This is a genomic window from Achromobacter sp. (genome assembly GCF_032102605.1).
Lineage (GTDB): Bacteria > Pseudomonadota > Gammaproteobacteria > Burkholderiales > Burkholderiaceae_B > Achromobacter.
The window spans coordinates 113405-171075 of the sequence record NZ_DAMDGT010000009.1 but is presented as its reverse complement, the minus strand read 5'-3'; the positions used below and the strand labels follow the sequence as shown (position 1 = coordinate 171075).

Genomic DNA, 57671 nt, shown 5'->3' with positions numbered 1-57671 from the left:
CGGTCTGGGCGTGGGCGGCGCCGCTGAAGGCGGCGGTAACCGCCAGGGCGGTGATCAGGGGGCGCAATGCTTTCATGCTGGGACTCCTCTTCCTGCTTTCTAATTGCTGTGTGGTTGGCCCGAAGGGCCGATGGCATTATGCCCAGCGCCATTGCCATCTGTCGTGACTTTTCCCAACCCCCAGGCCGACGCCGCCAGCAGCGCCGCGCCGGCTGCCAGTACCTGCGGCAGGCCTGCGCCCCAGTGCGCGGCCCACGAGGCCAGCAGCGGCCCCAGGATCTGCCCTGCGGCGAACGCAGCGGTCATGATGGCCGCCGCGCGAGGCGCCGCCGGACCCGACAGCCTGCGGGCGGTCAACATGCCCGCCTGGGTAATCACCATGAACGTTCCCCCGACGAACAACGCGGCCACCGCCACGGCGGCGATGTGGTGCCACAGCGCCACGGCCAGCATGCCTGCGGCCATCAACGCCTGGGCGCCGCGCCAGATCTGCTTGTCGTCGCGGCGGCGCGCCAGCCGCGGAACCAGCAGGCAGGACAGAGCCGCAGCCAGCCCGAAGATCGGCCAGGCCCAGCCGAAGATGGCGGGGTCGGGAAGCACCTCTTTGGCCATCGCGGGCAGGAAAGTCGCGGGAATGATGTAGCCGACGCCAAAGACGCCGTAGTGCAGCGACAAGGCGGCAATTCCACGGGGCAGCCGTGCCGCAGGCGCGGCGGCGGCCGATGCACGGACGGGGGGCGATTGCCGGTTCAGACTGGGCCAGGCCGCCACGGACAACACCGCGGCCAGACCGCCCAGCGCGATCCACGTCAGGCTGGCGCTGGCGCCCCAGGCCATCAGGGCAAGGCAGGCCAAACCCGTAAGTGCAATGCCCGCGCCGACGCCGGCATACGTCACGGCGGAGGCCGAGGCCTCGCGCGGATCGCCGGGCGGAACGGACCGCCACGCGGCCACACAGATAAAGGCGCTGGCGCTGGCATAGCCTGCCGCCAGGCGCAGGACGGACCAGCCAACCACGCTGTCCAGCAGTGGCATCGCCAGGGTCAGCGCCGCGACGGCCGCCAGGCTGGCAGCCAGCGTTCCGCGCAATCGGCGCACGGGCCAGGCGATTGCCGCCAGCGCACCCAGCAGGTAGCCGGCATAGTTGGCCGACGCCATCCAGCCCCCTTGAGCCAGCGACAGGCCTGACTCCTGCGCCATCAAAGGCCATACGGGCGTGAAGGCGAAGCGGCCGATGCCCATGGCCGCCGCCAGCGCGAGCGCCGCGGGCCACGCCAGGCGCGCGGCGCTGGCGGTGGGATCGAGGGAAGGGTAAGCAGGCGTTGACATAGCCCCACTCTACGGCTGTACTAATATCTTGAATAGTGAATTATTAAGAACGTGAGTTTCTGAAATGAGAAACTTGGATCTCGACGCGCTGCAGATATTCAAGACGGTGGCGGACCAGGGCGGCGTGGCGCGTGCTGCCGCACAGCTGAACCGCGTGCAGTCCAATGTTTCGACCCGTCTCAAGCAGCTGGAAGCGTCGCTGGGAACGCCGTTGTTCCGGCGCCAGAACCGCCGCCTTGTGCTGTCCGACCAGGGCCGCGTGCTGCTTTCGTATGCGGATCGGTTGCTGCGCCTGTCGGACGAAGCCCAGTCCGCGGTACGCGCGGGCGCCCTGCAGGGCGTCCTGCGCATCGGCACCATGGAAAGCACGGCGGCGGCACGCCTGCCGCCCATCCTTGCGGCCTATCACGCGGCCTGGCCGCAAGTGCGCATTGAATTGGTCACAGGCACATCCGGCGCCCTGGCCGCCAAAGTCCGCAACTACGAGATCGAGGCCGCCTTCGTCGCGCAGCCGTTCCCTTCCGAAGGCCTGGCAGTCATGGACGCCTTCAAGGAAGAACTGGCGCTGATCTCGCCCATGGCGTGGGATCCGATCGGCAGCGCGAAGGAACTCGCGGAGCGCACCGTCATCGCGTTCGCGGCGGGGTGTTCATATCGGCGCATCCTGGAATCCTGGTTGAACCAGGAAGGCATTGCGCCCGGCAAGGTGATGGAGTTTGCGTCGTATCACGCCATCGTGGCCTGCGTGGCCGCGGGGTCCGGCGTGGCGATCGTGCCGCGCTCGGTGCTGGCGGTGCTGGGGGCGCAGAATTCGGTGCGCATCGGCGCGCTGTCCGGGCCTCATGGGCGGGCCCTTACCCAGCTGGTCTGGCGCGCCGACGACGATACGTCGGCGTTGCAGGCCCTGCGGCGCGAGCTCGAGGCGCCGCAAGGCTGATGAGGCCTGCGCGCGGCCTCGCGCGCATGCGCCTCGTGTCGGTCAGAAGCGGTAGCCGACGCCCACCGTGGCCACCCACGGGTCGATCCGAGCCGTGCCCACGCGTTCGCCGTCCAGCTTCACCTTGGACTTGATGTCGATGTAGCGGATGTCGGCGTTCATGAACCAGCGTTCATTGATCTTGATATCGGCGCCCAGTTGCGCGGCCACGCCCCAGGAATCGCTCAGCTTCAGGTCGGAACCCTTGAGCGCGCCTTCGGCCTTGGTGTCGAAGAAGTGGGTGTAGTTGATGCCGACGCCGATGTACGGCTGGATCATGCTGTCGGGCAGGATGTGCCATTGCAGGCTGAGGGTGGGGGGCAACTGCTTGGTGGAACCGATCTTGCCCAGGCCGCCGCTGCCGCTGACGTCATGCTGGAAGGGCCAGGCGCCCAGGAGTTCGATGCCGATGTTGCGGGTGGCCATGTACGCCAGCGTGAAGCTGGGACGCACGTTGTTGCTGACGTTCAGATCGACGGCGCCATCGAGCACGGAGCCATTGTTCTGCGAGGGGCGGACTTGCGTCACGCCGACACGGAACAGCACATCGCCCGCTTCGTGAGCATGGGCGGGGGTGGCGATAGCACCGGCTGCAATCAGGCCGGCGATGGCGGTGGCGCGGAAACGCGCGTTCAGCGAAAACATTTTCTTCTCCGATCTTTCCGTGGGGTGAGCGCACAGGTTCTCAGTTCTGCCCGGCGCCCCGATTGACATGTGTCAAATCGTGAAAAGACCGTATTGAAAAAGTGGTTATGCCGCAACAGGGCTGCGGCAACCCACAATAAAAACGCCGCCGGCGCAGGGCGCTCGGCGGCGATGTCGAAGCTGGCGGCGATCAGCGCGGCAGTTCGCTGCTTCCCATGAGGTACGCATCGACCGAACGCGCGCACTGGCGGCCTTCGCGGATCGCCCACACCACCAGGGACTGGCCGCGGCGCATGTCGCCAGCGGTGAAGACCTTTTCCACGTTGGTGCGGTAGTCGTCGGTATTGGCGCGGACGTTGCCGCGGCCGTCGCGGTCCACGCCGAACGCGTCCAGCACTGTCTGCACCGGCGACACGAAGCCCATGGCCAGCAGCACCAGGTCGGCCTTGATCTCGAATTCCGAGCCTTCGACCTCGCGCATCTTCATCTGGCCGGTGGCGTCGTCCTTGAACCATTCGACGCGCGCGCCGATCAGTTTTTCGACCTTGCCATTGGCGCCCTTGAGCAGCTTGGTGGTCACCGACCAGTCGCGTTCGCAGCCCTCTTCGTGCGAAGACGAGGTGCGCATCTTCAGCGGCCAATACGGCCACGTCATGGTCTTGTTTTCGGATTCGGGCGGCTGGGGCATCAGTTCAAACTGCGTGACCGAGGCCGCGCCATGGCGGTTGCTGGTGCCGACGCAGTCGGAGCCCGTGTCGCCGCCGCCGATCACCACCACGTGCTTGCCCTTGGCCAGCGTCTGGTTGGTCAGGCGATCGCCCGCGACGGCCTTGTTCTGCTGGCGCAGGAAGTCCATGGCGAAATACACGCCGTCGAGCTCACGGCCCGGAACCGGCAGGTCGCGCGGCGTTTCCGAACCGCCGCTCATCACGACGGCGTCGAATTCGGCCATCAGCGATTGCGGCGTGCGCACGGTCAGGCCGTCGGCCACCGGATCCTTCGGGTTGCCGACGTAGGTCGACGGCGCGAATTCCACGCCCTCGGCTTCCATCTGCGAGATGCGGCGATCGATCTGGTGCTTTTCAAGCTTGAAGTCGGGAATGCCGTAACGCAGCAGGCCGCCGATGCGATCGCTCTTTTCGAAGAGGGTCACGGAGTGGCCAGCACGCGCCAGTTGCTGCGCGCACGCCATGCCGGCGGGGCCCGAGCCCACGACCGCGACCTTCTTGCCCGTCTTGCGCGCCGGCACTTGCGGCGCCACCCAGCCTTCGGCCCAACCCTTGTCGATGATCGCGTGCTCGATGGACTTGATGCCCACGGCGTCGCTGTTGATGTTCAAGGTACAGGCGGCTTCGCAGGGCGCCGGGCAGATGCGGCCCGTGAATTCCGGGAAGTTGTTGGTGGAGTGCAGGACGTCCAGCGCGCGGCGCCAGTCCTGCTTGTACACCAGGTCATTCCAGTCCGGGATGATGTTGTTGACCGGGCATCCGTTGTTGCAGAACGGAATGCCGCAGTCCATGCAGCGCGCCGCCTGCTGCTTGGCCTGGTCGTCGGTCAGGTGCAGCACGAATTCGCGCCAGTTCTTCAGCCGCTTCTGCGGGGCCTCGGAGGCCTCCTGCAGGCGCTGGTATTCCATAAAGCCGGTAATCTTTCCCATGGTATCCCTCACGCAGCCAGTTGTTGCGGGTTGGCTGCACGCCACATTTCACCCAATGCGCGGCGGTAATCCGTCGGCATGATCTTCACGAATTTGCCGCGCGAGGCTTCCCAGTCACCCAGGATCTCGCGAGCGCGGTAGCTGCCGGTGTAGCGGAAGTGGTCTTCCACCAGGCGGCGCAGGATGGACTCGTCCGTCTCGCGCTCGCCGCCGCGTTGTGCGCTGTGCCAGATGTCGATGTTGTTCTGCGACTGCTGCTCGGCATGCGGCACAACCGATTCCAGTTCCACCATCGACAGGTTGACGCGGTGCTTGAGCGTGCGGTCCGGATCCCAGACGTAGGCCACGCCGCCGGACATGCCGGCCGCGAAGTTGCGTCCCGTGGAGCCCAGCACCACGACGGTGCCGCCGGTCATGTATTCGCAGCCGTGATCGCCGGTGCCTTCCACCACGGTGGCGGCGCCCGAGTTGCGCACGGCGAAGCGTTCGCCGGCCACGCCGTTGAAGAATGCCTCGCCGGCCAGCGCGCCGTACAGCACGGTGTTGCCTGCGATGATGTGGTCGGGGCCGAAGCCGCGGAAGTCGTTGGGCGAGCGCACGATGATGCGGCCGCCGGACAGGCCCTTGCCCACGTAATCGTTGCCTTCGCCGACCAGGTCCATCGTGATGCCGTGCGCCAGGAACGCGCCGAAGCTTTGTCCCGCGGTGCCGTTGCACTGGATGTGGATGGTGTCGTCGGGCAGGCCGTCGTGGCCGTAGCGCGAGGCCACGGCGCCGGACAGCATGGCGCCGATCGTGCGGTTGCGGTTGCGCACCGGCACGATGAACGAGACCTTCTCGCCGCGCTCAAGCGCCGGCTTGCTGCGTTCGATCAGTTGATGATCCAGCGCGCCAGCCAGGCCGTGGTCCTGCTCTTCGGTCTGGTGCACTTCGGCGTCCGACTGCGTCTGGTGGAACACGCGGGTGAAGTCCAGCCCCTGCGCCTTCCAGTGTTCGACGCCGGAACGCATGTCGAGCAGGTCGGCGCGGCCGATCAGGTCGTCGAACTTGCGGATGCCCAGCTGGGCCATGATTTCGCGCACTTCTTCGGCGATGAAGAAGAAGAAGTTCACGACGTGTTCGGGCTTGCCCTGGAACTTCTTGCGCAGCGCCGGATCCTGCGTGGCCACGCCCACCGGGCAGGTGTTCAGGTGGCACTTGCGCATCATGATGCAGCCTTCCACGACCAGCGGCGCCGTCGCGAAGCCGAATTCGTCGGCGCCCAGCAGCGCGCCGATGACGACGTCGCGGCCAGTCTTCATCTGGCCGTCGGCCTGCACGCGGATGCGGCTGCGCAGGCGGTTCAGCACCAGCGTCTGCTGCGTCTCGGCCAGGCCCAGTTCCCACGGCGTGCCAACGTGCTTGATGGACGACACCGGCGATGCGCCCGTGCCGCCGTCATGGCCGGCGATCACGACGTGATCGGCCTTGGCCTTGGCCACGCCCGCGGCAACCGTGCCGACGCCCACTTCGGACACCAGCTTGACCGACACCGACGCCTTGGAATTCACATTCTTCAGGTCGTGGATCAGTTGGGCCAGGTCTTCGATCGAGTAGATGTCGTGGTGCGGCGGGGGCGAGATGAGGCCCACGCCCGGCACCGAATAGCGCAGCTTGGCGATGTATTCCGACACCTTGTGGCCGGGCAGCTGGCCGCCTTCGCCGGGCTTGGCGCCCTGCGCCATCTTGATCTGGATCTGGTCGGCGGACGACAGGTACTCGGCGGTCACGCCGAAACGGCCCGACGCCACTTGCTTGATCTTCGAGCGCAGCGAGTCGCCCTTCTTCAGTTCCACGTCGGCTTCGATGCGGTCCGAACCCAGCAGCGAGGCGAGGGTGTCGCCGTCCTTGATGGTGCTCTTGCCTTCGCGCATCTCGGCGCGGTAGCGCAGTTCGTCCTCGCCGCCTTCGCCGGTGTTGGACTTGCCGCCGATACGGTTCATGGCGACGGCCAGCACGGAGTGCGCTTCGGTCGAGATCGAGCCCAGCGACATGGCGCCGGTGGCAAAGCGCTTGACGATTTCCTTGGCCGGCTCGACGTCGTCCAGCGGAATGGCCCGCGAATGTTCGAAGCGGAATTCGAACAGGCCGCGCAAGGTCATGTGGCGACGGCTCTGGTCGTTGATGATCTGCGCGTATTCCTTGTACGTGCGGTAGTTGTTGGCGCGCGAAGCGTGCTGCAGCTTGGCGATGGAGTCCGGCGTCCACATGTGCTCTTCGCCGCGAACGCGGTAGGCGTATTCGCCGCCGGCGTCCAGGTCGTTGGCCAGCACGGGGTCGGCGCTGAAGGCGGCGCGGTGCTGACGCAGGGCCTCTTCGGCGACCTGGAAGATGCCGATGCCTTCGATGTTGGACGCGGTGCCGGTGAAGTACTTGTTGACCAGGGCGCTTTGCAGGCCGACGGCTTCGAAGATCTGCGCGCCGGTGTAGGACATGTACGTGGAGATGCCCATCTTGGACATGACCTTGTTCAAACCCTTGCCGATCGCCTTGATGTAGTTCTTCACGGCCTTTTCGGGGTCATTCATCTTGCCCAGCGATTCCAGCGCCAGGTAGGGGTGAATGGCTTCGGCGCCGTAGCCGCCCAGCAGCGCGAAGTGGTGCACTTCGCGCGCCGAGCCGGATTCGACGATCAGGCCGGTGTTGGTGCGCAGGCCGGCGCGGATCAAATGCTGGTGCACGGCCGACGTGGCCAGCAGCGCGGGGATGGCCACGCGTTCGCTGTCGACCAGACGATCCGAGACGATCAGGATGTTGTAGCCGCTGCGCACCGCATCGACGGCGCGCGCGCACAGGGCCGCCACGCGGGCTTCGATGCCCTCGGGGCCCCAGGCGGCGGGGTACGTGATGTCCAGTTCGAAGCTGCGGAATTTCTTGCCCGTGACCTGCTCGATGTCGCGGATCTGCGCCATGGCGGCGAAGTCCAGCACCGGCTGGGACACTTCCAGGCGCAGCGGCGGATTGACGTTGTTGATGTCCAGCAGGTTCGGCTTGGGGCCGATGAAGGACACCAACGACATCACCAGCTGTTCGCGGATGGGGTCGATGGGCGGGTTCGTGACCTGCGCGAACAACTGGCGGAAGTAGTTGTAGAAAGGCTTGGCGCGATCAGACAGCACGGCCAGCGGAGCGTCGTTGCCCATCGAGCCGATGACTTCTTCACCGCTGGACGCCATGGGCTCCAGGATGAACTTGTAGTCTTCCTGGGTCCAGCCGAACGCCTGTTGGCGGTCCAGCAGCGACACGGACGACTGCGTGGCCACGGGGGCCTGGCGCGGAGCCGGCAGCGATTCCAGCTTGATCTGCAGGCGCTCGATCCACTGGCGGTACGGACGGCTGTTGGCAAGCTGCAGCTTGATCTCGGCGTCGTCGATGATGCGGCCCTGTTCCAGGTCGATCAGGAACATCTTGCCCGGCTGCAGGCGCCACTTCTTGACGATGCGGTTCTCGGGGATCGACAGGGTGCCGGCTTCGGAGGCCAGGATGACCATGTCGTCGTCGGTGACCAGGTAGCGGGCGGGGCGCAGGCCGTTGCGGTCCAGCGTGGCGCCGATCTGGCGGCCATCGGTGAACGCGACGGCGGCGGGGCCGTCCCACGGCTCCATCATGGCGGCGTGATATTCATAGAAAGCGCGGCGGCTTTCGTCCATCTGCGTGTGCTGTTCCCAGGCTTCCGGGATCATCATCATCATGGCGTGGGCCAGCGAATAGCCTGAATTCACCAGCAGTTCCAGGCAGTTGTCGAACGTGGCGGTGTCCGACTGGCCCTCGTAGACGATGGGGTACAGCTTCTTCAGGTCGTCGCCCAGCACGGCCGACTGCATCATGCCTTCGCGGGCGCGCAGCCAGTTGAAGTTGCCCTTGACCGTGTTGATTTCGCCGTTGTGGGCGATCATGCGGTACGGGTGGGCCAGCGGCCAGGCGGGGAAGGTGTTGGTCGAGAAGCGTTGGTGCACCAGCGCCAGGGCGGACACCGTGCGGGTATCTGCCAGGTCGCGGTAGTAGCGGCCGACCTGGTCGGCCAGCAGCAGGCCCTTGTAGACCACGGTGCGAACCGAGGCCGAGGGCACGAAGTATTCCTTGCCGTGGGCAAGGTGCATGTTCTGGATGGCGTGGCTGGCGGTCTTGCGGATGACGTAGAGCTTGCGTTCCAGCGCGTCGGGCACCATGACGTCGGCGCCGCGGCCGATGAACAGCTGGCGAATCACGGGTTCGCAATCGCGCACGGTGGGCGACATCGGCATGTCGACGTCCACCGGCACGTCGCGCCAACCCAGCACGACCTGGCCTTCGGCGCGCACCGAGCGCTCGAGTTCCTGCTCACAGGCCAGACGCGACGCCGTTTCCTTGGGCAGGAACACCATGGCCACGCCGTACTCGCCGGGCGGGGGCAGGATGATGCCTTGCTGGCTCAATTCGTCACGATAGAGCGTGTCCGGGATCTGGATCAGGATGCCGGCCCCGTCGCCCATCAGCTTGTCGGCGCCGACGGCGCCGCGGTGATCCAGGTTTTCCAGGATCTTCAGGCCCTGCTGGATGATGGCGTGGCTTTTCTTGCCCTTGATGTGGGCAACGAAACCGACGCCGCAGGCGTCATGCTCGTTCTTCGGGTTGTACAAGCCCTGGGCGGCAGGCAGACCGATGCGGCTGGCATCGATGGGGACTGCCTTGGAGGGGGGACAGGATTCGATCGGGGTAATTTGGGGCATGGCGCGCTCCGCAGTGGGCCTGCGTCGTAATGTTGCAGTGCAGGAGACGGACAATACCCCTGGCGCAAGTAGGGCGCAATAGAAACATACGGGGTGTGACCCCAATTTAATCGATACTCCGTCATAGTGCATTAATATGGGGACATAACGTCAGCCGCGTCGTCATTGGCTGTACGAGAGAGGGCTTCGCGCGTGTGACGTTCGGCATGCGGAAATCGCCCCGTAACAGTGCAATTCGTCCCCATTTAAAATGGTTGATTCTGCTGCTTTTGATCAAACGATTTTGTGGCGAAACCGCACACGATCGGCCCGGCAGGACGCCCAGCGGGCGCTTGCAAGGCAATCAGGGGGCAACGTTGCAAAACCCGGGAGTCGTGCGATACGTGTCCGTGGGGAAGGACACGTCAGGGGCAGGTAGTCCCGCTAACCCATGGCGCCGGGCACGATGCGCTGTAACGCAAGCCCGCCTCACTCAAACGCAAAACCCGCCTTGCGGCGGGTTTGGGGAGATCAGGAAGTCGTCGGCGCGGAAGCCGGCGGCGTAGACGGCCCGGATTCGTTGTCGGCCGGCGTGGCGGCGGCGGGCTTCTTGCGGGGGCGTCCGCGCTGGCCGGGAGCCACGCGACGGCTGGCCGTATGGGCCAGGCTGGCAATGAAGCTTGGGCCGCCCAGCGCCCACTGGCCGGAGACGGCCTGGTCGATGCGTTGGGTTTCCTCGCGCGACAGTCCGTCCTGCAGCCGCTTGCGGTAATTGGCCTGGCGATCGAATGGCGTGTTGCCGCAGGCCCAGTAGTCGGCGTGATCGGATTGCCACTGCGCAGGCGCCGCCGTTGTGTTGCCGGTATGACTGGCTGCGGACGACCACGGCCAGGAATCGGGGTCTTGCGAAGCGCCGCTGCGCACCGGATATGTTTCCAGCCAGACCAGGGACGGCAGCACCCAGGCGCCCGGCTCCAGCAAGGCGGAACGGTAGCGTCCCGCGAAAACTCGTCCGCCGCGCAAGCGAGCCGCCAGATTGCGGCCCAGCGTCTGCATCAGGCGCGGCAGGCCTTCTTCATCTGCCGGGGTCGCCAAAAGCAGGATGCGATCGTTGGCTAGCAGCCACCCATGCACTGACACACGATGGCGTTGGGCCGATTCGCCCAGCCACGTGGCAAGCTGGTTCAGGATGTCGGCGGGCGCGGGTTGCGAGGCCGCCGCCAGGGGCTGAATAAAGTTGGCCTGCACCAGTTGGGGCAGCCCAGGGGCATACAGACGGGGCAGTCGGGCCATAGTGTCAGGGCTTGCGTATCTGGAAGAACGGTTTGTCTTCGCTCACGGTATATAAATAGTGCCACGGTGGGCGCTGGTCAAGTCCCGTGATCACAAATTGGGCAGGGAATGGCATTATTTTTTGTCGCGAGTGCCCAATGACGGGCAGGTTAACATTCGGCGACGGAACGTCGCACCATGGATACCCCTAACCCGCCGACGTTTTTTCCCCCTCATTACCGGAGAAAGCTCATGGCCGTGGCCCTGGAACTCATCTCGCAGCATCGCTGCTTCGGCGGCACGCAGCGCTACTACCGCCATGACTCCACCGAGATCGGCCTGCCCATGCGCTTTTCCGTCTACGTGCCGCCGCAGGCCGAAAGCGGACCGGTCCCCGTGCTGTTCTATCTGGCGGGCCTGACCTGCACGGAAGAGACGTTCATGATCAAGGCGGGCGCGCAGCGGCTGGCGGCCGAACTTGGCGTCATGCTGGTCGCGCCGGACACCAGTCCGCGTGGTGCGGGCGTGCCCGGCGAAGACGAAAGCTGGGACCTCGGCACGGGCGCTGGCTTCTATGTGGACGCCACCACGCCCGTCTGGCGTGACAACTATCGCATGTACAGCTACGTCACGCAGGAACTGCACGGCATCGTGACCGGCGACGCGCTGCCGGGAGACGCCTCGCGAACGGGCATCTTTGGACACTCAATGGGCGGGCATGGCGCCCTGGTGCTGGCGCTGCGCAACCCGGGCAAGTTCCGGTCGGTGTCGGCCTTTGCCCCGATTGCCGCGCCCAGCCAGTGCCCGTGGGGCAAGAAGGCGTTCGGCGCCTACCTGGGCGACGACGAGCAGGATTGGGCCGCCTATGACGCCTCGGCCCTGATGCGTACGCTCAAAGCCCCCTTCCCCGGGGGAATCCTCATCGATCAGGGGGATGCCGATCAATTCCTGGCCGAGCAGTTGTACCCCGAGGTGTTCGAGGCCGCCTGCGCCGCCGCGGACCAGCCGCTGGTTCTGCGCCGGCAGTCCGGTTACGACCACGGCTACTACTTCATCTCGACGTTCATCGAGGATCACATCCGGTTTCACGTCGAACGGCTTGGAAAACGGGACGCCTGAAAGCGCGCTTCTATACTTGGGAGCCTGCCGCGGCGGGCGGCGGAGTCCTGCGCCCGCTGCGCTGCCAGCCGCGCCGGCTTGAATAGGAACGCCTGATTTGATCAACGGAATCGCCCCCTTCGCCTGGATTTTGCTGGGCGCCGTCATCGTCCTGCTGCCGGGCATCGTCATGCTGCTGGGCCGGGGCGGCCCGCGCGACGAGCGCGGGCGCCGCATGTTCCAGTTTCGGCCGGTGCGCCGGCTGTGCGGCCTGATGCTGGTATGCCTGGGGTGCGTGTCGGGATTGCTGGCCCTGTCCCTGGTGCAGTTCGTGCGCCTGACCACCGACCAGCCCGTGGCCCGCGTCGACGTCCGCCAGCAGGCCGAGGGACAGTTCCAGGTGAATACCGACGCGCCGGGCCTCGGCGCACGGCAATACGTGCTGTACGGCGACCAGTGGCAGATCGATGCGCGCGTCGTCCGATGGAAGCTGCCCGCCTTGATGGCCGGCGTGCCGCCGCTGTACCGCCTGGAACGCCTGTCGGGCCGCTACAGCGACGCAACACGCGAAGCCTCGGCAACGCGTTCCGTCCATGCGCTGGATGATTGGCCCGCGCCGGACCTGGGTTCGCTGAAGAAAAGTTTTCCGAACTGGTTCCCCTTCGTCGATGTCCAATTTGGCAGCGGCGCCTACATGCCCTTGTTCGACGGCGCCCGGTACCAGGTCTTCATGGATCCCCGCGGGGCGCTCTTCATCCGTCCCGATGGGGAAGCCACCGCCGAAGGGCTCAAGCGGCTGGGGTGGTAAGGCCTGAAACGCGCCAGCAGCACGCCGGTGTCCCGCAAAATAAATAGGGACGCCATGCCCGATCGGAAACTTTGACGCGCCGCAACAGTCGAATTAGCACTCCCATTACTAGAGTGCTAACATCGAATTCATGTCGTTTTCTCTTCGCCATCCGGAGACCCCCGCTATGAAGCAACCCAGTACCTCGTTGACCACTTCCGGCAACGCTCTGGCGTTGGCCATTGCCAATCCGGGCGCTCTCGGCACAATCGACGCTTATATTTCCGCGGTCAACCGCCTGCCGGTGCTGTCCGCGGATCGCGAAACCGAGCTTGGCCGTCGCCTGCGCGACCAGGAAGACCTGGGCGCGGCGCGCGAGCTGATTCTGTCTCACCTGCGCCTGGTGGTGTCGGTGGCCCGCCAGTACCTGGGTTATGGCCTGCCCCACGCTGATCTCATCCAGGAAGGCAATGTCGGCCTGATGAAGGCCGTCAAGCGCTTCGACCCCGAACGCGGCGTGCGACTGGTGTCGTTCGCCGTGCACTGGATCAAGGCCGAAATCCACGAATACATCATCCGCAACTGGCGGCTGGTCAAGGTGGCCACCACCAAGGCCCAACGCAAACTGTTCTTCAACCTGCGCAGCATGCGTCCCGACGGCCAGACGCTGGATCCGGAACAGGTCGACCACATCGCGCGCGAGCTGAACGTGCGCAATGAAGACGTCAGCGAAATGGAAGTCCGCATGTCCGGCCGCGACATGTCGCTGGAAAACCAGGACGACGACGACGACAGCTATGCGCCCATCGCTTACTTGTCGGACGAAGGACGCCAGGAACCGACCCGCGTGCTGGAACGCGCCGCGCGCGACCACCTGCAAAGCGCTGGCCTGACGGGCGCGCTCGACGCGCTGGATCCGCGTTCGCGCCGCATCGTCGAAGCCCGCTGGCTGCAGGACGACGGCGGCGCCACGCTGCACGAACTGGCCCAGGAATTCGGCGTGTCCGCCGAACGCATCCGCCAGATCGAAGCGGCCGCGCTGAAGAAGATGCGCGGCAATCTGGCTTCCTGATCCGATCTAGCCCGCCGATCAAGGCCGCAGCGATGCGGCCTTTTTCTTTGCGCGCCTGAAGGGCTGCAACCAATAAATTGATACAAATTAGCCGGGGATTTTTGGCGGTCAGCAGAAACTTAATGGGGATCGCACCGCCTAACTTCATGTAGACCGCAAACTTCGGTTGGCAGTCTTGTCATCCGTCTCGGCTTCTCCTCTTTCCCCTCCCCTATGAGACGGATGCTTGCGGGGCACCTAGCATATCGGTGCCCCGTTTTTTATGCCTGAACGGTTTGTGTGACGCGCACTCTCATGCCGCCATGCGCAGCGCCACATCGTGGCCGGATCACACCAGCGAACTACGCCGCCTGCGCGCTGGCCGGCGCCGCCAGCGCCGAATGCCACAGGACGTCCTGCACGCGGCGCACGCCGGTCGCCATCGAGCCGTCCTGGTAGAGCTTGATCCATCGATAGCCGGGCGCCATGTTGTCCACGATGTGCTTGCCGTCGCGAATGCTGAACTGAAAGCAGGTGGACGGCGTGGCCAGCATGCGCAGGTTGTGCCGGCGCCGATCGAATTCGTGATGCACATGTCCCCACAGCAACACGCGCGCTTGCGGAAAGCGGGTCAGCAGCTTGAACAGCGCCTGCGGGTTGTCGATCATCATCGAGTCATGCCAATGGCTGTCGATCTGCATCGGGTTGTGGTGCATTGCGATCAGCGTGTGGCGGTCCGGCGCCTGGGCCAGGGCCGCTTCCAGCATGTCGAGTTCGGAATTGGCGAGGTGACCCGCGTTCGACCCGGGCACCGTCGTGTCCAGCGCGACGATGCGCCATGCGCCGACGTCGGTCACGGGCATCGACCAATCGGATAGTTCCTGGCGCAGCACGGACGGTAGATCGTGATTGCCTGGCAGGCAGCGGATGGTCGCGCGTTCCAGCGCCGGGGATTCCGACAGAATGCGCGCAAAGCGCTGATAGCCCGCCGCCTCGCCGTCCTGCGACAGGTCGCCGGTAGCCAGCAGCAGGTCGGGATGCTTGCCGTCGGCCTCGATCTGGCGCAGCACGGCCCGCAGGCTCGCATCGGTATTGACGCCCAGCATCGAGGTGTCGGGCTCGCCGAACAAATGGCTATCGGTCAATTGGACGAGCATCGCGGGCGCATCGTGACGCCGGGACAAGGTATGGATGCGTGCCACGTGCCGCTCCTGTAGTTCGCGTGATGCCACATTACCCAAAAAACATGACGAGGCACGTTTCGCAAGCGTCTGTTGGGGTAACGAAACGTGCATTCTCCCCGATTCTCCACAGGCCCAGGCCGCGAGCATCAGAAAAAAGCCGCTATTCTTGTGGAACTTTCCACCTGCTTTACGATCGGGACGCGGCGCTACCCATGGATGTTGGTTTTCTTGTATTTGGTCTTGCGGGCCTGCTCACGCTGGTCTGCTTCATGCCGCCCCTGGCCGGCCGCCTGAAGCTGCCGTACTCGGTGCTGCTGGCTATCGTCGGCTGTCTGCTGGGCATCATCATCCACGTGCATGGCTGGGCGCCAAGCTGGATCGGGGACTTCCTTGATTCTCTGGAACGCTTCGAGATCTCGTCGGAAACCTTCCTGATGGTGTTCCTGCCGGTGCTGCTGTTCGAGACCGCGCTGTCCATGAACGTGCGCCGCTTGATGGACGACATCGGCCCCATTCTCATGATGGCGATCATCGCCGTGGTCGTCTGCACGCTGGTGGTCGGCGTCACGCTGGACGCCGTGTCTCCCTATGGCCTGGTGGTGTGCCTGCTGCTGGGGGCCATCGTTGCGACGACCGATCCGGTGGCCGTGGTCGGCATCTTTCGCGAGGTCGGTGCACCCAAGCGGCTGACCACGCTGGTCGAAGGCGAAAGCCTCTTCAACGACGCGGCCTCCATCGCGTTGTACTCCGTCCTGCTGGCCGTGCTGAGCGGCCATGGCGAATTGACGGTCGGCGGCATCTTCAACGACTTCATCGTCCACTTCATCGGCGGCGGCATCGCGGGCTTCGCCATGGGGCGCCTGGCCTGCTTCCTGTTTGCGTGGCTGCGCGGCTTTCCCACGGCCGAAATCACGCTGACCCTGACGCTGGCCTATCTTTCCTTCTTCATTTCCGAGCACTACCTGAACGTCTCGGGTGTCGTCGCCACCGTGATCGCGGGACTCGTCGTGGGATCCACAGGCCGCACGCGCATGTCGCCCACCACGTTCGAATACCTGTCCAGCGCATGGGGGCAGTTTGGCTTCTGGGCCAACTCCCTCATCTTCCTGTTCGCGGCCATGCTGATCCCCAAGCTGATGGCGGCTGCCGACTGGCAGGAGCTGGTGCTCGTGGCCGTGGTATTCGTCGTGACGCTGGTGGCGCGCGCGATCGTGGTGTTCGGCCTGCTGCCCCTGCTGGGCTTGACTCGTTTGGGCACCAAGGTCAGCAATCCCTATAAGGTCGTGATGCTGTGGGGCGGATTGCGCGGGGCCGTGTCGCTGGCGCTGGCACTGGCGGTCACCGAGCAGACCGGTGTGCCCGAAGAGGCGCGTCAGTTCATTGCCGTCGCCACCACGGGGTTTGTGTTGATGACTTTGTTCGTCAACGGCATCAGCCTGCGGCCCCTGATCCGCATGCTGGGACTGAATCAGCTGTCGCCGGTGGAACGCACCATCCGCAACCAGGTCCTGGCCGTCGCGTTGGAAGACCTGCAGGGCAAGACCGAGGAAATCGCCAAGACGGAACACATCGGCAACGAGGTCCGCGAGCGCATTCGCGCCGTATTCGACGCCAGCCTTGCCAGCGTGCATGACGGCCAGGTCAGCCAGATGACCGACGAGCAGCGCGTGGCGGTGGGTCTGGCCATCGTGGCCCAGCGCGAAGAGGAAATGTTCTTCGACATCCTGAAGGCGCAGATCGTCGATTGGCGCATGGCGGAAACGCTGCTTGCCCGGGCGGAACGTCTGGAAGACGCCGTGCGCCTGGGCGGCGTGCCGGGGTTTGAGCGCGCCATCATTGCCGACGTGCGCTACTCCACCGGCTTTCGGCTGGCCCTGCGCCTGCACTACGTATTCGGATTCCAGAGCTGGCTGGCGCGCGAACTCGGCCAGCGGTTCGCCAACCTGATGAGCAAGCGGTCTGTGGCGCAGCGCCTGATCGCCTTTGCGCGCGAGCAGATCACGCCGGTGCTGGGCGAGGATGCCGCGCAGCGCATCGTGGCGCTGCATCAGCGCCGCCTGGACCTGATCGAAAACGCCATGCAGGCGCTGAACCTGCAATACCCGTCGTACGCCCAGTGGCTGCAGGAAAGCTATCTGGGCCGCGTCGCCCGCGAACTTGAACGCATCCGTTACCGCGACATGCTCGAGCAGTTCCTGATCAGCGGCGAAGTCTATGCGGACCTGATGGAACAGTTGAAGAGCCGCTGGGCGCATATCGACAAGCACCCGCCGCTGGACATCGAAATGAGCGCCGCCGAACTGATCAAGCGCGTGCCCCTGTTCGAAGGCTTGTCGCCGGATTCGCTGCGCGCCATCAGCAAGCTGCTGAAGCCGCGCCTGTCCCTGCCCGATCAGCGCGTCCTGACAAAGGGACGCCATGGCGAAGAAATGTGCTTTGTGGCCTCGGGCGCGGTGGCGGTGCACCTGCCCGACAACACCATGATTGAACTGGGCAGCGGAGAATTCTTCGGAGAACTTGGCCTTCTGGGCGAGCAGCAGCTCACGCCCGACGTGACATCGCTGGGCTACAGCAAGCTGCTGATGCTGTCGTCACGGGATTTCCATGCCCTGCTGGCGCGCGACGAAAACCTGCGCGAGCGCATCCAGGTCGTGGCCAAGCAGCGCCTGCGCGCGATCGAGGTCTGGAAGCAGTTTTCGCAGGCTTCCGCGGCGCCTGCACCTGTTGCGGCCGCGCCTGCGCCCACTCCCAGTCCGGCCCAGGCGGCCGAGGCTGCGGAAGCGGCTGGCGTTGCGAGTGCGTCCGATGGTGAAGATGCGCGCGCGGCCCGCGAATTGCGCGGGGAATCCGCGGCCGGTGGCGACGTGTCGGGAGACGCCGTGTTGGGCGCGCCCGAAGCCGCGCCGCGTTAGATCCGGATTTCGCCAGCGGCCTGGCGCCGCATGATGTCTTCGACAAGCACCAGCGCGGCTTCCAGCGTGAATTCGCCTTCGGCGATCCGGTGCAGCACCGTGCCCACGTCCAGCGTGGCGATCTCCATGACCTCGCCATCGCGGTTCGCGGGCCGGGCGTCCGGCGCCAGCAGGCACGTGCTGGTCAGCACGTCTTCCACCTGATAGCCCTCGGGCAGGCGGCGGTGGATGCGCAGGATCGTGCGCAACGGCGTGCGCCGCGCCAGGTCGGGTTCGTCCAGACCGGCCTCTTCGCCGCATTCGCGAACCAGCGCCAGTTCCAGGTCTTCGCCGCTGCCCGCCAGTCCACCGACAAGGGTGTCCCACATACCGGGATCGGTCGACTTGCTGAGCGACCGTCGCGCGACCCACAGCTTGCCGTCGGGCGTCCAGGCGTTCAGGTGCACGGCCTTGGTCAGCAGGCCCAGCGGCCGCACCGCGGCGCGCTCGATCACGCCAAGCGTCTGTTCGCCATCCAGAACGTCCAGCAATTCATCGCGCCAGCCACGCAGGCAGTTGGCTTGGCGCAACAGTTCCGCGGTCTGTTCCAGCACCGCGTCCAGCGCCTTGCCCGGGGCAAGGCTGTCGCCGATGCGCAAGGCTGCGTCGTCGACGTATATGTCGGGCGCGCCGCGCAGCGCGTCGCAGGCCGCGTGCGTGGCCCAGCCGCAGCGCCGCCCCGCTATATATAGAGCGTGCGCGCCCTCTGGGGCGGGCTCCTGCGCGCGGGCGCACAGGGCGGCATACAAATCGGACAACGGCTTTTGCATCGTGGCGTCATGGTGATGAGGTTGCCGACGATTTTATGCCACCCGTTTTACGGCCCGCGGTCAAGAGGCGCGGGCAGATGGGGGCGGGCTCCATGAATTCAAGGGCACTAACTTACATCTGTTTGCGCGTCCGCTATAATCCGCCAGTTTCTTTGTGATTTCGAGAGGGAACGACAGGGCCGCTCTATCTCCCTGCATCGCCCTGCCATCTAATAATTGCGCGTTGCCCGTATTCCGGTGACTTCCGCCACCAGCAAATGGGCCTTCGCGCCGTATTTCGAGGTAAGCATGAAGAAGTGGAGAGGGATACTGGGGGCTTGTGCGATGCTGGTTGGCAGCGTGGCCGGTGCCCAGGTGCAAAACATGCCCGGCGGTCCGAAGGTCAATCAGCTTAATTTGCATGAAGGCGTCACCGCGATTTCGCGCGACATCATGTGGCTGCATTGGTTGCTGCTCACCATCTGTATCGTGATCTTCATCGGCGTCTTCGGAGTGATGTTCTACTCCATCTGGGCGCACCGGAAGTCCCGCGGCCACAAGGCGGCGACCTTCCACGAACACCTTGGCGTCGAAGTCGCCTGGACGGTCATCCCCTTCATCATCGTCATCGCCATGGCGCTGCCGGCCACCAAGACGGTCGTCGCCATGAAAGACACCTCCAGCTCGGACCTGACCGTCAAGGTCACCGGCTATCAGTGGAAGTGGGGCTACGAATACCTGGACGGGTCCGCCGCCGGCATCAAGTTCCTGTCCACGCTGTCGACCCCCCGCGCCCAGATCGAGAACCGCGAGCCCAAGGGCCAGTTCTACCTGATGGAAGTGGACAACCACCTGGTCGTCCCCGCCAACAAGAAGATCCGCATCGTTCTCACGGCCTCGGACGTGATCCACTCGTGGATGATCCCTGACTTCGGCGTCAAGCAGGACGCCATCCCCGGCTTCCTGCGCGACACTTGGTTCAACGCCGAAAAGCCTGGCATCTATCGCGGCCAGTGCGCGGAACTTTGCGGCAAGGACCACGCTTTCATGCCCATCGTCGTGGAAGTCCTGGCGCAGCCCGACTACGATAAGTGGGTTGAAGACCAAAAGAAGAAGATGGCGGCAAACGCCGACGATCCCAATAAAGAGTGGACGGAAGCCGAACTGGTTGCCCGCGGCGAAAAGGTTTTCGCGGCGAATTGCGTGGCCTGTCACCAGGCCAACGGCAAGGGCATTCCCGGTTCCTTCCCGCCGCTCGACGGAGACAAGGTTGTTCTGGGCCCCAAGGGCGAGCAGATCAACACCGTGCTGAAGGGCAAGCCCGGCACCGCCATGGCGGCATTCGGCGGGCAGCTCAACGATGTCGAGATCGCAGCGGTCATCAGCTATACGCGCCATGCCTGGAGCAATTCCGGCAAGGGGCAGGACCCGACGGTTGTACCGAAGGACATCACGGGCGCGCGCTGATCGCACGCGCACCGTTCCTTCACCGTAGAACCGGTTCCGTTTAGTCAGAGATACCCTGCCGCCCCGTTGGACGGGGCTGGCACTCAGCAGGAAGGAGTCCATCATGAGCAGCGTCACTGTAGACCACGTGTCGCCGGGCCACGGCCACGGTCACGATGACCACCACCACGGCGCGCCCACCGGCTGGCGCAGGTGGCTTTTTGCAACGAACCACAAAGACATCGGGACGATGTATCTCATCTTCTCGTTCGTCATGCTTCTTGAGGGCGGCACGCTTGCGCTGCTGCTGCGTACCGAACTGTTCGAGCCGGGCCTGCAATTCTTCCGCCCCGAACTCTTCAACCAGTTCACCACGATGCACGGCCTGATCATGGTGTTCGGCGCCATCATGCCGGCGTTCGTGGGCTTCGCGAACTGGATGATCCCGATGCAGATCGGCGCGTCCGACATGGCATTCGCCCGCATGAACAACTTCAGCTTCTGGCTGCTGCCGGTGGCTGCGATCATGCTGACGGCGTCGTTCTTCGTGCCTGGCGGCGCCACCGCCGCGGGCTGGACGCTGTATGCGCCGCTGTCGCTGCAGATGGGCCCGGGCATGGACCTAGCCATCTTCGCCATCCACATCATGGGCGCCTCGTCCATCATGGGCGCCATCAACATCATCGTGACCGTGCTGAACATGCGCGCGCCCGGCCTGACGCTGATGAAGATGCCGCTGTTCTGCTGGACCTGGCTGATCACCGCCTTCCTGCTGCTGGCCGTGATGCCGGTGCTGGCCGCCGCCATCACCATGGTGCTGACCGACCGCCACTTCGGCACGGGCTTCTTCAATGCGGCCGCCGGCGGCGACCCGGTCCTGTACCAGCACGTGTTCTGGTTCTTCGGACACCCCGAGGTCTACATCATGATCCTGCCCGCGTTCGGGATCGTGTCGGCCATCGTGCCCGCCTTCGCCCGCAAGAAGCTCTTCGGCTATGCCTCGATGGTGTACGCCACCGCGTCCATCGCCGTGCTGTCGTTCATCGTGTGGGCTCACCACATGTTCACGACGGGCATGCCGGTGACCGGCCAGCTCTACTTCATGTACGCCACCATGCTCATCTCCATCCCCACCGGGGTGAAAGTGTTCAACTGGGTCGCCACGATGTGGCGCGGGTCCATGACGTTCGAAACGCCGATGCTGTTCTCCATCGGCTTCATCTTCGTGTTCACGATGGGCGGCTTCACCGGCCTGATCCTGTCCGTGGCGCCCATCGACATCCAGGTCCACGATACCTATTACGTGGTGGCTCACTTCCACTACGTGCTGGTGGCCGGTTCCCTGTTCGCGCTGTTCGCCGGCGCGTACTACTGGGTGCCCAAGTGGACGGGCCGCATGTACAGCGAAAAGCTGGGCAAGCTGCATTTCTGGTCGACGCTGATTTCGTTCAACCTGACCTTCTTCCCCATGCACTTCCTGGGGCTGGCCGGGATGCCGCGCCGCTACGCCGACTACGCCGCGCAGTTCACGACGTTCCACCAGATCGCCACCATCGGCGCGTTCTGGTTCGGCCTGTCGCAGTTGATTTTCCTGTGGGCGATGCTGCGTTGCTACATGGGCAAGGGTGAGCATGCCGCCGCCAAGCCGTGGGATGGCGCGGAAGGCCTGGAATGGACGGTGCCTTCGCCCGCCCCGTTCCACACCTTCGAAACGCCGCCCGAAGTGAAGTGAAGCCCTCTATTCATGTTTCAGGTCGCACAGCAATGACACCCGAGCAGCGCCGCCGCAACAAGATCGCAGGACTGGTCCTTCTGGCATTCGTAGTAGCCGTGTTTGCCTGGACGGTGTTGCGCGGTTCGGCGCTGCTGACCGGCAAGGCCGTCGGCTAGGCCCCGGCCATGAGCGACGACCTTCGCGAAACCAGCCAGCGTAAGCTGAGCTTTCTTCAGACGATGAAGGCGGTGGCGTGGGGGTTCTTCGGCGTGCGCAAGGGCGCGGGGTATCGTGAAGACAGCGCCAAGCTCAATCCGGTCCACGTGATCGTGGCCGGATTGCTGGCAGCGGCAATCTTTGTGACTGTGCTGGTTTTAATTGTGCGTTGGGCCGTTTCCAGCCTGACTTGAATCACGTAAATCTAGATCTGTACCAGGGAGAAAGCCATGAGTGCAAGCCACTCGGTTCAAGGTAAAGAGGCACCGTACTACTTTGTCCCCGCCGACTCGGGCCATCCCGTGCGCACGGCCGTGGCGCTGTTGTTCATGGGCTTGGGCGCCGCCGCCTGGGTCAACGGCGTCAGCTGGGGCAAGTGGGCCGTGCTGGTGGGATTCATCGGCGTGATCTTCGTGCTGTATCACTGGTTCGGCGATGCCATCCACGAATCGGAAATCGGCCTGAACAGCAAGCGCATCGACGGTTCCTACCGTTGGAGCATGAGCTGGTTCATTTTCTCCGAGGTCATGTTCTTTGCCGCGTTCTTCGGCGCGCTCTGGTACACGCGCACGATCACGACGCCGTGGCTGGGCGACATCGACCACCGCCTGATGCTGTGGCCCGACTTCCAGGCGACCTGGCCCAACTTCGGCCCGGCCGGCGTGGTGGAATCCTTCCAGACCGTGGGCCCCTTCTGGCTGCCCACGATCAACACGGCGCTGCTGCTCAGTTCCGGCGTCACGCTGACCATCGCCCACCATGCGCTGCGTGAAAACCATCGCGGCAAGGCGAAGTTCTGGCTGGCGGCCACCGTCATCCTGGGCTTTGTCTTCGTGGCCTGTCAGGCTTTCGAGTACGTTCACGCCTATACAGAGCTGAACCTCAAGTTCAACTCGGGCGCCTACGGGTCGCTGTTCTACATGCTGACCGGCTTCCACGGATTCCACGTGATCCTGGGCGCCACCATGCTGACGGTCATCCTGGTCCGCCTGATTCGCGGCCACTTCACGCCGGATCACCATTTCGGCTTTGAAGGCGCGGCCTGGTACTGGCACTTCGTGGACGTGGTGTGGCTGGGCCTGTACCTGTTCGTGTATTGGTTCTGACGCTGGCCGGCCTGGCCGGCGGCCGTAGCGTCACGGGAAAGCGCGAGGGCGCCGGGCGGCAAGCCGGCATCCGTCGCGCTTTCAAGCTATTGAAGGGGACACGTCGGCGCCCAGCCGCGCGAAATTCCGGGGAACCGGGATCCGCTCCGGCTATCTAAAGCCCGTGCTCTCGATCCAGCCCATGTGATGGGCGAACAGCACAAACAGGAACAGGGCCACCGACAGGCCGATACGTACGGTCAGCGCGTTGACCGTGCGGTTGGTGGTACCTTTGTCCCGCATCAGGTAGACCAGGGCGGATGCCAGACTGGCCAGTATCCCGACGAAGGCCAGAACGACGAATACGCGCATAGTGGTCTCCCGACTTATCAGATTTAGCAACGACAGATGGCCCGACCGCATTCCACCCGCTACACGGTAGCTGCCCTACTGCTGCTTGGCATCACCGTGGTGATCCTGGTGTCGCTGGGGCAATGGCAGTTGCGCCGCAGCGATGAGCGACGCGCCATTCTGGCCGCGATCGAAGCGGGCCGCAAGCAAGCGCCGATGGTGCTGACGCCCGCCACGCCGCCCGAAGACATGACGGCCTGGCGCGTGGCGCAGGCCAGCGGGACGTGGCTGCCTGAATTCAGTGTACTGCTGGACAATCGCAATCACGACGGCAGGCCGGGCTACTGGCTGGCCACGCCGCTGCTGCTGGACGCGTCCAGCCGACGCGCGGTGCTGGTGCTGCGCGGCTGGCTGCCCCGTGTGATCCAGGGCCAAGGCCAGCCGCAGTTGCCGCCCACGCCCGAGGGTGTGCAGCTTGTCGAAGGCGAACTGTCCGTGCGCGTGCCGCGCATGTTCGAACTGTGGTCGCTGGGTGGAACGGAAGCATCCACCCTGCCGGCGACGCTGCCCACGCCGGGCGGCGCGGTGCCGCAGGTGCAGAACCTGCCCCTGGACGCCTACGCCAAGGCGACGGGGCTGGCCCTGCTGCCCACGGTGCTCAGCCAGGGCGGCAATGGGGACGATGGCATGGTGCGCGACTGGCCCCAGCCGTCCGTGGATTTTCAGCAGAACACGTCGTACGCGGTGCAGTGGTTCGCGTTCGGCCTGATTGCCGCGATCGCTTGGCTGGTGGTGCTGGGGGGCGCCATCCGCCGTATGCGGCAGCGCTCGGGTGAAGCTTCGCGGGCCCAGGCCCGGATCCGGGCCCGTCGATGAACAACGCTATTCCAGGATATAAAGTGGCTCGCGACAACTCATCCAACAAGCCCGCAGGCAAGCGTTCGCTGATGCCCATGGTGCTGGTGTTCCTGTGTTCCCTGGCGCCCATCGTCGCTGCATTCGTGGTCTACATGAACCCGCAGTGGTGGCCCAACGAATCCAGCAATTACGGCACGCTCCTCACGCCGCAGCGGCCGATGCCCGAGGCATCCGAATTGCGCCTGACCACGCTGGATGGCAAGCCGTTCGATCTGCAAAGCCTGAAGGGCAAATGGCTGCTGGTGGCTGCCGACGGTGGCGCCTGCCCCGAAAGCTGCGCGCGCAAGCTGTTCATCACGCGCAACAGCCACGCAAGCCAGGGCAAGAACGTCGACCGCCTGGCGCGCGTCTGGTTCATCACCGACGACGCGCCCGTGCCGGACAAGGTGCTGGACGCCTACAAGGGCACGGTGATGGTGCGCGTGCAACCGGATCAGTTGGCCCGGTTCCTGCTGGCGCGCGATACGGCCGCGGGCCAGCCCGGACTGCAGGATCCGATCTGGGTGATCGATCCGCTGGGCAACCTGATGATGCAGTATCCCGCCGAGGCGGATGGCGTGAGCGTGCGCAAGGACATCAGCAAGCTGGTCTATAACTCGCGCATTGGTTGAATGGGTTTTTTCGTCGTGTCGTCCTGAAAAAGGCGCGCCAGCGGGCGCAGCAAGCACCCCGATGATGGGCGGCATGGCGTAGGGTTTTTATTTTGGTTGATATGGAACGCATCAAAGCGCGTTATCGCAAGCTGGTTTTCTTCACCTGGTTCCTGACGCTGGACCTGATCATGTTTGGCGCCTTCGTGCGCCTGACGGACTCGGGCCTGGGCTGTCCGGACTGGCCGGGCTGCTACGGCAGCGCCACGCCGCTCGGCGCGATGGGCGACATCCACGAGGCGTCGCAGGCTATGCCCTTCGGTCCCGTGACGTTGTCCAAGGCCTGGATCGAAATGATCCACCGCTATGTCGGCGCCATTCTCGGCATGCTGATCATCGGGATCGTCTACATGGCGTGGCGCTATCGCCGCGAACTGGGCCGTTCGCCGGCGCTGGCCGTCACCACGCTGGTTGCCGTCTGCGTACAGGGCGCGTTCGGCGCGTGGACCGTGACGCACAAGCTGATGCCGGCCGTCGTGACGGCGCATCTGGTGTTCGGCCTGTCGGTGCTGGCGCTCATGACGTGGCTGTCTTCGCGTGAACGCCCGCATTTGCCGGTAAGCGCGCAGGCCGTGCGCTGGAAACCCTGGGTGGCGGTGGGATTCGTGCTGCTGCTGGTTCAGGTGACCTTGGGCGGCTGGGTCAGCACCAACTATGCGGCGCTGGCCTGCATGGATTTTCCCACCTGCCACGGGCAGTGGGTGCCGGACATGGATTTCCATGGCGGCTATTCGGTCATCCGCGGCCTGGGCGAACTGCCGTCCGGCGAAATGATCTCGCAGCCCGCGCTGACGGCGATCCACTGGGTCCACCGCAATTTCGCGTTCGTCGTGTTCGTCTACCTGGGCATCCTGGCGTGGCGGCTGCGCGCCGCCGAGCCGGGCCTGCGCGGGCCGGCCACGCTGATGCTGGCGCTGCTGGCGGCGCAATTGCTGACGGGCCTGACGACCATCTTCTTCCAGTGGCCGCTCTTGATCGCCGTGCTGCACAATGGTGGCGCCGCGGGCCTCACGTTGTCTGCGGTGGTGCTGATGGTGCGCCTGGCCTCGGCCGGCGTCGAACCGGCGGGGCGGTACGACCCCAATTTGGTGCGCGTTTAAAATGAGGTCCACTATGACCAGTATTGCCGCTCCTCAGTCCGGATTGTTCCGCCAGTACCTCGTTCTCACCAAGCCGCGTGTGACGCAGTTGGCGGTGTTTTGCGCCGTGATCGGCATGTTCCTGGCCGCGCCGGGCATTCCGGACATGCGGCGCGTGCTGTTCGGCACGATCGGGATCTGGCTGTTGGCAGCCGCCGCGTTCGCCATCAACTGCCTTATCGAACAGGAAGTCGACGCCCGCATGCTGCGCACGGCGCGGCGCGCCACGGCGCGCGGCACCATTTCGGCGTTCCAGGTGCTGAGCCTGTCGGGCCTCCTGGGTGGCGCGGGCATGTTCGTGCTCTACCACATGGTCAACCCCCTGACCATGTGGCTGACGTTCGCTACGTTCGTGGGCTACGCCATCATCTACACCATCATCCTCAAGCCGCGCACGCCGCAAAATATCGTGATCGGCGGCCTGTCGGGCGCGATGCCTCCGGCACTGGGCTGGGCCGCCGTGGCGGATTCCGTGCCGGCCGAGGCCTGGGTGCTGGTTCTGATCATCTTCATCTGGACGCCGCCGCATTTCTGGGCGCTGGCGCTCTATCGCAACCACGATTACGCCAAGGCCGGCCTGCCCATGCTGCCGGTGACTCACGGCAACCAGTTCACCCGTCTGCACATCCTTCTGTACAGCCTGGCGCTGATGGCGACGACGCTGTTGCCCTACGCCATCCGCATGAGCGGAGAGCTCTATCTGCTGTCGGCCCTGGCGCTGGGCGGCATGTTCGTTTCCTACGCCTGGCGGCTGTATCGCGAATACAGCGACGCGCTGGCGCGCAGCATGTTCCGGTTTTCCATTCTGTATCTGGCGCTGCTGTTCGGCGCCCTGCTGGTGGACCACTGGGTCGCCCTGCTGCGCTGATTTCCTGGAGGTTGTCGATGTCCGTGTTTTCCGCCAGCCGCCGGCTGGCCTTGCGATGGGGCGCCGCCGCCGCCGTCGCCGCTGCCCTGGCCGCCTGCGGCGACAGCGCGCCTGTCTTCAAGGGCAGCGACATCACCGGCACGCAGCTTGGGCGCGCCATGGAGCTTTCCGATCACAACGGCAAGACGCGCCAGCTTTCCGATTTTGCCGGCAAGGTCGTGGTCGTGTTCTTCGGTTTCACGCAGTGTCCAGACGTTTGTCCCACGGCGCTGGCCGAACTGACCGAAGTCATGAAGAAGCTGGGCCCGGACTCCGACCGCGTGCAGGTGCTGCTGATTACCGTGGATCCCGAACGCGACACCCCTGAAGTGCTCAAGCAATACGTCACGGCGTTCGACCCGCGCTTCCTGGGGCTTACCGGCACGCCGGACCAGGTCAAGAAAGCGGCGGCCTCGTTCAAGGCGTATTACGCCAAGTCGCCCACCAAGGACGGCAGCTACACGATGGACCACACCGCCGCGTTCTACCTGATGGATGGCAAGGGCGAATCGCGAGTGCTGGTCAATAACAATGTCGGCGCCGACGGCCTGACGCAGGACATCAAGGCGCTGCTCAAGGGCTGAGGCCGGCCCGCGGCCACGCGTTCAGGCGCGCGCCGCTTCCCACGCGGCCAGCGCCGCGCGGGCCTTGTCGCTGAGCTCGGCGGCAGGGATCTCGCGCACATGGGAAATGATCATCAGCGCGTAGGGAGTGGCCAGCGCGGCTGCCTCGGGACACAGGCGCGATTCCTCGCCGACCGATGGCGACACGTTCCGCCAATAGTTGATCGCCTGTTCGAGCTGGGGCAGGGTGATGGAATCCATGCGCCTATTGTCCACGAATGATCCCCCCTGTCCACCCTCCATGCGGCCTGCAATGAAGGGTCACCATCGCAACATGCCGAAACCGCGCCCCGGGGCTATAACACTGCCGGTTAGTTACGATGGAGCATCGTCATGAATACTTCCACACGAACAGAGTCGACGCGTCGCGGGCTGCACCCGCTGATGGCGGCCGCCGCAGTCGCCGTCATCGTCATGTGCTCGGTGGGCGTCGCCGCGGTGATGGGCTGGTTGCCCACGCCCTCGGCCAATCCGCACGCCGACGAAGCCGTGGCCGAAGTCGGCCCTGAAGACGCCAACCTGGCGCCCGCTCCGGCCCCGGCCGCTGCCGGCAGGCCCGCCGGGCAGACGCCGCAAGCGCAGCAATCGCAGCAATCGCAGCAGTCGCAGCAATCGCGTCCGGCGCCGGCTACTGCTTCGCGTCCCGCGCCCGCCCCTGCCCAGCAGGCCTGCGCGACCTGCGGCGTGGTCGAAACCATCCGCCAGGTGCAGGTTCCTATAAAGGACAACAGCGATCATCTGGTCGGGACCATCGCGGGCGGCGTGGCCGGCGGCGTTGTGGGTAATCAGTTTGGCGGAGGCAGCGGCAAGACGGCGTTGACCGTGCTGGGCGCGGTCGGCGGCGCTTTGGCAGGCCGTGAAGTTGAGCGTAATATCAGACAGCAACAAACAGTGACGCACTATGAGCTCACGGTGCGCATGAGCGATGGCAGCACGCGCCAGTTCCGCAGCGCGCAGCCCTTCTCGTTTGCCTCCGGCGACCATGTGCGAGTGGAAAATAATCAGCTGCTGCCGGGTTGAGCCCGGCCATCCGCGGCAATCATCCGACTTGGGAGACACCTGGAATGAGCGACCAATACACCAACCCGTTCGTCCTGCCCGGCATGGGCCAGAACTCCGACCTGTCGGGCAATCCGCTTTTGGCCAGCATGGAGATGATGCGCCAGGCTTGGGCCGGCCTCACGGGCCCCGGCGGGCTCGCGAGCAGCCTGCCCATGGCGCCGCCCATGAACCTGGAAGACCTGGATCGTCGCATCGCGGAACTGCGTTCGGTGGAAAACTGGCTGCGCATGAACCTGAGCATGCTCTCCAGCACCATCCAGGGCATGGAAGTGCAGCGTTCCACTATCAGCACCCTGCGCGCCTTTGTGGATAGCGCATCGCGCATGGACATGGGGTCGGCCCAGGAGAGCGGCGCCGCGTCGCCGCTGGAAGTCGCGCTTGGATTGAAACCCGCGCCCAAGACCTCGGCGTCCGGCCAGGCCGACAAGGCTGCGTCCGCCGGCGCGAAGGCAGATGCGGGCGGCGAATCGCAGGCCAAGGCGGAAGGCGCCCAGAGCGCAGACGCATCGGCCGCGTCCGGCGCCCAGGCGGCGGGCATGAGCGAACAGATGGGCGCGGCCGCACAGTCGGCGTCCAAGGCCTGGTGGGATCTGCTGCAACAGCAGTTCAACCACATCGCGGCCGCCACCGCCGCATCCATGCCAGACGCGCCAGACGCGACCGGCGCGCAGGCAAGCGCGGGAGCCGGCGCAACCACCAGCGCCAAGGCCAACACCGCCGAGTCCAAGGCGTCGACCAAGCCCGACGCCAAGGCATCCAAGCCCGCTGCCGCCACCAGGGCTGCCGCCACCAAACGTGCGGCAAAGACCGCCAAGAACAACGGCCCTGCCAACGGCAAGGCCTGACCTTATCCTTCAATCGACACGCGGTACGGCCGCAAGGCCGCCGCACCGTCTCTCAACCTACTGGAACTTATGCTTAATGTAGTGATTCTTGCCGCCGGACTGGGTAAACGCATGCAGTCCGACCTTCCCAAAGTGCTGCACACGCTGGCCGGCAAACCGATGCTGGCCCACGTGCTGGACAGCGCCCGCCAATTGAAGCCGGCGCGCATCATCGTGGTGGTCGGCCATGGCGCGGATCGCGTCAAGCAGGCTTTCGAAGGACAGGAAGACTTGCACTTCGTGCTGCAACAACCCCAACACGGCACGGGCCACGCGGTCCAGCAGGCCGTGCCGCTGTTGCTGGAAGGCGAAGGCAAGGACGACGTAACGCTGGTGCTGTACGGCGACGTGCCGCTGGTGCAGCCGGAAACGCTGCAACGCTTGCTGGATGCGCGTGGCCAGGGCGCGGCGGTGCTGACCGAAGTGCTGGCCGACTCCACGGGCTACGGCCGCATCGTGCGCGACGACAAGGGCAACGTGTGCCGCATCGTCGAGCACAAGGACGCCTCGGAGGCCGAGCGCCTGATCAAGGAAGTGAATACCGGCATCCTCACCGCGCCGACCGCCAAGTTGAAGAACTGGCTCACCCGCATCGACAACAACAACGCCCAGGGCGAGTACTACCTGACCGACGTTGTTGGACTGGCCGTGACCGACGAAGTGCCGGTGGGCGCTGCCCAGCCCGGCGCTTCGTGGGAGACGCTGGGCGTGAACAGCCGCGTGCAGCAGGCAGAACTGGAGCGCCGCTGGCAGGCCGAGCAGGCCCGCCGCCAGCTCGAGGCCGGCGTCACGCTGGCCGATCCCGCGCGCTTCGACGTGCGTGGCACGCTCACGTGCGGCCGCGATGTGTTCATCGACGTGGGCTGCGTGTTCGAAGGCAAGGTGTCGCTGGCCGACGGCGTGCGCGTGGGGCCGCACTGCGTGCTGCGCGACGTCAACGTCGGTGCGGGCACGCAAATCGAAGCCTTCAGCCATCTGCAGCAGGCCGAGGTGGGCCGCGACGCTCGCGTCGGTCCCTATGCACGCCTGCGTCCAGGCGCAGAACTTGGCGACCGCAGCCACGTGGGCAACTTCGTCGAGATCAAGAAGAGCGTGCTGGGCGAGGACAGCAAGGCGAACCACCTTGCGTACATCGGTGACGCGGACATCGGCGCGCGCGTGAACGTGGGCGCGGGCACCATCACCTGCAACTACGACGGCGTGAACAAGCACCGCACCGTCATCGAAGACGACGCCTTCATCGGCTCCGACACGCAGCTCGTCGCGCCCGTGCGCGTGGGCCGCGGCGCAACGCTGGGCGCCGGCACCACGCTGACGCGCGATGCGCCGGCCGACAAGCTGACGGTCTCGCGTCCCAAGCAGGTCACCGTGGACGGATGGCAGCGGCCGGTAAAGAAGTCGTGACGCAGGAACAGCAAGCGGCCCCGGGCGGGGCCAAGCCTGCCCCGCCCGACGGCCTGCCGGCTCCGCGCCGGTATTGGGCGGCGGCCACGGTGATGACGGGCATCAGCCTGTCGGTGCTGGACACCACCATCGCCAACGTGGCCCTGCCCACCATCGCCAAAGATCTCAACGCCTTGCCAGCCCAGGCCGTCTGGATCGTCAACGCCTACAACCTGGCGGTGGTGATGGCGCTGTTGCCGCTGTCGGCGCTGGCCGAACGCATCGGCTTTCGCCGCATGTTCACTTTCGGCCTGGTGCTGTTCACGCTGGCCTCGCTGGCCTGCGCGCTGGCCGGAACCCTGTGGCAGCTGACCGCTGCGCGCGTGTTCCAGGGCCTGGGGGCCGCCACGTTGATGTGCATGTTCGGCGGCCTGGTTCGCAATATCTATCCGCTCAAGATGCTGGGGCGGGGCATCAGCATCAACGCCACCACCGTGGCGGTCATGTCGGTGCTGGGTCCCACGATCGGCTCGGCCATCCTGTCGGTGGCGCCGTGGCCGTGGATCTTCGCGGTCAACCTGCCCATCTGCGCGCTGGCCATGCTGGGGTTGCGCCATTTGCCGGAAGTGCCGCGCAGCGACGTGAAGCTGGACTGGATCAGCGCCCTGCTCTGCATGGCGACGCTGGGCGTCTTCATATCGGGCGTGGACATGATGGGAGAGGACCTGCTGCGTGGCATCGGCCTGGTGGCCATCGCGGCGGTGGCCGGCGCGTTCCTGGTGCGCCGGGCAAGCCAGCAGACCGCGCCGCTGGTGCCTGTGGACCTGCTGCGCATCCGGCCATTGGCGTTCGCTGTGGGGGCGTCGGCTTGCACGTTTGCAGCGCAAATGGCGTCGTACGTGTCGCTGCCTTTCTACTTCCAGCAGGTGCTGGGCCGGCCTTACCTGGAAGTGGGCATGCTGATGGGCGCCTGGCCCGTGGGCACGGCCATCATCGCGCCGCTGGCAGGGCGATTGTCCGACCGCTATTCGGCCGCCACGCTCAGCGGCGTGGGAGCCGCCACGATGGTCGTGGGCATGCTCTGGCTGGCCCTGCTGCCGTCCACGGTGTCGAACTGGCCCGTCATCGCGGGCATGTTCGTGGCCGGCGTGGGCTTCGGATTTTTCCAGACGCCGAACAACCGGGCCCTGCTGTCCGCCGCGCCCCGCATGCGCAGCGGGGCGGCGGGCGGGTTGCAGGCCACCACCCGGGTTTTTGGCCAGAGTTTCGGCACGGCACTGGTCGCGATTGCGTTCAGTGTCAGCGCGGCCCACGGGCCCGGGCTGGCTCTGGTGCTGGGCACGGTGTGCGCGGCGCTGGCCGTGGTGGTCAACACGGTCCGTTTCAGCAAGCTGAAGGTGTAGCGGCGCGCAAAGCCCGATTTGCCGCGTTCCGGCCCCGGGCGCCCGCCGCTTCTATAATGGCGGCCGGCGCCCGGTTTCATTGGCCGGGCGCGAAGATTCCCTATTTTGAAGGCGTTCAGGCATGAAGATCACGGTCGTGGGTACCGGTTACGTGGGGTTGGTGTCGGGAGCGTGCCTGGCCGACATGGGCAACGATGTCATGTGCCTGGACGTGGATGCAGCCAAGATCGCCCTGCTGCGCCAGGGCGGCATCCCCATTTACGAGCCCGGTCTGGAAGACCTGGTGCGCCGCAACGTGCAGGCCGGCCGCCTGCATTTCACGGACGACGTGGCGCAAAGCGTTGCCTTCGGCGACGTGCAGTTCATCGCCGTGGGCACTCCGCCCGGCGAAGACGGCTCCGCCGACCTGAAGTACGTGCTGGCGGCGGCGCGCAACATCGCGCGCCACATGACCTCGCGCAAGCTGGTCGTGGACAAGTCCACCGTACCCGTCGGCACGGCCGACAAGGTGCGGGGAGTGATCGCCCAGGAACTGGCCGACCGCGGCGTGGAGATCCCCTTCACCGTGGCCTCCAATCCCGAGTTCCTGAAGGAAGGCGCGGCCATCAATGACTTCATGAGCCCGGACCGCGTGATCGTCGGCGCCGACGACGACTACACCATCGGCGTGATGCGCCGCATCTACGAACCCTTCCAGCGCACGCACGACCGCCTGATGGTGATGGACGTGCGTTCCGCGGAACTGACCAAGTACGCCGCCAACGCCATGCTGGCCACGCGCATTTCGTTCATGAACGAGGTCGCGAACCTGGCCGAGGCCCTGGGCGCCGACGTCGAGCAGGTGCGCCGCGGCATCGGCGCCGATCCGCGCATCGGGTATCACTTCCTGTATCCGGGCGCGGGCTATGGCGGCTCGTGTTTTCCCAAGGACGTCCAGGCGCTGGTCAACACCGCCGCCGAGCACGGCCTGCCCATGCGCGTCATCGAGGCCGCCGAGGCCGCCAACCATGCGCAGAAGTTCCGTCTGGCCGAGAAGGTGGTCGCACGCTTTGGTGAAGACCTTACCGGCCGCAAGATCGCCTTGTGGGGCCTGTCCTTCAAGCCCAACACCGACGACATGCGCGAAGCGCCCAGCCTGACCGCCATCGCCGAGCTCACCCGCCGCGGCGCCCAGGTCCGCGCCTACGATCCCGTCGCCATGCACGAGGCCGGCCGTGTGCTGTCCGGCCACGCCGGCGTCAGTTTCGCGTCCGACATGTACGACGCATTGGACGGCGCGGACGCGCTGCTTATCGCCACCGAATGGAAGGTGTTCCGCGCGCCCGATTTCGACCGCTTGAAGGCCTTGCTCAAGACGCCGCTGATCATCGACGGCCGCAACCTTTACACGCCGGCCGACGTGCGCGGCCTGGGCTTCGAATACTCGGGCATCGGCCGCGCATGAAGATCCTGCAACTGAACTTCGAAAAGGGCTGGCGCGGCGGCGAACGGCAGACGCTGTATTGCATGCGCGCCTTCCGCAAGGCCGGCCACGACGTCGAAGTGATGTGCCGCGAGGGCGCGCCGCTGGCAGAGCGCGCCCGGCAAGAGGGTTTCGTGGCCCACACCGTGCGCAACGTGCCGGGCCAGCTGGCCTTCCTGGCCGGCGCCAGCCGCTACGACATCATCCATGCGCAGACCGCCAACACCATCACGTGGGCCGTCCTGACCAAGTGGCTGCACCGCCGCCCCGTGGTCTTTTCGCGCCGCACCTCGTTCGTGGTCAAGCCGGGCGACGAATGGAAGACCGGCTTCAAATGGCGCCGCGCCAACCTCTTCGTCGCCATCAGCGAGATGGCCGCGGGCGAACCGCGACGCCTCGGCATCGAGCCCGTCATCATCCGCAGCGCGGTCGAGCCCCACCAGATCAACGCCGAAAACGTCGCCAACCTGGTGCGCGAGTTCGACCTGGAAGGCAAGAAGGTCATGGCGACGTCCGCCGCGCTTATCCGCGACAAGGACCCCGTCACGCTGGTGCGCGCCGTCGGCGAACTGGCCCGTACTCGCCGCGATTTCGTCTTCCTGCACTTCGGCGCCGGCGGCGACCGCGAACAGCAGGCCAAGGACGAGGCTCGCAAGTTGGGCATCGAGGACGTCTACCGGTTCGCGGGCTTTCGCAAGGGTGTTGAGGATTTCTACAGCATCCTGGACGTGTTCGTCATGAGCTCGGAAGAAGAAGCCCTGGGCAGCAGCGTGCTGGACGCCTTCTTGCAACGCGTGCCCGTGGTGTCCACCGACGCCGGCGGCCTGAAGGAAAGCCTGGCCGACGGCCGCGGCGTGCTATGCGCCGTGGGAGACCACCAGGCCATGGCGGCCGGCATGGCCCGCTGCCTGGACGACGCCGCCTTCCGCCAGGAAGTCACCGAACGCGCCTACGAATACGTGCGCAACGAGCACGACGTTCAGAAGATGGGCAACCGGTATCTGGCGCAGTTTGAAAGGCTGGTGGGACGGCGCTAAACCGCCTATTGCGGCGTCAAGTCCGCACGTCGATCCGCGTCTCGAACTTGGCGCGATGCACCGAGAAAAACGTGCGCACGTTGCGCACGTTGGCCTGCGCCGTGAACGCGCGATGCACCAGCGCATGGTAGGCCGGCATATCCTTCACCTGTGCGATCACCACGAAATCCGGACCGGGCGACACCCTGTAGCACTGCAGCACCGCCGGTTCCGTCAGCATGATTTGCTCGAACGCGTCCAGGCTTTCCGCCGCCTGCACATCCAGCGTGATCTCCACGATCGCCGTCAGCGTGCTGCCCAGCTTTTCGGCCGACAGGATGGCCACTTGCCTGTCAATTACGCCTTCTTCCACCAGACGCCGCACCCGCCGCAGGCAGGTCGGAGGGGACGCGTGCACCCGTGCGGCCAGATCTTGATTGGTCAGCGAGCTGTCTTCTTGTAACTGTTCAAGAATGCGCCGGTCCAGATCATCGAGTTCCGGTACCAAATTCGGTGCGTTTTGCATGATAAGTTCATTACGGCAGCGTGAGTGAAAGATTATTTAATCACATTTGTGTAAGGGAATTAACTGCCAAATTGTCGAACATAAAGAAATCAAATTTCTTTGAGGCTCGCGCACAATGCGTCGGTACTAGAACTAACCGGAGTCTCTCCTATGTGCGGCATTGTTGGCGCCGTCGCCCAGCGCGACATCACCCCGATCCTCGTTGAAGGCCTCAAGCGCCTGGAATACCGCGGCTACGACTCCTGCGGCGTCGCCGTCTACGCCGACGGCCACCTGCGCCGCACGCGCAGCACGCAGCGTGTCGCCGAGCTGGCCGACCAGGTTGCGCAGGACAAGGTCCAAGGCTTCACCGGCATCGCCCACACCCGCTGGGCCACGCATGGCGTGCCGGCCACGCACAACGCCCACCCGCACTTCTCGCGCCTGGGCAACGACGAGCCGCGCATCGCGCTCGTTCACAACGGCATCATTGAAAACCACGACGAACTGCGCGCCGAGCTGCAGGCCGTGGGCTATGTCTTCGAAAGCCAGACCGACACCGAAGTCATCGCGCACCTGGTGAATCATCTGTACGCCGGCGACCTCTTCGAGGCCGTGCAGAACGCCGTGCGCCGCCTGCATGGCGCCTACGCCATCGCCGTGTTCTGCCGCGACGAACCGCATCGCGTCGTCGGCGCGCGCCAGGGCTCGCCGCTGGTGGTGGGCGTGGGCCAGAACGAAAACTTCCTGGCCTCCGACGCGCTGGCGCTGGCCGGCACGACCGACCAGATCATCTACCTGGAAGACGGCGACGTCGTCGACCTGCAACTGTCGCGCGTCTGGATCGTCGACGCCGCGGGCAAGAATGTCGATCGCGAAGTGCACACCGTGCAGGTGCACACCGGCGCCGCTGAACTGGGCCCCTATCGCCACTACATGCAGAAGGAAATCTTCGAGCAGCCCCGCGCGGTCGGCGACACCCTGCAAGACATTGAATCCATCACGCCCGAACTCTTCGGCGACGACGCCTACAAGATCTTCAAGGACATCGATTCCCTGCTGATTCTGGCCTGCGGCACCAGCTACTACGCGGGCCTGACCGCCAAGTACTGGATCGAGTCCATCGCCAAGATCCCGGTCGCCGTTGAAATCGCCAGCGAATACCGCTATCGCGACAGCGTGCCGAATCCCCGCTCGCTGGTGGTCACCATCTCGCAATCCGGCGAAACCGCCGACACGCTGGCCGCCCTGAAGCACGCGCGCTCGCTGGGCATGGAACACACGCTGACCATCTGCAACGTGTCCACCAGCGCCATGGTGCGCGAGTGCAAGCTGTCGTACATCACGCGCGCCGGCGTTGAAATCGGCGTGGCGTCGACCAAGGCCTTCACGACGCAGCTCACCGCGCTGTTCCTGCTGACCCTGGCGCTGGCGCAAACGCGCGGCAAGCTCACGGAAGAGCAGGAAGCCGAACACCTGAAGGCCCTGCGCCACCTGCCGGCCGCCATCGGCTCGGTGCTGGCGCTGGAACCGCAGATCATGGCCTGGGCCGATCGCTTCGCGACCAAGGAAAACGCCCTGTTCCTGGGCCGCGGCATGCATTACCCGATCGCCCTGGAAGGCGCGCTCAAGCTCAAGGAAATCAGCTACATCCACGCTGAAGCCTATCCCGCCGGCGAACTCAAGCACGGCCCGCTGGCGCTCGTCACCGAGCACATGCCGGTGGTCACCATCGCGCCCAAGGACGAGCTGCTGGAAAAGCTGAAGTCCAACATGCAGGAAGTGCGTGCGCGTGGCGGCGAGCTGTATGTCTTTGCCGACGCCGACAGCAAGATTCAAAGCGCCGAAGGCATGCACGTGATCCGCATGCCCGAGCACTACGGCAAGCTGTCGCCCATCCTGCACACGGTGCCGCTGCAACTGCTGTCGTACCACACGGCATGCGCGCGCGGCACGGACGTGGACAAGCCGCGGAATCTGGCGAAGAGCGTGACGGTGGAGTGATGCGGGGATTTCTGGATTTCGGCGGATAACGAGGAATAAAGTCGGTCGCAGCGCCGACTTCCTTCTACTCCTTCGATCTACCGCCGTATCAGCTTTTACCCATTGCAAGGGCCGCGTAAGCGGCCCTTGTTCATTTTTGGCACGAGGTTCAGCTCAGCAGGAGCGTATCGATTGTTCGCGGATCGAATACTGGCTGCTGGCATGGCTTCACTTCCACTTTCATAAAGAAAATGTTCGAATTCGAAGCACTTACCTTTTGGATGGAGGGTGACACATGATCGGCTGGTGGATCATCGTATCGACAGGCAGCCCCGAGGAACGCGACCGCGCCACCCCGGAAGCGCGTCGTGCTGCCATCTTGGCGCAGTGGGAAACGGGCGCTGGCGGCATCGATTGGATCGAGCACTTGACGCAAGTTCGCAAGGCCGCCAAGTATGCCTCTGGCGGCTATCCGAACCGCTACGCCGCACGCGCTCGCGATGTGCTGCCATTGATCGAAGGCGGCGGTATCTTGCCCTCCAAGGATGGCGTCTGGATCTTCGGCATCGACGAGGGCGAGGAATACGCGCAGCCTCCCGGTTGGATAGGCAAGGTCCAGGTGCATGCCGACCGTGTGGCGGCATGTTCTCCCGATCAGATCCTGACAATTGATGCCTGGGATCAATCCTGACTGTCATTGAGGACGCCACGTCGTAACCCGCAGCCCGAGCTTGGCCGGCGCCGCGTTCAAAAATGTCGACCGTGCGCACTCCGCGCGTCAGGGGCCGTCAGCGTTGGCGCCTCTTTGATCCTGGCCTCGGGCCGAGCTATTTCGTGAAGGAGATCATCAAGGTATCCCGCGATATCTCCAACCTCCGTATCGGCCTGGGATGGTGATGTCATCCGCACGCAGCTGCTTGCCGTCGATCAGGCGATACACCTTCCACTCGCGGGGGCGTGTGAAGCACTTCCAGCGCAATTCTTCCGTAAACGTCGAACTTCATGGCATGTCCACGTGGTTATGCGCTCCGTGGTTGCGGTCGCTGCGGGCCCCTAAGCGGCCAGACGCGGGTATCCGTGCGGTGACGCGAATGCTGGCTTTCGACCCGGAGCGGGCATTCTCCGGCCCGCGAGACAACGCAATTTTGAACGGTCGAGCCCGGTGGGCTATATCAATTGCTGTCTCGTCCGTGCGGACACAGCCGAGGCAGATTCCTTACGTTCGCTGTAACGGTCTACTAGGTATGGCGCGACATCGCGTGTGAGAAGAGTGAACTTCATGAGCTCCTCAATGACGTCGACGAGTCGGTCATAGTAGGGCGAGGGCTTCATTCGACCGGCATCGTCGAATTCTTGGTAAGCCTTGGCGACGGATGACTGATTCGGGATGGTCAGCATGCGCATCCAACGCCCCAGCACTCGCATTTGGTTCACAGCGTTGAATGACTGTGATCCGCCTGACACCTGCGTGACCGCCAGCGTCTTGCCTTGGGTAGGGCGCACGGCACCAACTGACAGAGGGATCCAGTCGATCTGCGTCTTCATCAATCCAGTCATCGCGCCATGCCGCTCTGGAGAGCTCCACACCATTCCTTCCGCCCATTGGACCAGCTCGTGAAGCTCTCGGACCTTTGGATGGTCTTCGCTGGCGTCATCGACCAGCGGCAGCCCAGAGGGGTTGAACAGCCGGGTTTCGCCACCGAGGGCCTGGAGCAGTCGCGCGGCCTCCTCGGCGACCAAGCGGCTGTAGGAACGCTCGCGCAAGGACCCGTACAGCAGCAGGAAGCGAGGCGCATGGGTAGCTCGCGCGGGCGAAAACAACTCGGCCGTGCTCGGTTGTACGAGCAGTGACGGGTCAACGTTCGGCAAATCGGCGAGAGCTTTAGACACGATTGCCCTCGGAGTCGATCAGGGGCTCGCCATCTTCCTTGTTGAAGGCACCACGTTGGGCCTGGGGCAGGATGTCCAGGACTGCTTCCGACGGCCGGCACAGCCGAGTGCCTAGCGGCGTCACAACGATGGGGCGATTGATCAGGATCGGATACTGGAGCATAAAGTCGATCAACTGTTCCTCAGTCCATTTCGGATCCGACAGACCCAGTTCATCGTAGGGCGTTCCCTTTTGGCGCAGCACGTCGCGCGTTGGTATGCCCATCGCGGCAATCAGCTTCTTTAGCGTTTCGGCGTTGGGTGAAGTTTTCAGATACTCGATGATTGTCGGCTCTTCGCCGCTGTTTCGGATCAGCCCGAGGACATTGCGGGATGTCCCGCAAGCAGGGTTGTGATAGATCGTGATGGGATTCATGACATCTCTCTGTCGATACAAAACTAGAATTTCAATTGGGCGTGGGGCGCGCTCTCAACGCCAAGAGCGCGCTGAATGCTGCCAAGCCAATGCCACCGGATAGCCATAGCGCGTTGGCTCCCCAGGAGTCCACGGCAAGACCGAAGAGATACGGGGCAGCCGCTTGCGCGACCCGCGCCGGCATCATTAACCAGCCCTGGCGAGCTCCATAACCCTGAGGGCCGAACAACGCCAGGGGCAAAGTTCCCTTGGCGATGGTCAGAATGCCGTTTCCCGCCCCGTGCAGAATGGCGAATACCGGGGCCATCGCTGGGCCGCCGATCAGCAGCACAGCAACGCCGGCGGGATGTGCAAGCGCCGCCAGCCGGGCCGATAACAAGGGATGAACTTGGCGCAGGAAGCCAAACTCAAGAAGGCGTCCGGCCACCTGTGCGGGACCGATTAGCGCGCCTACTGCCACCGCGGCTGTGAGCGTGGCACCTGTGGCTTCGAGCATTCGCGGCAAATGCGTGGCCATTGCCGTGCTGATGAACCAAGTGGACGCGAAGACGAAGGCAAGAAGGGCCGTGGCGTGCACCTGCTGTTTCGGCTCGGGAGCAAGTGGAGACGATTCAACGTGTGCATTGTTGGAGGCATTTGGGGTTTCTGCCTTCGAGACGGCCGCCTTAGGGAGCCAGGCATTCAGCGGCAGGCCGACCAATAGATGCAAACCTGCCCAACCCAGACAAGCGCCGCGCCAACCGAACTGCGCTTCCATCCAGGCGGAAAGCGGCCATCCCACGGTGCTGGCGAACCCTGCAATCAGCGTAATCCCAGTGATGGCGCCACGGGCATGATGACCATAAAGGCGCACAAGGCTGGAAAAGGCCGCTTCGTAGAGTCCGGAGCCCATCGCTACCCCGATAACAAGCCAAGCGGCAACCATCGTCCACAGCCCTTGAGCGCCGGCAAGCATCCCAAGCCCCAACGCAAACAGCAAACTTGTGCTGACTAGGACGATTCGCCCACCGCGACGATCAATCGCTTGTCCTGCCGAAGGGCCTACCAGCGCTGAGGCGACCATGGCGATCGAAAAGGCCGCGTATACCGTGGGCGTGGATACACCCACGTCGCGGGCTATCGGATCTGCCAACATCGCGGGCAAATAGTAGGTAGACGCCCAGGCCAGGGTCTGGGCGGATCCCAGGGTTCCGACTACGCGAATAGGGGCGCCGGGCACGAATCAGTTCCGCTTTGCGCCGGCGTCGTACCAGCCTTTGCTTTGATTGACGATACGCACGACCAGCAACATCACGGGCACCTCAATAAGCACGCCCACGACGGTCGCCAGGGCAGCGCCAGACTGGAATCCGAACAGGCTGATCGCGGCGGCGACGGCAAGCTCAAAGAAATTGGATGCGCCGATCAGCGCAGACGGGCACGCAATGTTGTGCTTCTCTCCAACGCGGCGGTTGAGCCAGTACGCCAAGCCCGAGTTGAAGAACACCTGGATGAGGATCGGCACGGCCAACATTGCGATCACCAGAGGCTGGCCGATGATGGCTTCGCCTTGAAACGCGAACAGCAGTACCAGTGTCAGGAGCAGCGCCGCCATCGAGAACGGCCCGATTCGCTCCAGCGCTGCTTCAAACGCCATCTGGCCGCGGCGAAGCAGTGCGCGGCGCCAGAGCTGGGCGAGAATGACCGGGATCACAATGTACAGCCCGACTGACACCAAGAGCGTGTCCCAAGGCACGGTGATGGCCGAAAGCCCCAGCAGCAATCCAACCACGGGCGCGAATGCGAAAACCATGATTGTGTCGTTAAGCGCCACCTGGGACAGCGTGAAGGCCGGATCGCCACCGGTCAACCGGCTCCAGACGAAAACCATGGCAGTACACGGCGCCGCGGCCAGGAGAATCAGGCCGGCGATGTAGCTATCCAGTTGGTCGGCGGGCAACCAAGGGGAGAAAATCTGGCGGATGAAAAGCCACCCCAGGAAGGCCATCGAGAAAGGCTTGACGGCCCAGTTGATGAAGAGCGTCACGCCGATGCCGCGCCAATGCTGCTTGACCTGGCCTAGTGCACCGAAGTCCACTTTGAGCAGCATCGGAATGATCATCACCCAGATCAGGATTCCAACCGGAAGGTTGACCTGGGCGATTTCCAGGCGCCCAATCGTCTGGAACAGTGCGGGCATGAGCTGGCCCAGGGTCACACCCAACACGATGCAGAGAAAGACCCAGAGCGTGAGGTAGCGCTCGAAAACACTCATCCCAGGACGTTGGCGCTGAGCCGGCGCCGCCTGTGTACTGGACGACATCGGTCTACTCCTGCAGTTTGCCGATACCGCGAAGCTCCGTCTGGAGCGACATCGCGCCAAGGCGGCCAAGCGGTAAAGACAGCAATAGTTCGATGCGACGCTTGAGCATGCGTGCTACATCGTGGAACGCCTTGATGCGTTCTTCTTCGCTTCCCTCATGCGCGGCCGGGTCCGGCACGCCCCAATGCGCAGTCATTGGATGGCCGGGCCACACGGGGCAAACTTCACCGGCTGCGTTGTCGCATACCGTGATGATGAAGTCCATCTTTGGGGCGTCCAGGGCAGCGAACTCATTCCAGCTCTTGCTACGGTAACCATCCGTCGGCAGCGAATACGATTTGAGGGTGTTCAGTGCCAGGGGATGGACTTCGCCCTTGGGCGTACTGCCGGCGGAGTACGCCCGGAAACGATCAGCACCCAGGCTGTTGAGCAGCCCCTCGGCCAGAATTGAACGCGCGGAATTACCCGTGCAAAGAAACAGCACGTTGAAAGTGGAGTGCGACATGGAGATTCCTAGCAGCAGCGAGTGGAGGTGTTTGCGTTCGGGGTGCAGCAACTGGTGGGCGCCAGTGCTTTCATCGGCTGTGCACAGCAGGCCGGTGTAGCGGCCTGGCCGGCTGGCGCGCCGTGCGACTCGCCATAGACCGGAATAGCGCCGAGTGTGTGAAAGTGTTCCCAGGCCAGACCTTGCGGATCGGTGATCCAGTATTTCTCGCTGCGGGCGTAGCAGCAGGATGTTTCCCCCTGATCTTCGATGGTCAGGCTGGCAGCCTCAGCGCTGGACTTCAGCGCTTCCAATTCCTCGGGGCAATCGGCCTGAATCCCGAAATGGTCAACGCCTCGGCCAGCGCCGCGCGTTGAAATCGCAAAATTCACTCGAGGGTCGTCAAGCATCCACTTTGCGTAGTCCAATTCGACGCGGGTCGGCCCTTGGGCGAACAATTGGGAATAGAAGCCAATGTTTTTCGCCAGGTCGTCGACGTGCAAATGAACATGAAAGCGCTTCATGGGGAACTCCTGGTTAGCAGGTCGTGCAGTTGGCGACGCCGGAAGCCTCGCATGGCGCACCTTCGCAACAGTGTTCGGTGAGGTAGCCGAGCAACCCATTCATCCGAGAAAAATCGGCGCGGTAGATCAGATTGCGGCCCTGCTGCTCGACACTTACCAAGCCAGCATGCAAGAGCTCTTTCAGGTGAAAGGACAGTGCATTCCTTGCGACGCCGAGCTGGTCCGCAAGCACGCTGGGCGTTAGACCGGGATGGCCGGCCACGACCAGGGCGCGGAATGTGCGTAGCCGCTGAGGGTGGGCAAGGCCTGCGAGAGCAGCGATGGCTTGTTCTTCGTTCATTGTTCAACGATACAACAATAATTGAACTAATTGAGGGTTTATGTGATGCGTTCACTTTCGAGCTTTTGTCGGGAAAGCGTATGGCAGCTCTTGGCCGATAACGGGCTCACACCAAATAACTTTGGCGCAAGAAAAGACCGCATTCGCGGTCTTTTTCAATATCTGCTCGAACAAGCCGTTCTCATGGGCCTCGCTGCGCCCAAAATGCGACAGCCCCGCACCAAGCGGGCTTTATAGTCCAGGAAACCTGTTTCCCGCGCTTTTGGCAGGACCGACCGTGTCGGTAGGCAGCACATTCCCATGAACGCGCCGGCTAATACGTTGTACGTTACTGGCGCGGCTACCTTGCCGCATCGAACACCTCGATCAGGACGCCGCCAATAGCAACGACGTCCCCACTACTGTCCGTCCATTTCCTTCTTTTTCTGCTTCTCCTTTTTTGCTCCATCGTAATGGGACTTGATGGCGAGAAACATGAACGTGCCCAACACGAGGACCTTGAACGTACCTAAGACTACAGGGACCCAAAAATTCATCACTTCCTCAAAATGCTGCTTCAGCAGCTTCATTTACTACGCGCGGGCCGGGCAAAGACAAACGGGCGATAGCCGTGAGGGCCACGAAAAGCGTCAGCCCCGATCCCACGGGTGTGAGGTCACGCGGCTCGATTCCAAACTTGTGCTGCGGAGTGAAGAACACCGACTCTCTCGTCCAGACAAACTCGCGTGGTTATCGCTATCAGCAGGCGCTGTAGACGGAATCTCGAAGTTGCCTGCCGAGCCTTCGTCCAGGAGGCTCGTTGCAAAAATCGGCGGTGCTGAACGAGGTCAGGCGGGGCAGAGCGAGCGTTATACTCCCTACAAGCTTCTAAATTTTACCGCCAAAATCCATACAAGAAGTTGAATTGTGGGACTTGTATGGATTCTCTTCTTCCGGAAGCGCTGCAAAACCTCACATCCAGATAAGACATGTCCCTCTCACGTCGCCTGAAAAAAGCAAACATGTCTTGGGTGCGACCCCTCGCCGCGGGCTCTGGCTCTCGCTACCAGCAAATCGCGACGCAGATCGTTACGGCGGTGGAGGACGGTGTGCTTCGGCCAGGCGACCGCCTGCCCCCGCAGCGCGAACTGGCCCAGGCATTGGGGGTGGATCTCACGACCGTCACTCGCGCGTACACGGAAGTCCGCCAGAAGGGACTTTTGGAAGCTCAGGGAGCAGGCGGGACGTACGTGGCCTATTCGGGGTCCGCTACAGGGGACACGATTGATCTGGGGATGAACATCCCTCCTTTGCTCGGCAGTGCGGAGTTTTCGCACATGCTTGCGCAGGGCAGTGGCGCAACGCAGGTAGCGGCAAGCTCGATGGATCTGATGAGCTATCACGTGGGTGCGGGGGCCGGTCGGCATCGTGCAGCGGGGGCGAAATGGCTGCGGCCGATGATCGGCGACACGGACATTGAGCGGATCGTGGTTTGCCCTGGTGCTCAAACCGCTATCGCGGCACTGCTTCTGGCCAGGAGCAGTGCCGGAGATGCCATTGCTTGCGATGCGTTGACTTACCCCGGCTTCCTGGCCGCGGCCCGCTTGCTCCAGCGCGTGGCCGTAGGGGTGAAGTCAGACGAACTTGGAATGGATCCTGTCGACCTCGAGCGCGTGTGCGAACAACATCGTCCCGCAATGCTGTACTTGAATCCGACGATTCAGAACCCGACTGCGTTGACGCTGTCCACCGAGCGACGAACAGAGCTGCTGCGTGTTGCCGAAAGATATGCGCTGCCAGTCATTGAGGATGATCCCTACTGGCTGCTGGCCGATCGTCCGCCGAGCCCGATGTTTTCATTGGCCGCCAACACGTCTTCGACGCCGGTTTACTACGTGTCGACGCTATCCAAATGCATCGCGCCAGGCCTTCGTACCGCTTACTTGGTCGTGCCTTCTGGTGAGCCGCTGAGTCCGGTTCTTGATGCCCTGCGTTCGCTGGCGCTGATGCCCACTCCCTGGATGTCTGAAATGGCGTCGACCTGGATTGAGTCGGGCGCTGCGGTTCAATGGCTGGCGCAGATCAAGAGTGAGCTGCGCCATCGACAGAAAATCGCGGCATCTATCCTGCCTGGGAATATCCAGGCCGACCCGAATGGGCTGCACCTCTGGCTCCAGTTACCGCGTCATATCGACCTCTACCGACTAGCACAGACGGCGCTGGAACAAGGTGTGAGCGTCACTGACTCGGAGTCATTTTCCACGGGGTCGTCCAGCCCCGTGGCGCTTCGTGTGTCATTGGGCGGCGCTATTGATCGAAGCCGCCTGACGCACGGTCTGACCCGGTTGGCGGAGTTGCTCCACGGCGACCTCGCCAGGCGGGTTTCGAACGTAGTCTGATTCGCCGAGACGTTCTGTCTCATCCCGCGCAAAAGTGGGATTCTGCTGATTCTCGGGGCTGCGTTCGCGGCCCGGTGGCCAGCACGCTGGGCCTGCGAGGGCGCGCGACCTTCAAGGCGAGCAGCACCGAAGGCACGCTGCGCGGCCTGCTCGGCTGGCGTCATGCGTTCGGCGACGTGACGCCGCGCGCGACGATGGCGTTCGACGGTAGCCAGGCGTTTACGGTGACGGGTGCGCCGATCGCGCGCGATGCAGCCGTGCTCGAACTGGGCGCCGACGTGGCGGTATCGCGCTCGGCCACCATAGGCGTGTCCTACGCGGGGCAGTATGGGGACGGCAGCCGCGAGCATGCGGGGTCGATCGACGTTCGCTGGCGGTATTGAAGGGACGGCGACACGAGTAGCCCGCCCAACCCAATGACGTTCCGGTAGCTGCCCAACTGCAACAAGAAGAAGTGGTGAGGCGATCCGGGGCACGGGGCCGGCTTCCAAGCAGGCGCCTTACGTGACCGGATCCGCCCTCCTTGGCCGAATCTACGGGTCGAACTATCCGTGCCCCGTGTCAGAGGCATGACATACAGACGCCAGAAAACTGGAGTCTATGTAGGGTTTTCCCCATAGTTCACGGCATTGCATTGGCGAACCACCGCATATCCTTGCTACGTGGAGAGACATGCCGGCGTTCACCGGCCCCAATAAGCTGCACCGTCCCATCCGGCCATCGACATTGGCCGCGCGTTCCCGCGCGCATTCGTTGCATGTTGCGGGCCGCAAAACTATAAGGAATGCACGTTGGTTCTCTCCAATCTGAAAATTGGCACTCGTCTTGCGTTGGGCTTTGCCCTGGTTCTCGTTCTGTTGATCGCCGCATCGCTGTTCAGTACATATCAACTGCGCACGCTTGCCGAAGCCAATCGCGCGTTGCTGGAAATGCCGCTTACCAAAGAACATCTGGTGGCGGACTGGAATCGAAATGTATTTGGCGCAATCCGCCGCACGACGGCCATCGTCAAAAGCGCGGACGATTCCCTTACCGCGTTCTTTGCCGAAGACACGAAGAAGGTTTCGCAGTCGACGAGTGACATCACCAAGCAGATCGAGCCGTTACTGGAAGGGCAGGCGGAAAGGGATCTTTACGCGGAGATTTCGGGCGTGCGCCAGCGGTATCTAACTGCGCGGGATTCCGCCATGCGCGAGAAGGCCGCGGGCAACTCGGCCGAAGCAATCCGAATCCTGGAACAGGATTACCTGCCGGCTGCGCAGCAGTATGAAGACGCGTTGAGCAGGTTCACTGCCCTGCAACGCGACAGTATCCGGGACACGGGCCACGCCATTGACCAGAGCAGCGATCACGCAGCGCAGTGGCTGTTCGCGATTTCGGCGCTGGGCGTGCTGTTCGGCGCCGGTTGCGCATTTGTCATCTCGCGCGGTGTCGTTCGCCCCATCCACTATGCCGTGCAGGTGGCGGACACTGTCGCCGCTGGCGACCTGACACAGCGAATCGAGTCGCGCTCGACGGATGAGACCGGCCGATTGCTGCAAGCCCTGCGCACCATGAATGCCAACCTGTCGCGCACGGTGTCGGGCATTCGCAGCGGCGCCGAGACCATCTCGTCCGCCTCGTCCCAGATCGCGGCGGGCAATGCAGACCTTTCCTCCCGCACGGAAGAGCAGGCGGCGTCGCTGGAGGAGACCGCGGCGTCCATGGAAGAAATGGCGTCCACGGTGAAGCAGAATGCCGAAAATGCGCGCCAGGCGAATAACCTTGCGGCCAGCGCATCCGCGGTGGCTGGACGCGGAGGTCAGGTAGTGTCCGAAGTGGTGGAGACCATGACCGCGATTTCCGCGAGCTCGAACAAGATCTCCGAGATCGTTTCGGTGATCGACGGCATTGCCTTTCAGACCAACATCCTGGCGCTGAACGCCGCCGTGGAAGCCGCGCGCGCCGGTGAACAGGGCAAGGGATTTGCCGTCGTGGCCAGCGAGGTGCGGTCGCTTGCCCAGCGCAGCGCCAATGCCGCCAAGGAGATCAAGGTGCTGATCGAAGATTCCGTGTCCAAGGTGAGCGTGGGGGCCGCCCAGGTGGAACGCGCCGGCGCAACCATGCAGGAGATCGTGACGTCGGTGAAACGCGTGACCGACATCATGGACGAAATCACCACGGCATCCGAGGAGCAGTCCAGCGGTGTGGACCAGGTCAACATCGCGATTTCGCAAATGGACGAGGTGACGCAGCAGAACGCGGCGCTTGTCGAGGAATCCGCCGCCGCGGCGGGCGCCATGCAGGATCAGGCCAATGAACTGGTTCGCGCCGTGGCCACATTCAGGATTGGCAGCGGTCAGATCATCGACGCCTCGGCTATTGAGCGTGCGAAACTCAAGGGTGCGCCGGGTTTGACCGCGGCGATGATGAGTTAACGATCGACTTGGGGACCTGGATCGACTCCAGGTCCGTATGAATCAAGCCCTGCCTCGTACCGCATCCGGTCCAGCGCGCAGGCGCCTGTGTTAACCAGGCTTTTGCCGCCTGCCGGCATAGAGCTGTTGCGCGCGGTGACAAGGCGGCGTCGACGAGCAAAGCGGCGGCGCTCTTTCGCCGGGATTCGTGGCAGGACACCGCGCGTTTCCCTGAAAGGGCCACCAAGGCGACGTAATTAATATTTACGAAAGTGGCTTTACGTGTTTGCCGCAGGTCTAGGTCGTTTCCATATATTTCGAAGACGTTGGAAAAATTCGCAATTGCGATAAGCCGCCAAAAGACCTTGGCCGGTATCCGAAACCGCGTTTTCCAGGGGGTTGGATGGTATCCGACACGTCGATATACATAATAGGTTTAGTAAGTCTTCGGACGTTTCTACCAATATAGGATGTATGCCGTAGACCTATTTGAATAATTAATCGGATATATCCCCGTTTATTATTGGTGACGCAAAAAAACCGTTATACATTGCCTCCTTTTTTCGCGAGCCGACCCTAAATTCACGCAAGCTGCATTATTACTTACCGATACTTTTTATACAGGTCAGTAATGCGTGAAAAGGAAGCTCGATTGAGATTCGGAGGAATCACGTTTTGGCAAATAACACGAAGAAGTGGCTGACGGCGACGCTCGCGCTGAGCGCGTCCTACGGCGGCAGCGTCACGGCAGCGGACCTGACTGTCGGGACGGGTAATACGCAGGTATTCGACGGATCGGCCAACTTCCCCGGTGGCGTCGACGTCAACGGCGGCACGGTGGTGATTGGTGGCAATGGCGGCGGCGCCGGGGTCGCGATTGGCGGGAACGTCAACGCGACGTCGAACGGAACCGTCGCGGGCTTCGGCTCGATCAATGGCGACCTGAACGTGTCGGGTGCGCGAGTGGCGCCCGGATACTGGATCGATACGCCGACCGGGGTCTCCAACGGCAATCTCGTGGTCAACGGCAACCTGTCGATGAACAACGCCGTGTACGACTTCGAGACCGGCTACGCCGGACCGCCCATCACGCAGCCTGGCACCGGCGACAACATCGCCGTCGGCGGCAACGTCGCGCTCAACAACACGACGTTGAACGTGAAGGTGAGCACGGTGGGCGCGAACGCCGGCTTCTACCGCATCATGTCCTACGGCGGCTCGTTGAGCGGCAATGGCTTGACGTTGGGCACGGTCTCCGGCGACTCGACGCCCGCGGCGACGATCCAGACGCTGACGGACGACAAGCACATCAACCTGGTCCTGGGGCCCAGCACGACCAACCTGTGGAACGGCAATGGCGTGGCGTCCGCCGCGCGAGCGGGCGGCGGCGACGGCACGTGGACCGCGGCGAGCGGCAACTGGAACAGCCCGACCAACGCCACAGGCGCCCTGCCCGATGGCGGCTACGCGATCTTCACGGGCGCGGCGGGAACGGTGACGGTCGACGGCAGTGCCGGTCCCGTGCGCGTGTCGGGCCTGCAGTTCGCCACCGACCGGTACCGCCTGCAAGGCGCGCCCATCACGCTGGTTGGCGCTGGCGGCAACCCGCCCGTGATCGTCGTCGGCGACGGCACGTATGCGGCGGGCAAGTTCGTCGAGGTCATCGACAACCCCTTGGAAGGCACGCAAGGCTTCGTGAAGACCGGCGTCGGATCGGTGATCCTGAACGCGGACAGCAGCAACCTGAGCGGTCCCATCTTCATCGCGGACGGCGCACTGGAAATCAACGGCAAGCTGAACGGTCCGATGGATATCGGCCGCGAGGTGGTGCTGGCGGGTGTTGGACAAGTGGGCAGCACGACGCTGTATCCCACTGCCGTCATTTCCCCGGGTAACGATGGCACGCCAATGGGCACGCTTACCGTCAACGGCAATCTCAGCTTCGGCCAGGACACGATCTATCGCGTGCATGCCGATCCCACCAGCAGCACCAGCGACCGCATCCATGTGACTGGCGTCGCGACACTGGATGGCACCGTCGCGCATGTGGGTCCCAATGGCAACTACGCGCCGCGCACGACGTACAACATCCTGACCGCCGACGGCGGCGTCCAGGGCCAGTTCACCGGCGCGTCGAGCGCGTATGCGTTCCTGACGCCGACGCTCAGCTACGACGCGAAGAATGCGTTCATGACGCTCACTCGCAATGACGTGCCGATCGGCAGCGTGGGCGGCTCCGACAACCAGACCAACGTGGGCAATGCGCTGGACCAGGAAGATCCGCCCGTGGCCGGCAATGGTTCGTCCTCGGCCGGTAACGGATCGTCCTCGGCCGGCAATGGATCGTCTTCGGCCGGCAGTGGTTCGGCTTCGACGGGCAGTGGCTCGGCTTCGACGGGCAACGGCTCGACGTCGACCGATAACGGCTCGACCTCGGCAGGCAACGGTTCGACGTCGACGGGTAATGGTTCGACCGCGGCGGGCAACGGCTCGACCTCGACGTCAACCAGCAACGGTTCCACCTCCACGGCCAACGGCACGACCGGCAGCGCTGCGGCCGACGCCAACGCCGACACCGCACCGACCGGGAGCAATTCTTCGATCGTCGCCAGCGGCAATGGGGCCGGCAAGACGACGGGCGCCAGCCAGGTGACGGCGGCGGTCCTGACCATGACGCCGGACCAGGCGCGCGCCGCCTTGAAGCAGCTTTCCGGCGAGGCATACGCCAGCACGGGCAGCGTGTTGCAGGGCCAGGGCGACGCGGTGCGCACGCTGCCGTTCTCGCACTTGCGCGGCAACCTGGATGCGCCCGCGCGCGCCGGGCGTCCGACGGCCCAGCTGGGTGCGTCCTCGTCCGATGCGTTGCCGCAGAGCGGCGCTTCGCCGATCTGGGCGCAGGCGTTCGGCAACTGGAGCACGCTGAGCGGTGACGGCAACGCATCGACCGTGCGCCAATCGGCTGGTGGACTCTTCGTCGGCGGCGACGGCGCCGTGGGCGGCGGCTGGCGCCTGGGTGGCGCGGTCGGCTACACCGGCAGCCACAACTCGGTGGACGATGTGTCGTCGCGCATGAGCGTCGACAGCTACACCGCGACGGTCTTCGGCGGCAAGAACTTCGAAGCCGGTCCGGGGCACTTCCGCTTCATGGCGGGTGCGGCCTACACGTGGCACGAGATCGACTCCAAGCGCAACATCGCGATCGGCAGCCTGAACCAGCGCCTCGAGTCGTCCTACAACGCCTCGTCGACTCAAGTGTTCACCGAACTGGGCTACAAGCTTCCGCTGGGCGACGCTTACGCCATCGAACCGTTTGCCGGCGTGGCCTGGAACCAGGTCCGCACGCGCGACTTCCAGGAGTCGGGCGGCACGGCGGCCTTGCACGGCGAAGGCAGCACGGATGACGTGACGAGCACCACGCTGGGCCTGCGCGGCGCCATGCTGATCGGTACCGACGATGCTCCCGGCCGCCTGACCGCGACGCTGGGCTGGCGCCATGCGATGGGCGATGTGAAGCCTGCGCAGAAGCTGGCCTTCGAGGGCGGCAGCACCTTCACGGTGTCGGGCGTTCCCATCGCGCGCGATGCGGCGGTGCTGGGACTGGGCGCCGAAGTGTCGATCACGCGCAACACGACGGCTGGCGTTGCGTATGACGCGCAGTTTGGGGGCGGCAACCGCCAGCAGGCGGGCATGTTCAAGTTGATGACGCGCTTCTAAGTCTGCATGGCGCGTGCCCGGATGAACGCCCTGCGGGGGCGCGATTCCAGGCGCTGCCGCGCTCTCCTGCCCCTTACGCGTCAACCGTGCGCCGTAAGGGGCAGTTCATTTGATGAGGCCGGGAGGCAGGGGCAGACCATCTGCTCTTGCCAATCTTTCCATCGCGGCTTCCAGGATGACGCGCGCCTGCCCGGCGGCGCGTCCCAACTCGTTGTGCAGTTGTGCGTCGTCCTCGTTGCGGGATGCGCACTGCGCGCTGTAGCGTTCGAAACTTCCCACCATCAGCAGCAGGTCGGCCAGGTGCTTGGGGCATTCGCACGCCAGTCCGCTGCCGGACGCCATGATGTTAAAGAGCGCGTCTTCGTCGAAGCGTAAGTCGGATGTGGGCAATGGCGGCGCGGGCGGCAGCCGGTCGCCTGCCAGCGCCGAGCGGCACAACGACAGCAGTTCGCCGACGTCCGCGGGAACGCGAGCGGCCAGACACGCATGCGCGCGCAGGGCGCGGATCGTCGCGCTGGCGCAGAATCGGTAAAGGACGACGACGGCGGCGCCGTCGCAAGCCCGCGCGGCTGACAGGATCAGCGGCAATGCGCTGTCATGCAGCTCGGACAGTTCGATCACCAGCACTTCGACGTCAGCGAGCGGCGACGTGAGCGCGACCTGATCGAGGTGGGACCAGCTGTGTTGCACGACCAGGTCCGATCCGTCGCGGTTGCTGGCGGCAATGCGCCTGGCCAAATTTGCCCCGACCACGCCCACTTTCAGCGGTCCCGCCGCCTTCGGCCGCCCCGCCGCCGCGCCGGCCAGTTCTTGCAACCGGTCGACGGACATGGGCGCCAGCACGCCGATCGCGTGGCCTTGATCGACGAGTTGCTTGAGCAGGCTCAGCCGGCGGACCTGTTCCGCGGAGTACAGCCGCTGGCCACGCGCGGAGCGTTCGACGTTGGAAAGGTTGTAGCGCCGCTCCCAGACGCGCAGGGTTTCTGGGGAAAGCCCTGCCAGGCGCGCGGCCACGCCGCTGCGGTAGGTGATGCGGCCGTCATCGGAGACAAGATCCTTGGATTCCATGGCATTTCCTTATGACCCGGTATTGAACCGATGTTGTCGGTTCAAGACATGGACGAGGCGATAGCTGCGGCGTAGATTTTGATTTCAAGCGGTTCAATTTTCCTGTTTAACGCCGCTTCTGGGAATCCCGCCATTGCGGGATGTTGATTGGACAAGGAGTCAATCATGAAACGTCTTCTGGCAGGAATTTCGTTCGCCCTGGCGCTGGGCACGGCCCAGGCCGCCGACATCGTGGATACCGCCAAATCGGCGGGGTCGTTCAATACCCTGGTTACCGCCGTGCAGGCGGCCGGCCTGGTGGACACGTTGAAGGGGCCCGGCCCCTACACGGTTTTCGCGCCGACCGACGAAGCCTTCGCCAAGGTGCCGAAGGACAAGCTCGATGCGCTGCTGAAAGACAAGGCGGCGCTGACCAAGGTGCTGACTTACCACGTCGTGCCGGGCAAGGTCATGGCAAAGGACGTCAAGGCAGGTCCTGTAAAGACCGTCGAGGGCAGTTCGCTGACCGTGAAGGTGAACGGCGGGACAGTCATGGTGGATAACGCCAAGGTCGTGAAGACCGACGTCGTTGCGGACAACGGCGTCATCCATGTCATCGATACCGTGCTCATGCCGAAGTAGGCGGGCGCTGATGAAGTCCGGCCTTGATAGGCCACTGCGGTCGGTGGCCTATCCTTTTTTCGCTGGTACATTCAGGTCGGAACTGTCGCTCTGCATGGCAAGCTCCCGAAATTCAGTTGGCGTCGGTGGGATGCTCTCGCAGCGCTCGCATGGCCGCGGCCTCGGCGCCCGGCATGAGCAGCAGATCTTTTGACATCACGGCATTGATCTGAAGAATGCGCGCGATGCAGCCTGTCCAGCCGGTCTGATGGCTGGCGCCCACGCCAGCGCCCGTGTCGCCATGGAAATACTCGTGGAACAGCACCAGATCGCGCCAGTGCGGATCCAGCCATACCGCTTGCTCTGGACCGTTCGACGGTCGGCGGCCATCGCCATCGCGAAGGAAGATCCGGGACAGGCGGTCTCCCAATTCCCGGGCAACTTCCAGCAGCGACATCAGGTTTCCCGAGCGGGTCGGACATTCAATCTTGAAGCCGTCGCCGAAGTACGTGTACAGCTGGATCAGCGACGAATAGAGAAGAAAGTTGATCGGCATCCAGACAGGCCCGCGCCAATTGGAATTTCCGCCAAACATGCCGGTATCGGATTCGCCGGGCACGTAGGTCACTCGATGCTCTTGCCCCGCATGGTGAAAAACATAAGGATGCGCAAGGTGGAAACGCGACAGCGCACGGATGCCATAGGGTCCGAAGAATTCGTCCTCGTCCAGCATGCGCGCCAGGATGCGTCGAATCTTGAAATCGTTGGCGGTGGCCAGCATGCGACGATTGACGATGCCGGGTTGTTGAGGCAGGTGGGTGTTGGCCGCAAGCTCGCCGTGGCGTTCCAGGAATAGCCGGGCGCGAGCCCGGAAATTCGGCAGTTTGGCGAGTATGTCATCTTCAAAAACGGCGACGGCGGCAAGCGGCAGCAGACCGACGATCGAACGCACCTTCAGACGCTTGGCGCTGCCGTCCGGCAAGCGGAGCACGTCATAAAAGAATCCATCTTCCTCGTCCCAGGCTTCGTCCTCGTGTTCGCCGACACGGTCCAGCGCGCCTGCGATCAGCAACGTGTGCTGGAAGAATTTCTCGACGAACTCTTCATAGAGCGGTTCGTGCAGCGCGAGTTCGACGGCGATGCGCAGCATCTGCTGGCTGAAAAACACCATCCAGGCCGTGCCGTCGGCCTGATCAAGATATCCGCCCGTGGGCAGGGGGGAAGAACGGTCGAACACTCCGATATTGTCGAGACCGAGAAAGCCCCCATCAAAAACATTGGCGCCGGCCCGGTCCTTGCGGTTGACCCACCATGTGAAGTTCACCAACAACTTGGAGAACGCATATTTGAGGAATTCGATGTCTCCGCGCCCGTCGCGGCCTTCCTTGTCGAGAACGTAGAGTTGCATCGTCGCCCAGGCATGCACCGGCGGATTCACATCGCTGAAGTTCCACTCGTAGGCGGGAAGCTGGCCGTTGGGATGCAGGTAGTCATTGCGCAGCATCACGTCGAGTTGCTGCTTGGCAAAGTCCGGGTCAACCGCGCTCAACGGAACGATATGAAACGCCAGGTCCCAAGCGGCGTACCAGGGGTACTCCCATTTGTCCGGCATCGAGATGATGTCGTCGTTGAACATATGGGCCCATTCGCTGTTGCGTACGCGACGGCGCTCTCGTAGCGGCAGGTTGGCGCCCGCGCCGTGTTCTTCGAGCCATAGGTCGAGGTCATAATAGAAGTACTGCTTGGACCAGAGCATTCCGGCCAGGGCCTGCCGCATGACATTCGACCGGTCGCGATCGTCGCGAATGGCGAGCGGTGTGATCGACGTATAGAAATCGTCTGCCTCCATCAGCCGGTCCGCGAAAACGTTATCGAAGCCGTCGAATGGCGCCAACGCTTCGCCGGGAGGGCGGGTCGTCAGGCGCAGCCGGACGACCTTGTTATCGCCGCCGCCGACATCAAGCTGGTAATGACATGCCGCCTTGGTTCCTGTCCTGGCCGGATTCACCGCGGCGGCGTCGCCCCGGACGATGAAATCATTGATGCCGTCCTTCGTGTAGGGCGACGCGTTGGCCGTGCCGAACAGCCGGGCGTTGTTGGTCTCGTTCTCGGTGAACAACAGCGGGACGTCGGCGTCGCAGTAGAGATAGTAGTCACCCAGCGGTTGCTGAAGCAGTGTGCCGTCCTGATGCGCGTGAATCGTGGCCTGGCCATTTATTCCCGCGCTTTCGACAAGGGGCTTCGAGCCACCCTCCGCGTACGACCATGTGTTTCTGAACCACAAGGTCGGCAACAGGTGCAAGGGTGCAGCGCGATCCCCACGATTGAATACGCTGATCCGCACCAGCAAGTCTTCGGGGGCCGCTTTGGCGTATTCAACAAAAACGTCGAAATAGCGGTTGTCGTCAAATACCCCGGTGTCCAGCAGTTCGTACTCGGGTTCGCCTCTGCCGCGGCTGCGATTGGTCTCGACGAGGTCTGCATAGGGATAGGCGACTTGCGGATACTTGTACAAATACTTCATGTACGAATGCGTGGGCGTCGAGTCGAGATAGAAGTAGTGCTCCTTCACGTCTTCACCGTGATTGCCCTCGTTGTTCGCCAAGCCGAAGGCGCGCTCTTTCAGAATCGGATCGCACCCGTTCCAGAGCGCCAACGCAAAACACAGCACTTGGTGGTCGTCGCTGATGCCGCCCAGACCGTCCTCTCCCCAGCGGTAGGCGCGTGATCGCGCTTGGTCATGCGTGAAGTAATTCCAGGCGTCGCCGTGCTCGCTATAGTCTTCCCGGACCGTCCCCCACTGGCGTTCGCTCAGGTAAGGACCCCATTTTTTCCAGGCGGCATGCTTCGACTGTGCTTCGGCAAGCCGTTGCTTTTCTCCTTGATGGCGCATGGGATCTCTCCGAAGTCCGCACAATCAATATTCGCTCTTTGAGGTCAATATGCAAAGGGAGAGACCGACATCCGGGCCGTCCGGCGATTCGAGCAAGGTTACAGGGTCGTGCCGCCCAGGAAGCGCCAGGGGCGCGCGCGTCGCCGCTCAATCCCCCGATTGCGAAATCGACCGAATGACATCACCAAGCCACCGCACGGTCGGATCGTTGTCGCGGCTTTGGTGCCTGACCATCACGACGTGGTTCGCCGGCAGGGCGATCGGCAACTCCAGCGCCGCCAGACCGTGCTCGCGGCGCCATGAGTCGGCCAGCACCTTGGGCACGGTGGCGACCGCCGGCATCGCTTTCAATACGGGAGGCACGGATGCAAAGCTGGGCACGGTGCAGACAATGCGTCGCTGGAGGCTGCGCAAGGCCAGCGCCTCGTCGACGATGCCACGCGAGGCGCCGCGGTAGGTGACCATCACCTGGGGGAGCGCCGCGAATTGCTTCAACGTCAGTTTCCCCGCCTTCCCAATAACGTCGGGGCGCGCAACGCAGCTGTATGGCACCGTCGCCAGGACCTCCGCGCGTTGCCAGTTCGGACCTCCTGAAAACGGGCCGATGGCAAGGTCGATTTCTTCCCGCTGCAGCATGTCCGTGACGCGGAAACGATCCGTCGCCAGCACGGCCAGTCGCACATGCGGAGCCGCTGATGCAAGCCTGGCCAGCAAACCCGGCAGCAGCCAGGCGTTCACCCAATCCATCACGCCGATAGTGAAGCGGTGCTCGCTCGTTGATGCGTCGAACTGGGGCCTTTGCAGTACGACCGATTGCACTTCTGCCAGCAGGGGCATCAATTGCGACTGCAATTCCAGCGCACGGGGGGTGGGCCGCATGCTGCCGGGGGCTCGGATCAGCAGATCGTCCTTGAACAACTCGCGCAGACGCGCCAGCGCGCCGCTGACCGCCGGCTGGCCCAGATGGAGGCATTCCGCTGCCTTGGACACGCTTCTTTCGCGCAGCAGCACCAGCAGCGTCACCAGCAGATTCAGGTCGACGCCGCGTAAATCATTTTCCCTGATATTTTCGATCATTTCATTCGATTTGCGTGATGGGTCGTCCTATTGAATCATGGAAGCCCATTGAATCAAACCACCACGACAATGATCATGAAACTCCGTTCCCGTTCCTTGCAGGCCGCGCTTGTGATTGCACTTGGCACCGCCGGCTTCGCCCAGCCGCTACCTGTCCAGGCGGCTGCGCCGATGGTAAAGACCCAGGCGCCAGGGTTCTACCGCATGATGCTCGGCGCTTTCGAAATTACCGCATTGAGTGACGGCACCGTGGACCTGCCCGCGGAGGCGTTGTTGCACGCCCCGGCGAGCGATGTCGCCCGGCACCTGCGGGAACATCACCAAAACAGTCCGGTGGAAACATCCATCAACGCCTATCTGGTCAATACCGGGGCCAAGCTCGTGCTGATCGACACGGGGACTGGCAGCCTGATGGGG

Annotated in this window: 52 protein-coding genes (2 of these 52 running past the window's edge); 29 read left to right on the top strand and 23 right to left on the bottom strand. The window is 63.9% G+C overall.

The window, feature by feature from the left end; all coding sequences use genetic code 11:
* Together RT614_RS20385 and RT614_RS20380 are read right to left on the bottom strand one after the other, a co-directional pair.
* A protein-coding gene (locus RT614_RS20385; protein ID WP_313623941.1) for a tripartite tricarboxylate transporter substrate binding protein crosses the window boundary here: on the bottom strand, positions 1–76 show its 5' end (the start). It extends 902 nt beyond the left edge of the window; only the first 76 of its 978 coding nucleotides appear in the window; its start codon is at positions 74–76; its stop codon lies off the left edge, out of view.
* A gap of 23 nt (positions 77–99) precedes the next feature.
* On the bottom strand, positions 100–1329 hold the full coding sequence (locus RT614_RS20380; protein ID WP_313623940.1) for a YbfB/YjiJ family MFS transporter: 1230 nt from the start codon (positions 1327–1329) through the stop codon (positions 100–102).
* 64 nt (positions 1330–1393) lie between these two features.
* Here RT614_RS20380 and RT614_RS20375 point away from each other — a divergent pair, with 64 nt between their 5' ends.
* Positions 1394–2266, top strand: a complete 873-nt coding sequence (locus RT614_RS20375; RefSeq protein ID WP_313623939.1) for a LysR family transcriptional regulator — start codon at positions 1394–1396, stop codon at positions 2264–2266.
* Between the two features lie 42 nt (positions 2267–2308).
* Here the strand turns inward: RT614_RS20375 and RT614_RS20370 are convergent, their stop codons facing one another.
* The 4 genes from RT614_RS20370 to RT614_RS20355 form a co-directional block, all read right to left on the bottom strand.
* Positions 2309–2950 carry an OmpW/AlkL family protein gene (locus tag RT614_RS20370; RefSeq protein ID WP_313623938.1) on the bottom strand — a complete coding sequence of 214 codons (642 nt, stop codon included), beginning with the start codon at positions 2948–2950 and terminating at the stop codon, positions 2309–2311.
* 190 nt (positions 2951–3140) lie between these two features.
* Positions 3141–4607 carry a glutamate synthase subunit beta gene (locus RT614_RS20365; protein ID WP_313623937.1) on the bottom strand — a complete coding sequence of 489 codons (1467 nt, stop codon included), beginning with the start codon at positions 4605–4607 and terminating at the stop codon, positions 3141–3143.
* A gap of 8 nt (positions 4608–4615) precedes the next feature.
* Positions 4616–9355, bottom strand: a complete 4740-nt coding sequence (locus tag RT614_RS20360; RefSeq protein WP_313623936.1) for a glutamate synthase-related protein — start codon at positions 9353–9355, stop codon at positions 4616–4618.
* Between the two features lie 510 nt (positions 9356–9865).
* Positions 9866–10627 (bottom strand): hypothetical protein, encoded by a 762-nt coding sequence (locus tag RT614_RS20355; protein WP_313623935.1) that lies wholly within the window; start codon positions 10625–10627, stop codon positions 9866–9868.
* 231 nt (positions 10628–10858) lie between these two features.
* Here RT614_RS20355 and fghA point away from each other — a divergent pair, with 231 nt between their 5' ends.
* The 3 genes from fghA (at position 10859) to rpoH (ending at position 13563) form a co-directional block, all read left to right on the top strand.
* Positions 10859–11725, top strand: coding sequence for an S-formylglutathione hydrolase (gene fghA, locus RT614_RS20350; RefSeq protein WP_313623934.1), 867 nt, complete (start codon positions 10859–10861; stop codon positions 11723–11725).
* A gap of 97 nt (positions 11726–11822) precedes the next feature.
* On the top strand, positions 11823–12512 hold the full coding sequence (locus RT614_RS20345; RefSeq protein ID WP_313623933.1) for a hypothetical protein: 690 nt from the start codon (positions 11823–11825) through the stop codon (positions 12510–12512).
* Between the two features lie 166 nt (positions 12513–12678).
* Entirely contained in the window at positions 12679–13563 is an 885-nt protein-coding gene (gene rpoH, locus RT614_RS20340) for an RNA polymerase sigma factor RpoH (protein WP_409558498.1), read from the top strand.
* Positions 13564–13904: 341 nt separating this feature from the next.
* On the opposite strand, the gene cpdA is transcribed toward rpoH, so the two are convergent.
* Complete coding sequence (cpdA, locus tag RT614_RS20335) at positions 13905–14744, bottom strand: 3',5'-cyclic-AMP phosphodiesterase (RefSeq protein ID WP_313623931.1); 840 nt, start codon at positions 14742–14744, stop codon at positions 13905–13907.
* A gap of 194 nt (positions 14745–14938) precedes the next feature.
* On the opposite strand from cpdA, the gene RT614_RS20330 reads away from it, so the two are divergent.
* The gene (locus RT614_RS20330) at positions 14939–17638 is read left to right on the top strand and encodes a cation:proton antiporter (RefSeq protein ID WP_313623930.1); all 2700 of its coding nucleotides are present in this window, start codon (positions 14939–14941) and stop codon (positions 17636–17638) included.
* Here the strand turns inward: RT614_RS20330 and RT614_RS20325 are convergent.
* Complete coding sequence (locus RT614_RS20325) at positions 17635–18447, bottom strand: NUDIX hydrolase (protein ID WP_313623929.1); 813 nt, start codon at positions 18445–18447, stop codon at positions 17635–17637. The genes RT614_RS20330 and RT614_RS20325 overlap by 4 nt on opposite strands.
* 288 nt (positions 18448–18735) lie before the next feature.
* Between RT614_RS20325 and coxB the strand changes: the two genes are divergently transcribed.
* The 5 genes from coxB (at position 18736) to RT614_RS20300 (ending at position 22908) form a co-directional block, all read left to right on the top strand.
* Positions 18736–19893, top strand: coding sequence for a cytochrome c oxidase subunit II (gene coxB / locus RT614_RS20320; protein WP_313623928.1), 1158 nt, complete (start codon positions 18736–18738; stop codon positions 19891–19893).
* A 103-nt stretch (positions 19894–19996) separates the two neighbouring features.
* Positions 19997–21604: a cytochrome c oxidase subunit I gene (gene ctaD / locus RT614_RS20315; protein ID WP_313623927.1), complete on the top strand. Its 1608-nt coding sequence runs from the start codon at positions 19997–19999 to the stop codon at positions 21602–21604.
* A 32-nt stretch (positions 21605–21636) separates the two neighbouring features.
* Positions 21637–21762, top strand: coding sequence for a cytochrome oxidase small assembly protein (locus tag RT614_RS20310; RefSeq protein WP_313623926.1), 126 nt, complete (start codon positions 21637–21639; stop codon positions 21760–21762).
* Between the two features lie 9 nt (positions 21763–21771).
* Positions 21772–21996, top strand: a complete 225-nt coding sequence (locus RT614_RS20305; RefSeq protein ID WP_056565538.1) for a DUF2970 domain-containing protein — start codon at positions 21772–21774, stop codon at positions 21994–21996.
* A gap of 36 nt (positions 21997–22032) precedes the next feature.
* Positions 22033–22908 (top strand): cytochrome c oxidase subunit 3, encoded by an 876-nt coding sequence (locus RT614_RS20300; protein WP_313623925.1) that lies wholly within the window; start codon positions 22033–22035, stop codon positions 22906–22908.
* A 150-nt stretch (positions 22909–23058) separates the two neighbouring features.
* On the opposite strand, the gene RT614_RS20295 is transcribed toward RT614_RS20300, so the two are convergent.
* Entirely contained in the window at positions 23059–23259 is a 201-nt protein-coding gene (locus tag RT614_RS20295) for a twin transmembrane helix small protein (RefSeq protein WP_008166451.1), read from the bottom strand.
* Between the two features lie 36 nt (positions 23260–23295).
* Between RT614_RS20295 and RT614_RS20290 the strand changes: the two genes are divergently transcribed.
* The 5 genes from RT614_RS20290 (at position 23296) to RT614_RS20270 (ending at position 27436) form a co-directional block, all read left to right on the top strand.
* A complete protein-coding gene (locus RT614_RS20290; RefSeq protein WP_313623924.1) occupies positions 23296–24114 on the top strand; it encodes an SURF1 family protein in 819 nt (272 codons plus the stop codon).
* Between the two features lie 71 nt (positions 24115–24185).
* Complete coding sequence (locus RT614_RS20285) at positions 24186–24767, top strand: SCO family protein (protein ID WP_409558502.1); 582 nt, start codon at positions 24186–24188, stop codon at positions 24765–24767.
* 101 nt (positions 24768–24868) lie between these two features.
* Positions 24869–25906, top strand: a complete 1038-nt coding sequence (locus RT614_RS20280; RefSeq protein WP_313623922.1) for a COX15/CtaA family protein — start codon at positions 24869–24871, stop codon at positions 25904–25906.
* 13 nt (positions 25907–25919) lie between these two features.
* The gene (cyoE, locus tag RT614_RS20275) at positions 25920–26813 is read left to right on the top strand and encodes a heme o synthase (RefSeq protein WP_313623921.1); all 894 of its coding nucleotides are present in this window, start codon (positions 25920–25922) and stop codon (positions 26811–26813) included.
* A 17-nt stretch (positions 26814–26830) separates the two neighbouring features.
* Positions 26831–27436, top strand: coding sequence for an SCO family protein (locus tag RT614_RS20270; RefSeq protein ID WP_313623920.1), 606 nt, complete (start codon positions 26831–26833; stop codon positions 27434–27436).
* 21 nt (positions 27437–27457) lie between these two features.
* Here the strand turns inward: RT614_RS20270 and RT614_RS20265 are convergent, their stop codons facing one another.
* Positions 27458–27676, bottom strand: coding sequence for a DUF3717 domain-containing protein (locus RT614_RS20265; protein ID WP_313623919.1), 219 nt, complete (start codon positions 27674–27676; stop codon positions 27458–27460).
* A gap of 132 nt (positions 27677–27808) precedes the next feature.
* Here RT614_RS20265 and RT614_RS20260 point away from each other — a divergent pair, with 132 nt between their 5' ends.
* The 6 genes from RT614_RS20260 (at position 27809) to RT614_RS20235 (ending at position 34706) form a co-directional block, all read left to right on the top strand.
* Entirely contained in the window at positions 27809–28495 is a 687-nt protein-coding gene (locus RT614_RS20260) for a glycine zipper 2TM domain-containing protein (RefSeq protein ID WP_313623918.1), read from the top strand.
* 44 nt (positions 28496–28539) lie between these two features.
* Complete coding sequence (locus tag RT614_RS20255; protein ID WP_313623917.1) at positions 28540–29382, top strand: PhaM family polyhydroxyalkanoate granule multifunctional regulatory protein; 843 nt, start codon at positions 28540–28542, stop codon at positions 29380–29382.
* 69 nt (positions 29383–29451) lie between these two features.
* Entirely contained in the window at positions 29452–30825 is a 1374-nt protein-coding gene (glmU, locus tag RT614_RS20250; protein ID WP_313623916.1) for a bifunctional UDP-N-acetylglucosamine diphosphorylase/glucosamine-1-phosphate N-acetyltransferase GlmU, read from the top strand.
* Positions 30822–32207 carry an MFS transporter gene (locus RT614_RS20245; protein WP_409558497.1) on the top strand — a complete coding sequence of 462 codons (1386 nt, stop codon included), beginning with the start codon at positions 30822–30824 and terminating at the stop codon, positions 32205–32207. Before glmU ends, RT614_RS20245 begins: the two co-directional genes overlap by 4 nt.
* A 121-nt stretch (positions 32208–32328) precedes the next feature.
* Positions 32329–33651, top strand: a complete 1323-nt coding sequence (locus tag RT614_RS20240) for a UDP-glucose/GDP-mannose dehydrogenase family protein (RefSeq protein ID WP_313623914.1) — start codon at positions 32329–32331, stop codon at positions 33649–33651.
* Complete coding sequence (locus RT614_RS20235; RefSeq protein WP_313623913.1) at positions 33648–34706, top strand: glycosyltransferase family 4 protein; 1059 nt, start codon at positions 33648–33650, stop codon at positions 34704–34706. Before RT614_RS20240 ends, RT614_RS20235 begins: the two co-directional genes overlap by 4 nt.
* A 16-nt stretch (positions 34707–34722) precedes the next feature.
* Here the strand turns inward: RT614_RS20235 and RT614_RS20230 are convergent, their stop codons facing one another.
* Positions 34723–35211: an Lrp/AsnC family transcriptional regulator gene (locus RT614_RS20230; RefSeq protein WP_313623912.1), complete on the bottom strand. Its 489-nt coding sequence runs from the start codon at positions 35209–35211 to the stop codon at positions 34723–34725.
* A 150-nt stretch (positions 35212–35361) separates the two neighbouring features.
* On the opposite strand from RT614_RS20230, the gene glmS reads away from it, so the two are divergent.
* Both glmS and RT614_RS20220 read left to right on the top strand, forming a co-directional pair.
* The gene (gene glmS, locus RT614_RS20225) at positions 35362–37194 is read left to right on the top strand and encodes a glutamine--fructose-6-phosphate transaminase (isomerizing) (RefSeq protein ID WP_313623911.1); all 1833 of its coding nucleotides are present in this window, start codon (positions 35362–35364) and stop codon (positions 37192–37194) included.
* 274 nt (positions 37195–37468) lie between these two features.
* Complete coding sequence (locus tag RT614_RS20220) at positions 37469–37864, top strand: hypothetical protein (RefSeq protein ID WP_313623910.1); 396 nt, start codon at positions 37469–37471, stop codon at positions 37862–37864.
* A gap of 476 nt (positions 37865–38340) precedes the next feature.
* On the opposite strand, the gene arsH is transcribed toward RT614_RS20220, so the two are convergent.
* The 8 genes from arsH to RT614_RS20180 all read right to left on the bottom strand — a co-directional run bounded on the left by arsH (position 38341) and on the right by RT614_RS20180 (position 43697).
* The gene (gene arsH, locus RT614_RS20215; protein ID WP_313623909.1) at positions 38341–39063 is read right to left on the bottom strand and encodes an arsenical resistance protein ArsH; all 723 of its coding nucleotides are present in this window, start codon (positions 39061–39063) and stop codon (positions 38341–38343) included.
* Complete coding sequence (arsC, locus tag RT614_RS20210; protein ID WP_313623908.1) at positions 39056–39478, bottom strand: arsenate reductase (glutaredoxin); 423 nt, start codon at positions 39476–39478, stop codon at positions 39056–39058. The genes arsH and arsC overlap by 8 nt, the downstream gene beginning before the upstream one ends.
* Before the next feature lie 31 nt (positions 39479–39509).
* Complete coding sequence (locus tag RT614_RS20205; RefSeq protein ID WP_313623907.1) at positions 39510–40697, bottom strand: MFS transporter; 1188 nt, start codon at positions 40695–40697, stop codon at positions 39510–39512.
* A gap of 3 nt (positions 40698–40700) precedes the next feature.
* The gene (arsB, locus tag RT614_RS20200; protein WP_313623906.1) at positions 40701–41780 is read right to left on the bottom strand and encodes an ACR3 family arsenite efflux transporter; all 1080 of its coding nucleotides are present in this window, start codon (positions 41778–41780) and stop codon (positions 40701–40703) included.
* 4 nt (positions 41781–41784) lie between these two features.
* Positions 41785–42285 (bottom strand): arsenate reductase ArsC, encoded by a 501-nt coding sequence (locus tag RT614_RS20195; RefSeq protein ID WP_313623905.1) that lies wholly within the window; start codon positions 42283–42285, stop codon positions 41785–41787.
* 8 nt (positions 42286–42293) lie between these two features.
* Complete coding sequence (locus tag RT614_RS20190) at positions 42294–42788, bottom strand: ArsI/CadI family heavy metal resistance metalloenzyme (RefSeq protein WP_313623904.1); 495 nt, start codon at positions 42786–42788, stop codon at positions 42294–42296.
* Between the two features lie 13 nt (positions 42789–42801).
* Positions 42802–43128, bottom strand: a complete 327-nt coding sequence (locus tag RT614_RS20185; protein WP_313623903.1) for a helix-turn-helix transcriptional regulator — start codon at positions 43126–43128, stop codon at positions 42802–42804.
* 398 nt (positions 43129–43526) lie between these two features.
* Positions 43527–43697, bottom strand: coding sequence for a hypothetical protein (locus tag RT614_RS20180; RefSeq protein WP_313623902.1), 171 nt, complete (start codon positions 43695–43697; stop codon positions 43527–43529).
* Between the two features lie 399 nt (positions 43698–44096).
* On the opposite strand from RT614_RS20180, the gene RT614_RS20175 reads away from it, so the two are divergent.
* The 4 genes from RT614_RS20175 (at position 44097) to RT614_RS20160 (ending at position 51616) form a co-directional block, all read left to right on the top strand.
* Positions 44097–45506, top strand: a complete 1410-nt coding sequence (locus tag RT614_RS20175; protein ID WP_313623901.1) for a PLP-dependent aminotransferase family protein — start codon at positions 44097–44099, stop codon at positions 45504–45506.
* A 74-nt stretch (positions 45507–45580) separates the two neighbouring features.
* Complete coding sequence (locus tag RT614_RS20170) at positions 45581–45889, top strand: autotransporter domain-containing protein (RefSeq protein WP_313623900.1); 309 nt, start codon at positions 45581–45583, stop codon at positions 45887–45889.
* Between the two features lie 408 nt (positions 45890–46297).
* The gene (locus RT614_RS20165) at positions 46298–47923 is read left to right on the top strand and encodes a methyl-accepting chemotaxis protein (RefSeq protein ID WP_313623899.1); all 1626 of its coding nucleotides are present in this window, start codon (positions 46298–46300) and stop codon (positions 47921–47923) included.
* 654 nt (positions 47924–48577) lie between these two features.
* The gene (locus tag RT614_RS20160) at positions 48578–51616 is read left to right on the top strand and encodes an autotransporter outer membrane beta-barrel domain-containing protein (protein ID WP_313623898.1); all 3039 of its coding nucleotides are present in this window, start codon (positions 48578–48580) and stop codon (positions 51614–51616) included.
* Between the two features lie 105 nt (positions 51617–51721).
* On the opposite strand, the gene RT614_RS20155 is transcribed toward RT614_RS20160, so the two are convergent.
* Both RT614_RS20155 and RT614_RS20150 read right to left on the bottom strand, forming a co-directional pair.
* Positions 51722–52684 carry a MerR family transcriptional regulator gene (locus tag RT614_RS20155; RefSeq protein ID WP_313623897.1) on the bottom strand — a complete coding sequence of 321 codons (963 nt, stop codon included), beginning with the start codon at positions 52682–52684 and terminating at the stop codon, positions 51722–51724.
* A gap of 41 nt (positions 52685–52725) precedes the next feature.
* Positions 52726–52851, bottom strand: a complete 126-nt coding sequence (locus RT614_RS20150) for a hypothetical protein (RefSeq protein ID WP_313623896.1) — start codon at positions 52849–52851, stop codon at positions 52726–52728.
* On the opposite strand from RT614_RS20150, the gene RT614_RS20145 reads away from it, so the two are divergent.
* Positions 52850–53305, top strand: a complete 456-nt coding sequence (locus RT614_RS20145; protein ID WP_313623895.1) for a fasciclin domain-containing protein — start codon at positions 52850–52852, stop codon at positions 53303–53305. The genes RT614_RS20150 and RT614_RS20145 overlap by 2 nt on opposite strands.
* A gap of 112 nt (positions 53306–53417) precedes the next feature.
* Here RT614_RS20145 and RT614_RS20140 read toward each other — a convergent pair whose 3' ends face one another.
* Positions 53418–56177, bottom strand: a complete 2760-nt coding sequence (locus RT614_RS20140; RefSeq protein ID WP_313623894.1) for an MGH1-like glycoside hydrolase domain-containing protein — start codon at positions 56175–56177, stop codon at positions 53418–53420.
* Between the two features lie 147 nt (positions 56178–56324).
* On the bottom strand, positions 56325–57254 hold the full coding sequence (locus RT614_RS20135) for a LysR family transcriptional regulator (RefSeq protein WP_313623893.1): 930 nt from the start codon (positions 57252–57254) through the stop codon (positions 56325–56327).
* A 48-nt stretch (positions 57255–57302) separates the two neighbouring features.
* On the opposite strand from RT614_RS20135, the gene RT614_RS20130 reads away from it, so the two are divergent.
* On the top strand, positions 57303–57671 hold the beginning of the coding sequence (locus RT614_RS20130) for an MBL fold metallo-hydrolase (protein ID WP_313623892.1). It continues 642 nt past the right edge of the window; the window shows 369 of its 1011 coding nt (coding positions 1–369); it begins with the start codon at positions 57303–57305; its stop codon lies beyond the right edge, outside the window.

Coding starts and splice junctions, on each gene's coding strand:
- RT614_RS20380 (WP_313623940.1), bottom strand. CDS start 1,329: ATGTCAACGCCTGCTTACCCTTCCCTCGATCCCACCGCCAGCGCCGCG.
- RT614_RS20375 (WP_313623939.1), top strand. CDS start 1,394: ATGAGAAACTTGGATCTCGACGCGCTGCAGATATTCAAGACGGTGGCG.
- RT614_RS20370 (WP_313623938.1), bottom strand. CDS start 2,950: ATGTTTTCGCTGAACGCGCGTTTCCGCGCCACCGCCATCGCCGGCCTG.
- RT614_RS20365 (WP_313623937.1), bottom strand. CDS start 4,607: ATGGGAAAGATTACCGGCTTTATGGAATACCAGCGCCTGCAGGAGGCC.
- RT614_RS20360 (WP_313623936.1), bottom strand. CDS start 9,355: ATGCCCCAAATTACCCCGATCGAATCCTGTCCCCCCTCCAAGGCAGTC.
- RT614_RS20355 (WP_313623935.1), bottom strand. CDS start 10,627: ATGGCCCGACTGCCCCGTCTGTATGCCCCTGGGCTGCCCCAACTGGTG.
- fghA (WP_313623934.1), top strand. CDS start 10,859: ATGGCCGTGGCCCTGGAACTCATCTCGCAGCATCGCTGCTTCGGCGGC.
- rpoH (WP_409558498.1), top strand. CDS start 12,679: ATGAAGCAACCCAGTACCTCGTTGACCACTTCCGGCAACGCTCTGGCG.
- RT614_RS20330 (WP_313623930.1), top strand. CDS start 14,939: ATGGATGTTGGTTTTCTTGTATTTGGTCTTGCGGGCCTGCTCACGCTG.
- RT614_RS20325 (WP_313623929.1), bottom strand. CDS start 18,447: ATGCAAAAGCCGTTGTCCGATTTGTATGCCGCCCTGTGCGCCCGCGCG.
- coxB (WP_313623928.1), top strand. CDS start 18,736: ATGAAGAAGTGGAGAGGGATACTGGGGGCTTGTGCGATGCTGGTTGGC.
- ctaD (WP_313623927.1), top strand. CDS start 19,997: ATGAGCAGCGTCACTGTAGACCACGTGTCGCCGGGCCACGGCCACGGT.
- RT614_RS20310 (WP_313623926.1), top strand. CDS start 21,637: ATGACACCCGAGCAGCGCCGCCGCAACAAGATCGCAGGACTGGTCCTT.
- RT614_RS20305 (WP_056565538.1), top strand. CDS start 21,772: ATGAGCGACGACCTTCGCGAAACCAGCCAGCGTAAGCTGAGCTTTCTT.
- RT614_RS20300 (WP_313623925.1), top strand. CDS start 22,033: ATGAGTGCAAGCCACTCGGTTCAAGGTAAAGAGGCACCGTACTACTTT.
- RT614_RS20295 (WP_008166451.1), bottom strand. CDS start 23,259: ATGCGCGTATTCGTCGTTCTGGCCTTCGTCGGGATACTGGCCAGTCTG.
- RT614_RS20290 (WP_313623924.1), top strand. CDS start 23,296: ATGGCCCGACCGCATTCCACCCGCTACACGGTAGCTGCCCTACTGCTG.
- RT614_RS20285 (WP_409558502.1), top strand. CDS start 24,186: ATGCCCATGGTGCTGGTGTTCCTGTGTTCCCTGGCGCCCATCGTCGCT.
- RT614_RS20280 (WP_313623922.1), top strand. CDS start 24,869: ATGGAACGCATCAAAGCGCGTTATCGCAAGCTGGTTTTCTTCACCTGG.
- cyoE (WP_313623921.1), top strand. CDS start 25,920: ATGACCAGTATTGCCGCTCCTCAGTCCGGATTGTTCCGCCAGTACCTC.
- RT614_RS20270 (WP_313623920.1), top strand. CDS start 26,831: ATGTCCGTGTTTTCCGCCAGCCGCCGGCTGGCCTTGCGATGGGGCGCC.
- RT614_RS20265 (WP_313623919.1), bottom strand. CDS start 27,676: ATGGATTCCATCACCCTGCCCCAGCTCGAACAGGCGATCAACTATTGG.
- RT614_RS20260 (WP_313623918.1), top strand. CDS start 27,809: ATGAATACTTCCACACGAACAGAGTCGACGCGTCGCGGGCTGCACCCG.
- RT614_RS20255 (WP_313623917.1), top strand. CDS start 28,540: ATGAGCGACCAATACACCAACCCGTTCGTCCTGCCCGGCATGGGCCAG.
- glmU (WP_313623916.1), top strand. CDS start 29,452: ATGCTTAATGTAGTGATTCTTGCCGCCGGACTGGGTAAACGCATGCAG.
- RT614_RS20240 (WP_313623914.1), top strand. CDS start 32,329: ATGAAGATCACGGTCGTGGGTACCGGTTACGTGGGGTTGGTGTCGGGA.
- RT614_RS20235 (WP_313623913.1), top strand. CDS start 33,648: ATGAAGATCCTGCAACTGAACTTCGAAAAGGGCTGGCGCGGCGGCGAA.
- RT614_RS20230 (WP_313623912.1), bottom strand. CDS start 35,211: ATGCAAAACGCACCGAATTTGGTACCGGAACTCGATGATCTGGACCGG.
- glmS (WP_313623911.1), top strand. CDS start 35,362: ATGTGCGGCATTGTTGGCGCCGTCGCCCAGCGCGACATCACCCCGATC.
- RT614_RS20220 (WP_313623910.1), top strand. CDS start 37,469: ATGATCGGCTGGTGGATCATCGTATCGACAGGCAGCCCCGAGGAACGC.
- arsC (WP_313623908.1), bottom strand. CDS start 39,478: ATGAATCCCATCACGATCTATCACAACCCTGCTTGCGGGACATCCCGC.
- arsB (WP_313623906.1), bottom strand. CDS start 41,780: ATGTCGTCCAGTACACAGGCGGCGCCGGCTCAGCGCCAACGTCCTGGG.
- RT614_RS20195 (WP_313623905.1), bottom strand. CDS start 42,285: ATGTCGCACTCCACTTTCAACGTGCTGTTTCTTTGCACGGGTAATTCC.
- RT614_RS20190 (WP_313623904.1), bottom strand. CDS start 42,788: ATGAAGCGCTTTCATGTTCATTTGCACGTCGACGACCTGGCGAAAAAC.
- RT614_RS20185 (WP_313623903.1), bottom strand. CDS start 43,128: ATGAACGAAGAACAAGCCATCGCTGCTCTCGCAGGCCTTGCCCACCCT.
- RT614_RS20180 (WP_313623902.1), bottom strand. CDS start 43,697: ATGAAGCTGCTGAAGCAGCATTTTGAGGAAGTGATGAATTTTTGGGTC.
- RT614_RS20175 (WP_313623901.1), top strand. CDS start 44,097: ATGTCCCTCTCACGTCGCCTGAAAAAAGCAAACATGTCTTGGGTGCGA.
- RT614_RS20155 (WP_313623897.1), bottom strand. CDS start 52,684: ATGGAATCCAAGGATCTTGTCTCCGATGACGGCCGCATCACCTACCGC.
- RT614_RS20145 (WP_313623895.1), top strand. CDS start 52,850: ATGAAACGTCTTCTGGCAGGAATTTCGTTCGCCCTGGCGCTGGGCACG.
- RT614_RS20150 (WP_313623896.1), bottom strand. CDS start 52,851: ATGATTGACTCCTTGTCCAATCAACATCCCGCAATGGCGGGATTCCCA.
- RT614_RS20140 (WP_313623894.1), bottom strand. CDS start 56,177: ATGCGCCATCAAGGAGAAAAGCAACGGCTTGCCGAAGCACAGTCGAAG.
- RT614_RS20135 (WP_313623893.1), bottom strand. CDS start 57,254: ATGATCGAAAATATCAGGGAAAATGATTTACGCGGCGTCGACCTGAAT.